Annotated in this window: 44 protein-coding genes (1 of these 44 running past the window's edge); 24 read left to right on the forward strand and 20 right to left on the reverse strand. The window is 70.1% G+C overall.

Translation table 11 applies throughout. The features are described 5' to 3' along the window. Positions 1 to 99: 99 nt before the first annotated feature. Complete coding sequence (locus tag ACWDV4_RS26075) at positions 100 to 618, reverse strand: NADAR family protein (protein ID WP_449983904.1); 519 nt, start codon at positions 616 to 618, stop codon at positions 100 to 102. 166 nt (positions 619 to 784) lie between these two features. After that, positions 785 to 1,480: a VOC family protein gene (locus ACWDV4_RS26080; protein WP_449983758.1), complete on the reverse strand. Its 696-nt coding sequence runs from the start codon at positions 1,478 to 1,480 to the stop codon at positions 785 to 787. Between the two features lie 525 nt (positions 1,481 to 2,005). Here ACWDV4_RS26080 and ACWDV4_RS26085 point away from each other — a divergent pair. Next, positions 2,006 to 2,596: a hypothetical protein gene (locus tag ACWDV4_RS26085; protein WP_449983908.1), complete on the forward strand. Its 591-nt coding sequence runs from the start codon at positions 2,006 to 2,008 to the stop codon at positions 2,594 to 2,596. Positions 2,597 to 2,772: 176 nt separating this feature from the next. Here ACWDV4_RS26085 and ACWDV4_RS26090 read toward each other — a convergent pair whose 3' ends face one another. The 9 genes from ACWDV4_RS26090 to ACWDV4_RS26130 form a co-directional block, all read right to left on the reverse strand. After that, the gene (locus ACWDV4_RS26090; protein WP_449983761.1) at positions 2,773 to 3,825 is read right to left on the reverse strand and encodes a methyltransferase; all 1,053 of its coding nucleotides are present in this window, start codon (positions 3,823 to 3,825) and stop codon (positions 2,773 to 2,775) included. A 40-nt stretch (positions 3,826 to 3,865) separates the two neighbouring features. Beyond that, on the reverse strand, positions 3,866 to 5,248 hold the full coding sequence (locus ACWDV4_RS26095) for an MFS transporter (protein ID WP_449983764.1): 1,383 nt from the start codon (positions 5,246 to 5,248) through the stop codon (positions 3,866 to 3,868). Continuing rightward, positions 5,245 to 9,852 carry a non-ribosomal peptide synthetase gene (locus ACWDV4_RS26100; protein WP_449983911.1) on the reverse strand — a complete coding sequence of 1,536 codons (4,608 nt, stop codon included), beginning with the start codon at positions 9,850 to 9,852 and terminating at the stop codon, positions 5,245 to 5,247. Before ACWDV4_RS26100 ends, ACWDV4_RS26095 begins: the two co-directional genes overlap by 4 nt. Positions 9,853 to 9,893: 41 nt before the next feature. Next, entirely contained in the window at positions 9,894 to 13,259 is a 3,366-nt protein-coding gene (locus ACWDV4_RS26105) for an amino acid adenylation domain-containing protein (protein WP_449983767.1), read from the reverse strand. Continuing rightward, a complete protein-coding gene (locus tag ACWDV4_RS26110) occupies positions 13,256 to 13,978 on the reverse strand; it encodes a DUF6875 domain-containing protein (protein WP_449983770.1) in 723 nt (240 codons plus the stop codon). Before ACWDV4_RS26110 ends, ACWDV4_RS26105 begins: the two co-directional genes overlap by 4 nt. Before the next feature lie 6 nt (positions 13,979 to 13,984). Continuing rightward, a complete protein-coding gene (locus ACWDV4_RS26115) occupies positions 13,985 to 15,361 on the reverse strand; it encodes an FAD-dependent oxidoreductase (RefSeq protein WP_449983772.1) in 1,377 nt (458 codons plus the stop codon). Then, the gene (locus ACWDV4_RS26120; protein WP_449983775.1) at positions 15,361 to 18,735 is read right to left on the reverse strand and encodes an amino acid adenylation domain-containing protein; all 3,375 of its coding nucleotides are present in this window, start codon (positions 18,733 to 18,735) and stop codon (positions 15,361 to 15,363) included. The genes ACWDV4_RS26115 and ACWDV4_RS26120 overlap by 1 nt, the downstream gene beginning before the upstream one ends. Then, entirely contained in the window at positions 18,732 to 24,758 is a 6,027-nt protein-coding gene (locus tag ACWDV4_RS26125; RefSeq protein ID WP_449983778.1) for an amino acid adenylation domain-containing protein, read from the reverse strand. Before ACWDV4_RS26125 ends, ACWDV4_RS26120 begins: the two co-directional genes overlap by 4 nt. A 473-nt stretch (positions 24,759 to 25,231) precedes the next feature. Beyond that, on the reverse strand, positions 25,232 to 25,441 hold the full coding sequence (locus tag ACWDV4_RS26130; RefSeq protein ID WP_449983780.1) for an MbtH family protein: 210 nt from the start codon (positions 25,439 to 25,441) through the stop codon (positions 25,232 to 25,234). Positions 25,442 to 25,654: 213 nt separating this feature from the next. On the opposite strand from ACWDV4_RS26130, the gene rapZ reads away from it, so the two are divergent. From rapZ to secG, 7 genes are all read left to right on the forward strand, one after another. Continuing rightward, positions 25,655 to 26,509: an RNase adapter RapZ gene (gene rapZ / locus ACWDV4_RS26135; RefSeq protein ID WP_449983913.1), complete on the forward strand. Its 855-nt coding sequence runs from the start codon at positions 25,655 to 25,657 to the stop codon at positions 26,507 to 26,509. Beyond that, the gene (locus ACWDV4_RS26140; RefSeq protein WP_449983783.1) at positions 26,506 to 27,483 is read left to right on the forward strand and encodes a gluconeogenesis factor YvcK family protein; all 978 of its coding nucleotides are present in this window, start codon (positions 26,506 to 26,508) and stop codon (positions 27,481 to 27,483) included. The genes rapZ and ACWDV4_RS26140 overlap by 4 nt, the downstream gene beginning before the upstream one ends. Before the next feature lie 55 nt (positions 27,484 to 27,538). Further along, complete coding sequence (whiA, locus tag ACWDV4_RS26145; RefSeq protein WP_449983786.1) at positions 27,539 to 28,519, forward strand: DNA-binding protein WhiA; 981 nt, start codon at positions 27,539 to 27,541, stop codon at positions 28,517 to 28,519. 310 nt (positions 28,520 to 28,829) lie between these two features. Next, a complete protein-coding gene (gene gap, locus ACWDV4_RS26150) occupies positions 28,830 to 29,834 on the forward strand; it encodes a type I glyceraldehyde-3-phosphate dehydrogenase (RefSeq protein ID WP_449983788.1) in 1,005 nt (334 codons plus the stop codon). Continuing rightward, on the forward strand, positions 29,831 to 31,030 hold the full coding sequence (locus ACWDV4_RS26155) for a phosphoglycerate kinase (RefSeq protein WP_449983791.1): 1,200 nt from the start codon (positions 29,831 to 29,833) through the stop codon (positions 31,028 to 31,030). The genes gap and ACWDV4_RS26155 overlap by 4 nt, the downstream gene beginning before the upstream one ends. Positions 31,031 to 31,169: 139 nt before the next feature. Continuing rightward, on the forward strand, positions 31,170 to 31,934 hold the full coding sequence (tpiA, locus tag ACWDV4_RS26160) for a triose-phosphate isomerase (RefSeq protein WP_449983916.1): 765 nt from the start codon (positions 31,170 to 31,172) through the stop codon (positions 31,932 to 31,934). Positions 31,935 to 32,032: 98 nt separating this feature from the next. Beyond that, positions 32,033 to 32,293 carry a preprotein translocase subunit SecG gene (gene secG / locus ACWDV4_RS26165; protein ID WP_449983794.1) on the forward strand — a complete coding sequence of 87 codons (261 nt, stop codon included), beginning with the start codon at positions 32,033 to 32,035 and terminating at the stop codon, positions 32,291 to 32,293. Positions 32,294 to 32,502: 209 nt separating this feature from the next. Here secG and pgl read toward each other — a convergent pair whose 3' ends face one another. From pgl to tkt, 6 genes are all read right to left on the reverse strand, one after another. Next, positions 32,503 to 33,273: a 6-phosphogluconolactonase gene (gene pgl, locus ACWDV4_RS26170; protein ID WP_449983797.1), complete on the reverse strand. Its 771-nt coding sequence runs from the start codon at positions 33,271 to 33,273 to the stop codon at positions 32,503 to 32,505. After that, positions 33,270 to 34,316, reverse strand: coding sequence for a glucose-6-phosphate dehydrogenase assembly protein OpcA (locus tag ACWDV4_RS26175; protein ID WP_449983918.1), 1,047 nt, complete (start codon positions 34,314 to 34,316; stop codon positions 33,270 to 33,272). Before ACWDV4_RS26175 ends, pgl begins: the two co-directional genes overlap by 4 nt. 91 nt (positions 34,317 to 34,407) lie before the next feature. After that, positions 34,408 to 35,943 (reverse strand): glucose-6-phosphate dehydrogenase, encoded by a 1,536-nt coding sequence (zwf, locus tag ACWDV4_RS26180; RefSeq protein ID WP_449983800.1) that lies wholly within the window; start codon positions 35,941 to 35,943, stop codon positions 34,408 to 34,410. Between the two features lie 9 nt (positions 35,944 to 35,952). Next, on the reverse strand, positions 35,953 to 37,614 hold the full coding sequence (locus ACWDV4_RS26185; protein ID WP_449983803.1) for a glucose-6-phosphate isomerase: 1,662 nt from the start codon (positions 37,612 to 37,614) through the stop codon (positions 35,953 to 35,955). After that, complete coding sequence (gene tal, locus ACWDV4_RS26190; RefSeq protein WP_449983805.1) at positions 37,611 to 38,789, reverse strand: transaldolase; 1,179 nt, start codon at positions 38,787 to 38,789, stop codon at positions 37,611 to 37,613. The genes ACWDV4_RS26185 and tal overlap by 4 nt, the downstream gene beginning before the upstream one ends. Positions 38,790 to 38,804: 15 nt before the next feature. Next, positions 38,805 to 40,943 carry a transketolase gene (gene tkt, locus ACWDV4_RS26195; protein ID WP_449983807.1) on the reverse strand — a complete coding sequence of 713 codons (2,139 nt, stop codon included), beginning with the start codon at positions 40,941 to 40,943 and terminating at the stop codon, positions 38,805 to 38,807. 268 nt (positions 40,944 to 41,211) lie between these two features. Between tkt and ACWDV4_RS26200 the strand changes: the two genes are divergently transcribed. From ACWDV4_RS26200 to ACWDV4_RS26210, 3 genes are all read left to right on the forward strand, one after another. Further along, positions 41,212 to 42,174, forward strand: coding sequence for a heme o synthase (locus tag ACWDV4_RS26200; protein ID WP_449983809.1), 963 nt, complete (start codon positions 41,212 to 41,214; stop codon positions 42,172 to 42,174). 252 nt (positions 42,175 to 42,426) lie between these two features. Next, positions 42,427 to 42,762 (forward strand): hypothetical protein, encoded by a 336-nt coding sequence (locus ACWDV4_RS26205; protein WP_449983811.1) that lies wholly within the window; start codon positions 42,427 to 42,429, stop codon positions 42,760 to 42,762. Beyond that, positions 42,763 to 43,674, forward strand: coding sequence for an ATP-grasp domain-containing protein (locus tag ACWDV4_RS26210; RefSeq protein ID WP_449983814.1), 912 nt, complete (start codon positions 42,763 to 42,765; stop codon positions 43,672 to 43,674). 112 nt (positions 43,675 to 43,786) lie between these two features. Here ACWDV4_RS26210 and ACWDV4_RS26215 read toward each other — a convergent pair whose 3' ends face one another. Further along, positions 43,787 to 44,239 (reverse strand): nuclear transport factor 2 family protein, encoded by a 453-nt coding sequence (locus ACWDV4_RS26215; RefSeq protein WP_449983816.1) that lies wholly within the window; start codon positions 44,237 to 44,239, stop codon positions 43,787 to 43,789. Positions 44,240 to 44,431: 192 nt separating this feature from the next. On the opposite strand from ACWDV4_RS26215, the gene ACWDV4_RS26220 reads away from it, so the two are divergent. Next, positions 44,432 to 45,313, forward strand: a complete 882-nt coding sequence (locus tag ACWDV4_RS26220; protein ID WP_449983818.1) for a helix-turn-helix transcriptional regulator — start codon at positions 44,432 to 44,434, stop codon at positions 45,311 to 45,313. Between the two features lie 11 nt (positions 45,314 to 45,324). Here the strand turns inward: ACWDV4_RS26220 and ACWDV4_RS26225 are convergent, their stop codons facing one another. After that, positions 45,325 to 46,308 (reverse strand): COX15/CtaA family protein, encoded by a 984-nt coding sequence (locus tag ACWDV4_RS26225; RefSeq protein WP_449983822.1) that lies wholly within the window; start codon positions 46,306 to 46,308, stop codon positions 45,325 to 45,327. 99 nt (positions 46,309 to 46,407) lie between these two features. Here ACWDV4_RS26225 and ACWDV4_RS26230 point away from each other — a divergent pair, with 99 nt between their 5' ends. The 12 genes from ACWDV4_RS26230 (at position 46,408) to ACWDV4_RS26285 (ending at position 57,308) form a co-directional block, all read left to right on the forward strand. Beyond that, positions 46,408 to 47,199: a helix-turn-helix transcriptional regulator gene (locus ACWDV4_RS26230; RefSeq protein WP_449983825.1), complete on the forward strand. Its 792-nt coding sequence runs from the start codon at positions 46,408 to 46,410 to the stop codon at positions 47,197 to 47,199. After that, positions 47,196 to 48,626 (forward strand): Fe-S cluster assembly protein SufB, encoded by a 1,431-nt coding sequence (gene sufB / locus ACWDV4_RS26235; protein WP_449983828.1) that lies wholly within the window; start codon positions 47,196 to 47,198, stop codon positions 48,624 to 48,626. The genes ACWDV4_RS26230 and sufB overlap by 4 nt, the downstream gene beginning before the upstream one ends. Positions 48,627 to 48,675: 49 nt before the next feature. Beyond that, positions 48,676 to 49,821 (forward strand): Fe-S cluster assembly protein SufD, encoded by a 1,146-nt coding sequence (gene sufD, locus ACWDV4_RS26240; protein WP_449983831.1) that lies wholly within the window; start codon positions 48,676 to 48,678, stop codon positions 49,819 to 49,821. A gap of 40 nt (positions 49,822 to 49,861) precedes the next feature. Beyond that, a complete protein-coding gene (locus ACWDV4_RS26245; protein ID WP_449983834.1) occupies positions 49,862 to 50,197 on the forward strand; it encodes a non-heme iron oxygenase ferredoxin subunit in 336 nt (111 codons plus the stop codon). Next, positions 50,194 to 50,967 carry a Fe-S cluster assembly ATPase SufC gene (gene sufC, locus ACWDV4_RS26250; protein WP_449983837.1) on the forward strand — a complete coding sequence of 258 codons (774 nt, stop codon included), beginning with the start codon at positions 50,194 to 50,196 and terminating at the stop codon, positions 50,965 to 50,967. Before ACWDV4_RS26245 ends, sufC begins: the two co-directional genes overlap by 4 nt. A gap of 46 nt (positions 50,968 to 51,013) precedes the next feature. Beyond that, on the forward strand, positions 51,014 to 52,318 hold the full coding sequence (locus ACWDV4_RS26255; protein WP_449983840.1) for a cysteine desulfurase: 1,305 nt from the start codon (positions 51,014 to 51,016) through the stop codon (positions 52,316 to 52,318). Next, a complete protein-coding gene (gene sufU / locus ACWDV4_RS26260) occupies positions 52,318 to 52,791 on the forward strand; it encodes a Fe-S cluster assembly sulfur transfer protein SufU (protein WP_449983843.1) in 474 nt (157 codons plus the stop codon). The genes ACWDV4_RS26255 and sufU overlap by 1 nt, the downstream gene beginning before the upstream one ends. After that, a complete protein-coding gene (locus ACWDV4_RS26265; RefSeq protein WP_449983921.1) occupies positions 52,791 to 53,207 on the forward strand; it encodes a metal-sulfur cluster assembly factor in 417 nt (138 codons plus the stop codon). The genes sufU and ACWDV4_RS26265 overlap by 1 nt, the downstream gene beginning before the upstream one ends. A gap of 179 nt (positions 53,208 to 53,386) precedes the next feature. Then, positions 53,387 to 54,823 (forward strand): CBM96 family carbohydrate-binding protein, encoded by a 1,437-nt coding sequence (locus tag ACWDV4_RS26270; protein ID WP_449983846.1) that lies wholly within the window; start codon positions 53,387 to 53,389, stop codon positions 54,821 to 54,823. A 67-nt stretch (positions 54,824 to 54,890) separates the two neighbouring features. Further along, positions 54,891 to 55,814 (forward strand): alpha/beta fold hydrolase, encoded by a 924-nt coding sequence (locus ACWDV4_RS26275; protein WP_449983849.1) that lies wholly within the window; start codon positions 54,891 to 54,893, stop codon positions 55,812 to 55,814. Positions 55,815 to 55,976: 162 nt separating this feature from the next. Beyond that, on the forward strand, positions 55,977 to 56,609 hold the full coding sequence (locus ACWDV4_RS26280) for a LysE family transporter (protein ID WP_449983852.1): 633 nt from the start codon (positions 55,977 to 55,979) through the stop codon (positions 56,607 to 56,609). Positions 56,610 to 56,645: 36 nt separating this feature from the next. Continuing rightward, entirely contained in the window at positions 56,646 to 57,308 is a 663-nt protein-coding gene (locus tag ACWDV4_RS26285) for an acVLRF1 family peptidyl-tRNA hydrolase (RefSeq protein WP_449983856.1), read from the forward strand. 33 nt (positions 57,309 to 57,341) lie between these two features. Here ACWDV4_RS26285 and ACWDV4_RS26290 read toward each other — a convergent pair whose 3' ends face one another. Then, a protein-coding gene (locus ACWDV4_RS26290) for a hypothetical protein (protein WP_449983859.1) crosses the window boundary here: on the reverse strand, positions 57,342 to 57,671 show its 3' portion. The gene runs 228 nt beyond the window's last position; 330 of the gene's 558 nt are visible here — the last part of the coding sequence; its start codon lies off the right edge, out of view; the stop codon is at positions 57,342 to 57,344.

Consider the following 57,671-nt stretch of genomic DNA (forward strand, 5'->3'; position numbering starts at 1 on the left):
GTTAGGAAGGGCCCCTTCCTATCGCTTTTTGTATAGGAAGGGGCCCTTCCTAACACCAAACCCCAAACTCCAGCCGTGGCAGCCGGGCGGTGATAGGTCTTACTCGGTGTGCTCGGAAGCATGCTCGCGCAGGATCGCGCGGGACCGCATCAGGGCGAAGCCGAGCAGGTTGAGCCCGCGCCAGCGGGCGGGGTCAGCGGCTCGCTCGTCGTCGGCGGCGAGGCCGATGCCCCAGACCCGGTCCAGGGGACTGGCCTCGACCAGGATCCGTTCGCCGGTGGTCATCAGATATTGGTGCAGGTCGGCATGCTGACTGAACTTGGCGACATTGCCTTCAACCACGATGTCGTACCGCGCTTCCTCCCAGCGTCGCTGGTCGAAGTTGTGTACCTGCCGACCGAGTGCCTTGGCCCGCTGCGGATGAGAAGCGGCAAGAATTCGCTCGGCAACCTCGTCGTCGCCGAACAGCTTCGCCTTGCGCCACATCATGTAGTGCTCGGCGGTGGGATAGATCCTGCCCTCGACGATGAATGCCGCTGGCCACCATTGGCTCAGGCACCCCGAGCCGATGCGGCCGTCGCGTTCGGGACGGTGGCCCCAGAAGAAGAGAAACTTGATTCGCTTGCCCCGGGCGACACGCTGGGCAAGATTCGTGGCGAGGGTGTCGGGGTTCGCGGCGAGGCTGTCGGGCGGAGAGGCGAGGGGGTAGGGCGGGGTGGTCACGGTCGGCAGTATGCGTCGGCGGGGTAGCTACTTCTACCCGTTATCCGCCGAACCCGTCGTATTATGCGTCGTCGCGGCCCTGCCAAGTGGTCACGCAAGCCTCGTTGCCCTCGAGGTCGGCGAGCACCCAGAATGCGGGAGCGTCGGACGCAGAAACGAGCCGACCACCGGCTGACAGGGCGGCTCCGATCCGTCTAGGTGCCTCGTCGTGTGGGACGCAGATATCGAAATGGATGCGGTTCCGCTCCGGACGCGGCTGATCCATCTGTTGGAACCAGATCGCGGGCCCCTGCCCGACCGGGTCGACGATCGCATTTGTGGGACCGGCGGCTTCCGGTTCGTCCGTATAACCCAGTACGGCTTTCCAGAACGGCCGGACCGCTGCGATGTCGAGTGCATCGATGGCGAGCTCCACGAACTGCACCGACCGCAGTGCCGTCGTACCGATTTCCGGCTCCGTCCGTAGCCCGATGTCGCCGATGGCGGCGGAGAGCCGATGGGCGAGGTCGATATCGCACTCCGTCAGCCTTGCCTGGTCAAGCGACTGCAAGGTAAGGACAACCCGGTCGGCCCGGAGGTCGATGCGTAAATGTCCGTCCGCGTCGGCGCCGCACGTCGCCACCGCCTGCGCCGCCACGTCCGTCGCTTGAGGCAGCGAACCGACGGGTACGGACGTACGCAGCGAGCCCAGCAGATAGCGCCAGCCCTGGTCGCTAACCGCGTCCGAAGCCGCCTGACGACTCAAAGTCCGTTCCATGGCGGCATCCTCACATATGCGTGAGCGAAGGTGCTATCCCGGTCGAGAAAATGTCGAAGATGCAAGGTGCGCCTGATGTCCGATCCTGGGAAGCGTCGAGTGTCGCGGCGTCATGTCCGGTTTCGGTCGGTCGGGGAGGCCGATCGCCGCCTGGGGCATATCTCACCATGATCAACAGGCTGTGGGTGGGCTGGCGTGGAATGTTGGCGGCCGGCGGGTGGTTATATCTCGCGTACGACCGAGTAGCGCTGTCTTCTTGGCGGTGCGAGCGCGGCCATCTGTTCGGGTGGCGTGCGGGTTCGTCTTCGAGATGGGGCCCGGGTCGCTGGAATGTTGGCGGCTGGTTGGTCGTTGTATCTTGTCTACGCCCCCGCCCTGGGATCTTGGGGTTGGGTGTGGCGTTCTGATTCTTTCCCCCTTGTCTTTCAGGTGAGCGTGGCGCGCTTTTGTGTGTGTGTGCCTGCTGCCTGGCGTCTCCTGTACCCCCGGGAGGCGTTCCTTTCCCCCGGTATTGGAGCTTTGGTCATGAATACGATTCTGCGTAAGAGTGTGCTTGCTGCTGCTGGTCTTGCTTTTACTGGTGGTGTGTTCGCTGGTCCGGCGTTGGCCGATCAGACGGTTGCGGCGTCGCCGAAGCTGGCTGGTGTGGCCGTGCAGGCTGACAAGCCGGCCAAGGACAAGCTGATCCCGCACGGTGTGCAGGGTGAGCAGTCGCGGATTCCGCTGAACGCCGAGCAGACCAGCAATGTGAAGGCGATCATCAAGGCTACGAAGAAGGCTGGTATGGACGAGCGGGCTGCTGTGGTGGCCATCGCGACGAGCCTGCAGGAGTCGAAGTTGGAGAACCTGGGTCATCTGGGTGACCGTAACGACCATGACTCGCAGGGTCTGTTCCAGCAGCGTCCGTCTTCGGGTTGGGGTTCGGTGGAGCAGATCACTGATCCTGAGTACTCGACGATGGCGTTCCTGAAGGGTCTGAAGCAGGTCGACGGTTGGGAGAAGATGCCGTTGACGCAGGCCGCGCAGAAGGTTCAGGTGTCGGCGTATCCGTTCCACTATGCGCAGTGGGAGACCCAGGCTGCTGACCTGGTCGCCGAGCACTGGAACAACAGCTGACAGCAGGAACAACTGAATCGCAACGGGCTCAATCGCAGCGGGCTCCCGGCCGGACGGAATCCGGTCGGGAGCCCGTTTTGCTCTGCGCCCGCAGCCTGGGTGCCGCGCGCGGTCTGGGTGTTAGGAAGGGCCCCTTCCTATGCAAAATGCGATAAGAAGGGGCCCTTCCTAACACCTCAGCGCTTGGTGGCAATCACCAAATGGTCCGCGTCGGAGCGGGTCAGTAGGTGCTGTTCGACATCGGTGAACCCGGCGGCGGTCAGCAGTTTGGCCAGGTCCTCGAAACGGTAGGCCCGGCCGCCCTGGGTGTGGAACAGGTTGAGGCTGAACGCCCGGACGAACGAGTCGGCCACGCCCGGCGGGCGCTGCGGCACCTCCGCCAAGGGCTCCAGCAGGACGACCCGGCCGCCCGGCCGTAGGGCACCCGCCACCCGATCGAGTAGACCGGCCAGTTGCGGTTCGTCGTACCCGTGCACGATGTTGAAGAGCAACACCAGGTCGTACCCGGGGTCGAGGTCTGCGGTGAGCAGGTCGCCCGGACGTAGCTCGACGCGGTCGTCGAGCTGGGCCTCGGCAACTGCGGTGGCCCCCTGGGTCAGCGCCCCCGGCAGGTCGACGACCGTGCCGCGCAAACCCGGGTACGCCTGGCAGAAGGCGACGGTGTAGCCGGCATGCCCGCCGCCCAGGTCCAGCACCCGACCGTTGGCGGGCGGGGCGGGCACCAGCGACACGATCTCCCCGGAGAGCCAGCCGGAGAGGCGACGGAGCATGGTCTGGAAGTCGGCGAGGGTGTCCGGCCGTTGCTCCAACCAGGCGTAGAAGTCGCCTGTGGGGCCGCCCTGCCGGACCGAGGTCTCCAGGTCGCCCCAGAGTTCGGTGACGACCGTGCCCCAGAACGACAACACCGGTACGAAGCTGTCCGGCGCGGACCGCAGCAACCAGCGAGTGGTGTTGGCACTGTTGGTGTAGTCGGTGCCCGATCGGGTCAGGTAGTTGAATCCGACCAGCGCGTCGGCCAGCAGCCGCAGGCCCAACTGGTCGGTGCCGGTCCGCTCGGCCAGGGTCGACGCCGGCAGTGGCCCGTCGGCCAGCGCCTCGAACACGCCGAGCCGTAGCCCGGCGACGACGGTACGGAACGACAGCGCGTTCAGCATGTCGAGGTGCGCCGCAGGGGCCTGGTCGGTGTCGATGAACGGGCGTGCTTCGTCGGGCGACAACGGCACCGGCATGACGACTTCTCCTCTGTGGGATGACTACTGGCAGGACAGCTCAACCGCGTACCGGCTCGGCTGATTCGGCTGGCTCGGTGGACTCGTCTGCTTCGGCTGATTCGCCCTTTGCGGGTGCCGGCTTCGACGCGGGCAGCGCGTCCGGCAACCGGTCCACTTCGCGTAGCGGACGACGCGACCAGCCGAAGGCGACGATCAGCACCATCAGCGCGCCGGTCACGGCGAAGACAAGTGCGGTGCCGCGTCCCTCCCCGGTGCCGATGACCCGGCCCACGCTGTCCGCCAGCGCACCGTCGCTACGCATCAACGGCTCGAAGACCCCGTCGGCCAGCGGTCCGGCCAGCAGATAGGCCAACGGGATACTGGAATCGCCGATCACCCGGGCTGCGGCCAGCACCCGACCCAGTACGGACGGCTCGGTCTTGGTCTGCACCAGCGTCATCGCCGAGCTGTTGACGACCGGGAGGGTGAACAGGAACAGCGGCGCCACCACCCCGATCAGCCACGGCGATGGGGCCAGCGAGTGCAGGACGAGCGCCACCCCGCCCAACGCCAGGCCACCGAAGATGGCGTGGACCTTTCGGGCCGGCCCGCCCCAGGCCCCCATCACCAGGCTGCCGACGAAGAGGCCGGCCCCGCCGGCGAACATCAACACACCCAGGGTGTCCGCCGAGGAGAACGACAGGATCAACGGTTGCACCAGCACCCCGGCGATGCCGAACAGGAAGTTGTACGCCCCGAAGAGCACCATCAGGTTGAACAGCCCACGGTGCCGACGTAGGTAGTGCCAACCGGCAGCAGCCTCCCGCAACACCGGTTGCCGATCCCGGGCACCGGCCGGCCGGGTGACGTCGGCGGGGAGTCGGATCAGCAGCAGCGTCAACGACGCGACGCTGAACGTGACCAGGTCGACCACCATCACCCCGCCGATGCCGATGGTGACCACCAGCGTCCCGGCGAGCAGCGGCGCGGCGATCTGCACCGCCCGGGAGACCTGCATCAGGCCGTTGAACCGGGCGAGGTGCTCCTTGCCGACCAGGGCGGGGGTCATCGCCTGGTAGCTGACCTGGTGCACCGTCGAGCAGGCCGCGCTCAGCGCGGTGGCCAGGTAGATGTGCCAGACCGCCAGGTTGTCGGCGGCCACCAGCAGGGCCAGGGTGGCGGTGCCGATGGCTGCGCCGAGGTCGCTGAGAAGCATCAGCCGACGCCGGTCCCACCGGTCGGCCAGCACCCCGGCGAACGGGGCGATCAGCACCACCGGCAGCGTGTTCGCCAGGAAGATCAGCGAGAACTGGGTGACCGAGCCGGTCTTCTGGTAGACCCAGACGCCGAGCACGAAGCCGGTCAGGCTGGAGCCGATCAGGGAGACCAGCTGACCGAGCCAGACGGTGATCAGCAGTTTGGCGCGTACCCGCTCGGTCATCGGTCCTCCCGGGACGCGTCGTTGGTGCCGGCCATAGTGGAGACGGGTGGGGTGAGGAAGCCGGTGCGGACGTACCAGTCCAGGTAGGCGTGGATCAGCGTGGCGTCCGCGGGTGGGCAGACGATGCCTGCCGGTGCCAGCGCCGCCTCGGTCGCGGAGCAGTCGAAGTACGGCTGGGTACGCTCCGGCACCCCGGTCCCGAAGAGCGGGGTGAACGGGGCCAGCGCCACGTCCGGCCGGTCCAGCAGGGCGGCCCGCCATCGGTCGTACGGCAGCAGCGCCACCGGATAGCCGTAGCCGGCCAGCGCCCCGGCCAGCTCGGGGAAGGAGATCGTGTGGTTGTTGTAGTAGTGGAAGTCCTGCCCCCAGCGGTCAGGCTGCCGGGACAGGTGTCCGATGCCGGCGGCCACATAATCGACCGGGGCCAGGTCGGCGGGGTCGTCCCGGATCTCCGGGACCGCGCCGAGCTGCACGAAGGTCTTGAGTAGCCGGCTGAAGTAGTCGTCGGCGTTGCCGACCCCGGTGCTGGCGTGCCCGGTGATTCGGGCTGGCCGGTGGACACTGACCGGCAGCCCACGGTCGCGGGCGGCCCGGACCAGCGCGTCGGAGACCCACTTCGTCGCGTTGTAGCCGTCGCCGAGACCGGCGCAGTCGTCCGGCTGCTCGCTTTCGCGTACCACGCCGCCGCGCCGGTCCGAGGTGAGGAACACTCCGAGGGTGGAGACCAGGTGCAGGGCCTTGGGCCGGCCCGCACCGGCCAGCCGCAGCACCTCCACTGTTCCGGAGACGTTGGCCGGCCGCAGCCGCTCGTACGGATAGAGGAAGTTGACCAGCCCGCCGTTGTGCAGCACCGCGTCCACCCCGTCGGCCAGGGCGTCGAAGTCGTGGCGGCGCAAACCCAACGTCGGCTCGCCGAGGTCGCCCGGTACGCCCACCAGCCGGTCGGCGTACTTGTCGCGCCACAGGCCGTACCGCAGCAGGTTGTCCCGCACCCGGTCGAGGGCTGCGTCGGGCGTACCGGCCCGGACCAGGCAGTGCAGCGTGGCGCTGCTGTGCTCCAGCCAGTCGGCGAGCAGGTGCGCACCGAGGAAACCGGTGGCACCGGTGATCAGTACTGCCTCGGCGACTCGGGCCGGTGGCGGGGCCGGCAGGTTGGCGCAGATGTCGTCGGGCAGGTGGGCGTCGGCGCGTACCACCGACAGTGGGGTCCGGTCGGTTCGGACTGGTTTCGTGGCTGCCGCGTCGACCAGGGCGGCATCATCGACCAGGGCGGCCATGCCGGCCAGGTCGGCCGTTTCGAAGAGTGCCCGCAGCGGCAGGTCGACGCCGAGCGTGGCGGTGATCCGGGCGGCCAGCGGCCCGGCGAGCAGCGAGTGGCCACCCAGGTCGAAGAAGTTGTCCCGACGACCGATCGGCGGCGGCTCAGGATGATCGGCCCCGGTCTCGGACTGGTCGGCTTTGCGCTGGTCGGTCTCGGGCTGGTCGGTCTTGGCAGCTTTGCCGTGTAGCAGGTCCGCCCAGATGCCGGCGAGCTTCCGTTCGGTCTCCGTGGCTGGCGGCTGGTATTCCGCCGCGCCGTCCTGCGGCGGGGGAAGAGCCGCCTGGTCGAGTTTGCCGTGCGAGTTGAGCGGCAGCTCCGGCAGGATGGCGAAGCCGGTCGGCACCAGGTATTCGGGCAGTCGCTGACGCAGCCCGGCCTTCAGCGTCGCCGGGCTGGGCTGCTGCTCGCCGGAGGGCACCACGTACGCGACCAGCCGGGGTCCCCGCCCGTCGTCGCGTACGACCACCGCCGCTCGGGCCACCCCCGGCTGGGCGGCGCAGGCCGCCTCCACCTCGCCCACCTCGATCCGGTGTCCCCGGATCTTCACCTGCCGGTCGGTGCGGCCGAGGAAGTCCAGCGTCCCGTCCGGCCGGTGCCGGGCCAGGTCCCCGGTGCGGTAGAGCCGGCCGCCCGCCGGGCCGAACGGGTCGGGCACGAACCGGGCTGCGGTCAGGCCGGGGGAGTTCAGGTAGCCCCGAGCGGGGGCAGTGCCGCCGATGTAGACCTCGCCGGTGACCCCCACCGGCACTGGCCGTAGGGCTGTGTCGAGCAGGTGCACCCGGACATTGGGCACTGGCCGACCGATGGGCAGGTGGCTCAGGCCGGGCAGCTCGGTGGCGTCGGTGGTGGCATGGGTGGTGGCGCAGACCGTCGCCTCGGTGGGCCCGTAGTGGTTGTGTACGCGTACCCGGCCGCCGGTGGCGCGGGCCCAATCGCGTACCGCCGCGGTGGGCGCGGCCTCGCCGCCGATCATCATCACCCGCAGCGGGGTCTCCGGCTGCGGCGACGCGTCGGCCAGATCGGCGACCCACCGGATCCACAGCGCGGCGGGGGCGTCCACCAGGGTGATCTGTTGCTCGGCGCAGAAGCGCAGCAGACCCGGACCGGTCAGTTCGGCCGGGCGTCGGTGCACCACCAGGGCGGCCCCGCTGACCAGCGCCGGGAAGATGTCACCGACCGAGGCGTCGAAGCTGAGGGGCGGCAGCATCAGCAGCCGATCGCCGGCCCGGATGTCGTGCAGCTCGGCGAAGGCCAGGGCGAGGTTGGTCGCCGTCCGGTGGCTGACCATCACCCCCTTCGGCGTGCCGGTCGACCCAGAGGTGTAGATGACGTACGCCAACTGGTCCGGGTGACCGGTCGGGGCCGGCACGGACGCCGCGCCCGGCCCCTTGGGCGGGGTGACCACGATCAGGGTGCCGGGACAGCCCGTGAACCGGTCGACGTCCGCCGGGCCGACCAGGGTGACCGGGGCGGCCGCCTCGGTGAGCAGGCCGAACAGCCGGGCGGTCGGGTGGCTCGGGTCCAGCGGCAGGTACGCCCCGCCGGCCTTGAGGACCGCGAGGATTCCGGTGATCGCCGCCGTACCGGCCGGCAGGGCGAGCCCGACCGGCACGTCCGGCCCCACCCCGGCGGCACGCAGCCGATGGGCCAGCTGGTCGGACCGGCGATCCAGTTCGCCGTACGACAACACGTCGTCCCCGTCGATCACGGCGGTCGCGTCGGGTGCACTGACCGCCCGTGCCCGGATCAGCTCGTGCAGCGTTGCGGCCGGGTAGTCCCGGTCGGTGGCGTTCCAGGTGGCCAGTTCGTGTCGCCCGGCGGCGCCGATCAGATCCACTTCGGAGAGCCGATGGTCCGGCTCGGTGGCGAGGGCGCGCAGCATCAGCCGGAACCGGTCGACGAACCGTTCGATGGTGGTGGCGTCGAACAGGTCGGTGTTGTAGTCGACCATGACGGTCAGGCGGGGCGAGGTCTCGTAGACGACCAGGGTCAGGTCCAACCGGGAGGTGTCCCGGGTGAGGTTGACCGGCCGCACAGTAAGGCCCGTCAGTTCCCGTTTCGCGCCCGCCGGGTTGACCACACACATGACCTGGAAGAGCGGGTTGCGGCTCGGGTCACGGGGCAGGTCGGCCTGCTGCACCACCTGGTCCAGCGGCAGGTCGGCGTTTTCCAGCGAGTCGAGGCAGACCGCCTTCACCCGATCCAGCGCCTCGGTGAGGGTGGGATCACCGGAGAGGTCGGTACGCAGCGCCAGGCTGTTCACCATCAGCCCGACCACCGACTGGAGTTCTGGGCCGGATCGGGTGGAGACCGGCGAGCCGACGCAGATGTCGTCCTGACCGGTCCAGCGGGCGAGCACCAGCTGCACCGCAGCCAAAGTGATCATGAAACGGGTGCACCGGGTACGCCGGGCGAGGTCGTCGAGGGCGGTGGTCAACTCGGCGTCGATCGAGAAGTGGGCGGTGGCACCGGCGAACGTCTGGACCGGCGGACGCGGCCGGTCGGTGGGCAGGTCGAGGAGGCCGGAGGCCCCGGCGAGCCGCTCGGACCAGAACCGGCGCTGCCGCTCGGCGGCGCTGGCGTCGAATTTTTCCCGGTGCCAGAGCACGTAGTCGGGGTACTGCACGGTGGGCGGGCTGGGAGCCGGACCATCGGCGACGATCCGCTGGTGGTCGGCGAGAATCTCGTCCAGGACGATTCCCATCGACCGTTCGTCGCTGATGATGTGGTGCAGACTCAGCGCGAGCAGGTGCTCGTCGGCGGCGAGGCGGACCAGCAGCACCCGCAGCAGCGGGCCGTCCGCCAGGTCGAAGCCGGTCTCGGCCATGGTCCGGAGCAGCGCGGCGGCCCGCTCCTCCCGCTCTGGGGCCAGATCGGCCCCGACCGTGGGATCGCTGGCGGTCGACGCGGTCAGGTCCACGAAGGTAACGCTGACCCGGCCAGCCGGATCGTCCTCGGGGAGCACCACCTGCTCGGGGTGCCCGTCCCGGGCACTGAACGTCGTACGCAGCGCCTCGTGCCGAGCCACCACCGTGTCCACCGCCGACTGGAGCGCGGCCCGGTCGACGGTGCCGTGCAGGCGTACCGGGATCGCCACCACATACGCCGGGTTGCCCGGGTCGAGCCGGTCGAGGAACCACATCCCCTCCTGTAGCGGGGACAGCGGAATCCGGCTGCCCGCCGCCCGGCGGGGGATGGGGTTGGCCGGGCTTGCGGCGGCCACCCCTCGGCGGGCGAGCAGTTGGCGAATCATCCGCTCCCGCTCGGCGGCATCCACCTCGATCGAGCCCGTCACAGTCGCGTTCCTTCCATCGTCGCCCCCACCTACTCGCCCAGCAGCGCGCGGAGCTGCTCGGTCGACATACCGGCCAACTCCTGCCGCAGCTCGGCGACGGACGCCAGATGGCCGGGGGTGGGTTCCCGTGCGGTCAGCGTCTCGGCCATGGCAGCGATGGTCGGTGCCTCGAACAGCACCCGGATCGGCAGGTTCATCTCGAACGCGGCACCGATCCGGCTCAACGCCTGCGCGGCCAGCAGCGAATGCCCACCCAACCGGAAGAAGTCGTCGTGCACACCGACCTCCGGCAGGTGGAGCACCTCCTGCCACACCTCCGCCAGCACCTGCTCCACGGCGGTGCGCGGGGCGATCCGTTCGGCGGCGCCCCCGTCCCGCCAGTCCGGTTCCGGCAGCGCCCCCCGATCGGTCTTGCCGTTGGCGTTGACCGGCAGCGCCGGCAGGCTGACCAGCGTCGCCGGCACCATGTAGCCGGGCAGTCGGGTGGCCAGCCACGGGCGCAGCACCGCCCACAGGTCGTCCGTACCGGCGGCCTCGGGCGCGGGCACCACGTACGCCACCAGCCGGGCGTCCCCGGAGCCGGCGGTCCAGGTGCCGACTACCGCATCGGTGACCAGCGCGTGGGCGCGCAGTTGTTCCTCGATCTCGCCCAACTCGATCCGGAAGCCGCGCACCTTGACCTGGTGGTCGGTACGGCCGAGGAACTCCAGCCGCCCGTCGGCGCGCTGCCGGGCCAGGTCGCCGGTGGCGTAGAGCCGGGCACCGGGCCGGCCGGTGAACGGGTCCGGCACGAACCGGGAGGCGGTCAGCCCTGGCCGGCCGTGGTAGCCCCGGACGACGCCGCTACCGCCGATGTGCACCTCACCGACCACACCGACCGGCACCGGCTGGCCGGCCCGGTCCAACACGTACAGCTCCGTGTTGGCGATCGGCGCGCCCAGGTCGATCGGGGCCGGCGCGGGTGGCACTGCGGCCGCCGCCGACCACACGGTCGTCTCGGTCGGGCCGTAGCAGTTCCACAGCGTCGCGCCGTCGGTGATCAGCGCGTCGGCCAGGTCGCGGGGCAGTGCCTCACCACCGCAGAGTCGGGTCCGCAGACCGGCCGGCACCCCGCCGGCGGCCAGCAGCAGCCGCCAGGTGGCCGGGGTGGCCTGCATCGCGGTGATTCGGTCGTCGTGCAGCCGTTGGCGCAGCAGCGGGCCGTCCCCGACCTCGTCACTGGCCATGATGGTCAGCGGTGTGCCACTGACCAGCGGTACCAGCAGTTCCAGTACGGAGATGTCGAAGGAGAGCGTGGTGACCGCCGCGAACCGGTCCTCGGGGGTCAGCCCGAGATCGTCGTGGAACGAGGCGACCAGGTTGACCACGGACCGGTGCGGTACGGCCACCCCCTTCGGACGACCGGTCGAGCCGGAGGTGTAGATCAGGTAGGCCAGCGAGTCGGGGTGGACCGGTGTCGGCGCGGCGTCGGCCGGTGCGGTGGCCAGCGCCTCGGCGTCGTCGTCCAGACAGACCACCACCGGTACGGCGGCCAGCAGGTCACCGAGCCGTTCCCGGATCGCCCGCTGGGTCACCAGCACCCGGGCGCCCGAGTCAGCCAGCATGTAGCGCAGCCGTTCCTCAGGCAGGGCCGGGTCCAGCGGCAGGTAGCCGGCCCCGGCCCACCAGGTGCCGAGCACGCCGACCAGCAGGCCGACGCCGCGGTCCAGGCACAGGGCGACCGGGGTGTCCGGCTGGATGCCCCGGGCCCGCAGCAGGTGTCCCAGCTGGGCGGCCCGACCGGCCAGGGTAGCCAGGTCGACCGCCCCATCCGGCCCGGTGACGGCGGCCGGAGAATCATCGGTGGCCGGGGCATCATCGGCAACACCCGGAGCTGACTCCGTCGGGAGCAGTTCCAGCACCGAGGAGACCGGAGGCAGGCTGCGGGCGGTGGCGTTCCAGTCCACCACCGACCGCCAGCGTTCCACCCCGGCCAGCAGGGGGATCTCCGCCACCGGCCGGTCCGGGTCGGCGGTGCCCGCGTCCAGCAGGGCGGTCAGGTGCCGGCCGAGCCGGGCGACGCTCTCCGCGTCGAAGAGGGCGGTGTCGTACTCCACCGCCAGGCACACCCCGTCGGTCGGGGTCACCTCGCCCACCAGGGACAAATCGAACTTGGCGGTACCGCTGTCCACCCGCAGCGAGGTGAGCGTGGTGCCGGCCAGTTCCAGATCGCCCGAGGGGGCGTTCTGCAGGATCAACTGGGTCTGGAACACCGGTGCGTGGCCCAGGCTGCGTTCCGGTTGCAGCTCCTCCACCAGCTTCTCGAACGGCACGTCGCCGTTGGCCAGCCCGCCGAGCGCCGCCTCCCGTACCCGGCCGACCAGGTCGCGGAAGGTGGGTAGGCCGGTCAACGACACCCGCAGCGCCAGGGTGTTGACGAAGAAGCCGATCAGTGGTTCCAGGTCGGCGTGGTTGCGGCCGGCGACCGGGGTGCCCACCACCACGTCATCCTGACCGCTGTAGCGCGACAGCAGCGCGGTGAAGCCGGCCAGCAGGGTCATGAACAGGGTGACCCCGGTGTCCTGGTTGAACTGCTGGAGGCGACGGGCCAACGGGGCGGGCAGGTCGAAGTAGTGCACCGCGCCCTGGTAGGACGCGATGGCCGGCCGGGGCCGGTCGGTCGGCAGGGTGAGCAGGGCTGGCGCACCCCGCAGGTGGTCGAGCCAGTGGTCCAGTTGCGCCCGGAGCGCGTCGCCGGCGATCCGTTCCCGCTGCCAGAGCGCGTAGTCGGCGTACTGCGCCGGCAGGGCGGGCAGCTGCGGGTCGCGCCCTTCGAGCAGGGCGGCGTATGCGGTGTTCAGCTCCCGGAACAGCACGCCCAGCGACCAGGCGTCGGAGATGATGTGGTGCAGGCAGAGCGACAGGTAGTGGTCGTCGTCGGCGACCCGGACCACCCGGGCCCGGAACAGCGGGCCGGTGGCGAGGTCGAACGGCTCCCGGGCCACCTGCCACATCAGCCGGGCCGCCTCGTCCGCCCGGCCCTCGTCCGCACTCGCGGTCAGATCGGTGACCGGTAGTTCGATGTCGACGGTGGGCCGGACGACCTGGACCGGTTCACCCCCGGAGTCCGCGAAGGTGGTACGCAACGCGCCGTGCCGGGACACGACCAGGGAGAGGGCAGCCCGCAGGGCGTCGAGGTCCAACGGTCCCCGGAGCCGGAAGGCGACCGGAATGTTGTAGACCGGGTCGCCGGGCTGGAACCGATCCAGGAACCACAGTCGCTGCTGTCCGAAGGAGACCGGATAGGTGCGGGGCGTGTTGGCCCGTTCGGTGAGCATCCGGGCCAGCAGCGCCCGCTTGTCGGTCGCCGGGCGGGCCGGATCGACATTGGGCCCGGGCGGGGCGAGTTCGCTCATGACGCTCCCTGGGGGGCGATCCGGGATGCTGGGGCCGGGGTGGGCAGGGCGAGGCCGAACTGTCGTGCGGCGGCGTCGACCTGGCTGCGCAGGATGGTCGGGATGTTGGCGCCGAACAGCCCTAGATAGGTGGCGACGGAGGCGGCGTCGTCGGCCAGGAACGGGAAGTCCGACGAGACCATGTGCCGTACCGCCAGCAGCGGCACCGGACTGTGTAACGGGCGGAAGTCGGCGTTCCACAACCCGCCCTTGTCGGGCGGCCCGTCGTGGAACTCGCCGAGCATCAGCCCCTCGGCCACGTACTGCGGCTTCAGCCGGGCCTGGGTCGCGTCCACGATGTCGTTGGCGGTTTCGGACGGCAGGTCCGGCAGGGTGAGCAGGATGGTCTTGAACTGGGCCGCCGGGCCGGCGACCGGCGGCAGCTGGCGGAACCAGTCACGGTAGACCAGCAGTAGCTCGTCCAGGGTGTCCGGCTCGACCGTGGCACCCCGGTGTACGGCGAGCAGGAAGGTGTGCCGGTCCAGCGACCCCTGTGCGTACGGGCAGACCGGCCCCTTGCGGCCCAGCTCGACGTGTGGACGGCACAGGTATTCCCGGGCCCAACGGAACACCGAGCGCAGCGGGTCGGCCACGTCGGCCAGCCACGAAGCGACCGGGTCGGTGGCCAGGTCGGCCTCTTCCACCAGCTGGTAGGCCGAGTTCTCTGGATGGGTCAGCATCTGCGTTCACCGTCCCCGACCGGCACGGGCCAACGTGCGGGTGGCGAGATAGGCCAGGGTCGTACCGGTGGCCACCGCGCCCGCCGCCGACCAGCGCAACAGTCGGTCCTGGCGTCGGGATCGGGCCAACGCCTCGGCGTACGGCGTGGCGGTGTGCGCGACCATGGTGTAGAGCGGGGTCCACCGGTCCGCCAGCACCCGGTTGAGCACCCGGTCGGCGGCGGCCCGCAGCGCGTAGCCCGGTCGGTGTACCCGGGCCCGCAGGTTCTCGAAGTTCTGGGTGGAGAGGTCGGCCAGCACGTCGGTGTGGGGCTTACGGGCCGCCTGGTACGCGGCCAGTGCCGCGCCCCGGTCCGGATGCGCCGCCAGGCACTGGTCGAGCACCAGGCAGTCCTCGAAGGAGGAGTTCATACCCTGCCCGTAGAACGGGTAGACGGCGTGGGCGGCGTCACCGATGAGCACCACCCGGTCGGCGTGGTGCCAGGGCGCGGTACGGATGGTGACCAGGTGCCCGGTCGGGTGGTCGAGGATCTCCTCGACCAGGTGAGGCATCAGCGCCTCGGCGTCGGGGAAGTGGTGCTGGAAGAAGGTGCGGATCGCCGCCGGCGAGGTGAGCGTGGCGAGACTCGGCTCACCTTCGAAGGGCATGAACAGCGAGCAGGTCAGCGAGCCGTCCAGGTTGGGGTGGGCGACCATCATGGCGTGCTCGCCGGGCCAGACGTGCAGCGCCTCCAGTCGTACCCGGGGCTGGCCGTCGTCGCCGACGGGGATGGTCAGCTCCTTGTAGCCCCAGTCCAGGAACTCCTGGGCGTGGTTGGCCCGCAGGCCGTGCTGCAGCTGCTGTCGGACCGTGGAGAACGCCCCGTCGGCGCCGACCACCAGGTCGGCGGTGACCTCGGTCGAGGTCCCGTCCGCCTCGGAGACGACGGTGACCGAAGGGTGGTCCCGGTCGAGGTGCTGCATCCGCCAGCCGAAGTGGAACTGGACCCCGGGCTGCGCGTCGGCGGCCTCCACCACCACGGCGATCAACTCGTCGCGCAGCACCGAATGCAGGATCTGGTGTTCGCGTACGCCATACGGCTGGAAGCTGACCGTACCGTCGGGGCTGTGCACCACCCGGCCCCGCATCGGCACGCTGCGTTTGAGCACTTCGTCGAGGAGTCCCACCTCGCGTAGCGCGCTCATGCCCCGGGCGGAGAGGCCGAGGTTGATGCTGCGGCCGGCGAGCCCGGCGGGTGTCAGCCGGGGATCGTCGCGTCGCTCGTAGACGTCCACCGCGTAGCCGCGCCGGGCCAGGTATACGGCGGCGAGTGAACCTGCCAGGCCGGCGCCGATGATCACGGCCCGGTCCCGGCGGTCGTTGGTCGGGCGGTGCCCGTCCATTATGCGCCCTCCTCGGCGATCAGGGTGTTGAGTAGCTCGTCGATCTCCCCGTCGGAGAGGTCGTCGAGCGAGGCGAGTAGGTCCTCCGGGCTCGGCCGACCGGCCGCGATCCGATCCGGCGAGGCGACCCGGTCCGGCGAAGCGATCCGCTTGGTGGCAGCGATCCGGTCGGGTGACGCGGTCGAATCTCTGGCCGGCTCGGCGGGCCGGGTCGGCCCGGCCGCCGGGGCGTCGACCAGCTCACCGAGCTCGGCGATGGTCGGCGCGGCGAAGAGCAGGCGTAGCGGCAGGTCGACCCCGAAGGCGGTACGGATCCGGGCGATCAGCCGGGTGGCGGTCAGCGAGTGTCCACCGAGGGCGAAGAAGTTGTCGTGTACCCCGACCTCGGTACGACCGAGCACCTCGCACCAGAGCGCCGCCAGTCGTTCCTCCACCGGGGTACGGGCGGCGGTGTGCTCGGTACCGCCGTCGGACCAGCTCGGTTCCGGCAGGGCTCGACGGTCGACCTTCCCGGAGCCGGTACGGGGTAGCTCGTCCAGCACCACCAGGGTTGCCGGCAGCATGTACTCGGGCAGTCGGCGGGCCAGCGCCGCCCGTACCGGTGGCCACAGGCGGGCCGGCTGCGTGCCCGGCTCGGCTGGTACGACGTAGCCGACCAGGCGGACGTCGTCGGCGTTCACCCGCCAGGTGGTCACCACCGCGTCGCGGATCTGCGGCTGCTCCCGTAGCGCCGCCTCGATCTCGCCCGGCTCGATCCGGTAACCGCGCAGCTTGATCTGATGGTCGGCGCGGCCGAGGTATTCCAGTCGACCGGTCGGCAGCCACCGGGCTAGGTCCCCGGTGGCGTACATCCGGGCCCCGGGCCAGCCGGTATACGGGTCGGGGCGGAACCGCGTGGCGGTCAGCCCGGACCGGCCGTGGTAGCCCCGGCCGACGCCCAGGCCACCGAGGTACACCTCACCGACCGCGTCCATCCCGACCGGGTTGCCGGCCGGATCCAGCAGATAGATCCCGGTGTTGTCGACCGGGCCACCGAGGTCGACCGGACCGGCCGCGCCGACCTGCCCGATCGTCGAGTAGATCGTCGTCTCGGATGGTCCGTAGCCGTTGACGACGGTGGCACCGTCGGTACGTAGCGCGTCGGCCAGGTCCCGGGTCAGGGCCTCGCCGCCGCTGATCCGGGTCCGTACCCCGGCCGGTACGCCACCGGCCGCCACCAGCATTCGCCAGGTCGCCGGGGTGGCCTGGGCGGCGGTGACCTGACGGGCAGCCAACTCGGCCCGGAGCGCGGTGGCGTCCACTGCGGTGCGAGCGTCGATCAGCTCCACCCGGGCACCGGCCAGCAGCGGCAGGATCAGTTCGACCACGGAGATGTCGAAGGCGGGGGTGGTGACCGAGGCCATCCGGTCGGCGGGGGTCAGGCAGAGCTGCCGGTCGACGGCGGTAAGCAGGTTGACGACCGAGCCGTGGGTCACCACCACCGCCTTCGGGGTGCCGGTGGAACCCGAGGTGTAGAGCAGGTAGGCCAGGCTCGCCGGGTGCCCGGTGCCCTCCGGCGCGGTTTCCGGCCGGCGGGCCAGGTCCGCCACGTCGGTCGGGTCGTCGAGTCGGACGATCCGGGTGCCGGCGGCCCAGGCGCCGGTCGTACCTGCGGCGCTGGCGAGGTCGCTGACCAGCACCGGAGGCGTGACCTCGGCGGCCATGGCGGCCAGCCGCTCGGTCGGCAGTTCCGGGTCCAGCGGCAGATAGCCTCCGCCGGCCTTCCAGACTGCCAGGATGGCGGTGACCAGGTGGGTGCCCCGGGACAGGCACAGGCCGACCGGCACGTCCGGGCCGACCCCGTGTTCGCGGAGCAGGTGGGCGAGCCGGTTGCTGGCGGCGGTGAGCTCCCGGTAGGTCAGCTGCGCGCCGTCGGGGGCGACGACCGCGACCGCGTCCGGGTCTGCCGGTGGGTGTCGGTCCAGCAACTCCGGTACGGAATTGTCCGGCGGTACGGACCGGGGGCTGGACCGCCACCGCCGGAGGGTCTCCTGTCGTTGCGCCGGGCTCAGCAGTGCGAGTTCGGCGACCGGGGTGTCCGGGGCGGCGACGGCGGCACCGAGCAGGGCGAGGTACTGGTCGGCGAACCGTCGGATCCGGTCGGCGTCGAACAGGTCGGTACGGTAGGTCAACCGGCCGCGCAAACCCTCCGGCCGCTGCTCGACGGTGAGGGTCAGGTCGAACTTGACTGTGCCGTTCTCGTGCAGTTCCGGGACGATCCGCAGCCCCGCCACGGTGGTCGGGGCGGGCAACTCGTCCAGGGCGAACATGACCTGTACGACCGGCGAGTAGGCGAGGCTGCGGGTCGGCGCGAGCAGGTCCACCACCCGCTCGAACGGCACGTCCTGCCGGGACTGGGCGGCCACCGCCGAGGCCCGGGCGGTACGCAGCACCTCGGCGTACGTGCTGCCAGGGTCGAACCGGGCGCGCAGCGCGAGCGTGTTGGCGAAGAACCCGACGACCTCCTGCGTCTCCGGCCGGGTACGCCCCGACACCGGCACCCCGACCAGCAGGTCGTCCTGTCCGCTGAGCCGGTGCAGCAGTGCCTGGAAGCCGCTGAGCAGTACCGCGAACGTGGTCGTGTCGGCCTGGCGGGCCAACGCGCGTACCCCGGTGGTCAGCTCGGCGGGCAGGTCGAAGGTGGCCAGACCGCCGGCCGGGGTCTGCTCGGGCGGCCGGTGTCGGTCGGCGGGCAGGTCGAGCAGGGTCGGCGCGCCGGCCAGCTCGGCCCGCCAGAATTCGAGGTCCTCGGCGAGGGCACCGCTGGCCGCCTGTTCGCCCTGCCAGACGGCGAAGTCGGCGTACTGGATCGGCGGTGGTGGCAGGGATGGTTCGATTCCGTCGACGGCGGCCTGGTAGGCGTGGCCCAGTTCGGCGAAGACGGTGTTGAACGACCAGCCGTCGGCGACGATGTGGTGCACCACGACGACCAGCAGGTGCTCGTCGGCGGCCAGCCGGATCAACTGGAGCCGCAGCAGCGGCCCGGTGGCCAGGTCGAAGGGGGCCCGCCCGGTCGTCTCGACGAGTTCCGTCAGCCGCTGTCCCCGGTCGGCCGTTGAAAGCTCGGCGAGGTCGGTGACGGTGAGTCGGACCGGCCCGGGTTCCTGGATGCGTTGCGCCGGTTCACCGTCGACGGCGGTGAAGGTGGTACGCAGCGCCTCGTGCCGGTCGACCAGCCAGCTCCACGCGGCTTCCAGCGCGTCGTGGCGCAGCGGCCCGGTCAGCCGGACCGACCAGGCGATGTTGTATTCCGGGGAGCCGGGGGTCAGCTGGTCGAGTAGCCACAGTCGACGTTGTGTCGAGGAGGTGGGCAGGACCCAGGTGTCTCCGGTCATGACGTCTCCTCGTTGTTTCGCTTCGAGGCGGGGTGGCTGTCGCGGTCGGCCATGGTGTGGCGGATGTCGGAGCCTTCGCGGGGGGCCATGCTGTCGCGGGTGTCCACGGCGACCAGGCGGAACTCGGCGGTTCGCCGGCCACCGGCCGGATCGGTCAGCCAGAGCTGGTCGGGGGAGGGCAGCATCTCGGTCAGTCGCAGGGTGGCCGTCGGCCCCTCGCCGTCCACCGTGCGCCGAATCGACCGGGCGAACCAGTCGACGGCGGCGAGGCTGGCGAAGTCGAGGAAGAACGGCTTCTTCTCCACCGGCGTCTTGACGAAGACGTACCGGGGCAGACCGGCGGCCAGTTGCCAACGGCGTACCTGCTGGAACCGTTCCGCCTCGTCGGCGGTACGGGCGAAGTCCAGTTCGGCCGCCCGGAACCGCCAGCTCTCCCGGGCGATGGTGACCCGGTCCACGGTGATCCGTGGCTGGTGGTCACCGGGAGGCAGGATGTCGAAGCGTTGCAGCAGTTGCAACATGATCGTCTCGCCGATCATCTCGGCCAGCGGCACCACGTGACGGCCGTCGCGGGTACGGACCACGAGTGTCCCGTCCTGGGGTTCGAGCACGCAGTCGGCGACCGCCGCCGCAGTCTTCGGGTCGAGCCCGCAGCTGTCGTGCCCGAACATCAGCCGCAGGTCGCGCTCGGTGATCAGCTTGTCGGTGATCCGGGACGGCGCACCGCCCTCCTCGCCGGTGGCGGCCAGCGCCACCCGGGGACCGGGTAGGTCCGTCCGCATCGCCGCCACCAGCTGTTCCGGGTCGGGATGCTGGGCCACGAACAGCGCCGAGCGCAGGGTGTTCACCCCGGGGTGCACCTCGCCGACGACCCACTGGAAGTCGCCCCGGGCCACGGCTTCGGCCCCGTCGGCGACCAGCATGACGTCGGGACTGTGCTGGTAGGCGCCCACCCAACCGGGTCGGGGCGCGGCGAACGCGGTGGCCGCCCGGTCGGCGATCTCCGCCGAGTCGACCTGCACCCGACGTTGGCCGGCGAGCTCCGGCAGGATGCTCGCCCAGCGGTCCCGCAGTCCGCGTACCACCGGGGCGATCAGCTTCTCCGGCAGGTCGAAGAGGAGGTCGTTGGCCCAGAGCCAGAAGTCGGTGAACGGCACCGAGGTCTGGCCGGTCCGGGCGACCAGCTCCTGGTAGCGCTCGACGCAGGCCCGGCGGAACAGGGCCGCCCCGGCGAAGGTGAACCAGCGGGCGCTCTCCAACAGCAGGCTCAACGCCGGCCAGAGGGTGGCGGTCAGCTCGGGGGAGAGGCTGACCTCGGTGCCGGACCGGCAGTCCTCGTAGACCAGGGTCCGCCCGGCGTACACCCGACCGGCCCGCCGGGTCGGGGCGGCGCCGGTCAGCTCGGTGAAGGTCTGCTCCAGCTCGGCCAGGGCGGCGCCGACCCGGTCGGCGTCCCCGGCCGCCGCCGCGACCGCGTCCCGGGCCTGTTCCAGTCGGTCCAGGGCGGCCAGGGCCGGGCCGCTGATGGCCGGGTCGGTGACGGTGGCGAGTCGCTGCCGTAGCGCCCGTTCGGGGAAGAGGTCCTCCTTGGGGATCTCCAGTGACCAGCTCACCCGGCGGGCGTCGCGCAGCTCGGCCAGCAGTTGGTAGACCTCCTCCGGGGTGGAGACCTCCACCGTCGGGTCGGCCACCAGTTCGGCGGCGATCTCGCCGGCCGGCCGGATTCCGTCACAGGCGGCCAGCAGCCGGGCCACGGCGTGCGGCAGCGGCGTGGGCGGGGTCAGTGGAAGCAGCAGCTGGTCGTCGAGGACGGAGAGGAAGGGCAGCCGCCGGGGAATCAGCCAGGGTCGCAACCGGGGTTCGCGCTCGGCCAGCGCCTCGGCCAGGCCGGTCACCGCCCAGTTTTCGAAATAGACGGTACGGGTGGCCAGCGGTGCGACCCCGTGCCGCATCCGTAGCAGGGTGTCCTGATGGGGGTCGACGGTGGCCCAACCCACCGGTCCGAAGAAGCCGATCGTGTCGTTCTTGGCGCAGTAGCGTTGCAGATAGCTGGCGACCAGCGCCTCGTGCTGGCGATGCTTCGAGCCCCGGGCGGCATCGGTGGCCGGATTGTGGGCGAGCAGGGCGTCGATGCCGGTTCGCAGCGCGTGCCGGTTCTGCCAGGTCACCGCCTCCCGGAAGAGGGGGGCACCGGCGGCGGCCCGTAACCCGGCCGAGCGGCGGGCACTCGCCTGCTCGTGGGACCGGTCGAAGTGGAGCCGATCGGCCGCCAGCTGGGCACGGACGGCGGTGAGGTCGGCGATCGCCACCGACAGCGCGTCGCGCAGCGCCGGTTCGGCGGCTTCGGGTAGCGCGTCGGGCAGGCTGCCCTGGCGTACCTGCCGGTCGGCCCGGTTCCACCGGGATCGCTGTTCCGGGTCGCCGGCCCGGCGGGCCTGGTAGAGCAGATCGGTCAGCTGTCGGCGGGCGGCGTCCACCCGATCCGCGCTGGCCAGTACGGCGTCGGTGGCGGTCAGGTGGTCGAGGTCGCCCAACCGGGTCAGTGGCTCCACCGGGAAGCCCGCCCCGCGCAGCCCCACCCAGCGCCACATCGCCCACGGGCCGGGAGTCGGCCGGACCAGGTGCCCCGGGGCCGGGGCGCCGGCGCCATCGAGCTGACCGTTGACGTGCCCGTTGGTCGGGCCGGTGTGCCGGTAGGCACGCCGATCCCGAGCGATGATCTTCGGGCCAGTGCCAGTGCCAGTGCCAGTGCTGGCACTGGCGGAGGCGGTGCGCCGTCGGTCGATCTCGGCTGCCAAACCGGCCAGTTCGTGCTGGTCGTACACCACCCGGATGGGCAGCTCCACGCCGAACCGTTCGCTCACCAGGAAGGTCAGTCGGGTGGCGAGCAGCGAGTTGCCGCCCAGAGCGAAGAAGTCGTCGCCGGCATTGCGCACCGCCACCCCGAGCAGCTCACTCCACAGTGCCGCCAGTCGGGTCTGGGTGGCGTCGGTGAGCGGTACGACCGGCGGGGCCGGTGCCGTGGTCGGTGCGGGTAGCGCCGCCCGGTCGACCTTGCCGTTGCGGTTGAGTGGCAGCTCCGGCAGGACGAGGTACGCGGCCGGCCGCAGGTAGGGCGGCAGGTGGGTGGCGGCGTACGCCTCGAGGTCGGCCGGCTCCAGCGGCTCCGGCCCGGTGCCCGGCGCGGCTCCGACACCCGGCGCTCTCCCGGCGCTCGGTCCGGCCCCGGCACCCGGCGCGAGATAGGCGAGCAGCCGGCGACGCTCCCCGTCGCCGTCGACCACCACTGCCACGTCACCGACCCGGGGGTGGGTACGCAGCACCGCTTCGACCTCGGCGGGTTCCACCCGAAAGCCTCGGATCTTGACCTGCCGGTCGATCCGACCGAGGAACTCCAGCGTGCCGTCGGGACGCCAGCGCACCCGGTCCCCGGTGCGGTACATCCGAGCCCCCGGTGTGTCGGTGAACGGGTCGGGCAGGAAGCGTTCACCGGTCGCTGCGGGGCGACCGAGGTAGCCCCGGGCCAGCCCGTCGCCCCCGGTGAAGAGTTCCCCCGGGACACCCACCGGCACCGGCCGGAGCTGTGGGTCGAGGACGTAGACGGTGCTGCGGGGGACCGGCCGGCCGATCGGCACCGAGTCGGGTACGGCGTCCGGGTCGGTCATCCGGTGGCAGCAGGTGAAGGTGGTGTTCTCGGTCGGGCCGTACCCGTTGACGACGGGCTGGCCCCGGCGGACCCGCAGCGCGGTGCGGACCGCGTCGGCGTCGAGTACGTCGCCACCGGCGAGCAGTTGGCCGACCCCGGCCAGGCTCTCCGGGTCCTGTTCGACGATCTGGTGGAACAGGCCGGCGGTCAGCCAGAGCACGCTGATCTGTTCGGCGCGGAGCAGTCGGGCGATCTCGGTCGGGCCGAGCGGTCCGGCTGGCGCGACGACCAGGCGGGCGCCGTTGAGTAGGCTGCCCCAGATTTCCAGGGTGGCGGCGTCGAAGGCGACCGGTGCGAGTTGCAGGACCGTCTCGTCGGGGCCGAGGCGCAGGTAGTCCGGCTCGTGGATCAGCCGTAGCACCGCCCGGTGCGGCACGGCCACCCCTTTGGGCGCGCCGGTCGATCCGGAGGTGTGGCTGATGTAGGCGAGGCCGGCCGGGGGAACTGTCACCTCCGGGGCCGCCGGGGGCAGGTCGGCCACCTCGGCGGCGATCCGGTCGAGCCGGATGGTCGGGTGTTCGGGCGGCAGCGGGGCAGCGGCTTCGTCGGTGGTGAGCACCAGCGGATTGCCGCCGCCGGCCAGCAGGTCCCGGATCCGGGCCGGCGGGTCGGCCGGGTCGAGGGGCAGGTAGGCCGCGCCGGCCTTGAGTACGGCGAGCAGGGCGGTCACCAGCCGTACCGACCGGGGGAGGGCGACTGCCACTGGGTGGTCCGGGCGGATGCCGTGTCGGATCAGCAGGTGCGCCAGGCGGTTGGCCTGGGCGTCGAGTTCGGCGTAGGTCAGGGTGCCGTCCGGTCCGGTGACCGCCACCGCGTCCGGGCTCTGTCGCGCCTGGGCGGCGAACCGTTCGGGGATGCTGGTGTCGGCCGGGTACGGCGTCGCCGCAGCGCCGGCCCATGCGCCGGTGAGCTGCTCGATCTCCTCCGGGGCGAGCAGGGGCAGCGCCGAGACCGGGGCGTCGAGTCCGGCGGCGATCCCGGTCAGGCAGGTGGTCAGGTGACGCAGCAGGCGGTCGGCGGCGGCATCGGAGAACCGTCGCCGGTCGTGGTAGATCAGTACCTGTAGGTCGGGCTCGCCGAACACGCAGACGGTCAGCGGCGCTCCGGGGTGCCGATGGACCCGCGTGGTGCGGCCGGCCCAGCCGTCGACCGAGGCGGCCAGCGCGGTCTGGAGGTCGCGGTGCTCATACATCAGCAGGCTCTCGAAGAGCGGACTGGCCGAGGGGAGTCCGAGCCACTGCCCGATGGCGGGCAGTGGGGTGAGCTGGTGACCACGAATCATGTCGATCTGGGCCCGTACGTCGACCAACCAGTCCCGTACGGTCTGCCGGGTGTCGACGGTGATCCGCATCGGCACCGTGTTGATCATTAGACCGATGATCGTTTCGGCCTGCTCGATGGTTCCCTGGCGACAGGTCCGGGTCGCGCCGAACACCACGTCGTCCCCGCCGCCGTAGCGGTGTAGCAGCACCGCCCAGGCGGCGGTGACCAGGGTGCCGAGCGGTACGCCCACCGCCGCTGCGGCAGCCATCAGGTCAGCGCTGGCGGTGCGACTGAGGGTGGTGGTGATCTCCCGGACCGAGTCCGGGGTACGGGGCGGCAGTTCGGTGGCCGGCTGCAACGGCAGTGGCGTGGGTAGCGGGAGGTCGGCCAGTCGGGTCTGCCAGAACTCCCGGTCGTCGGCCAGGTCACGTCGGCTGGCCCAGACGGCGAAGTCCTGGAAGGACCGTCGGGTCGGAGGGGTGAACGAGGTGCCCTGGCACAGCGCCCGGTATTCGTCGAGTACCTCGTGGAGCAATTGGTGGATGGAGCGACCGTCCAACACGGCATGGTGCAGGCTGAACACCACGGTGTGTTGGTCGGGGGCGTGGTCGATGACGCTGACCCGGACCAGGGGCGCGGTCGACGGGTCGAACTCGCGGGACCGGTCGGCGGTGAGGAAGTCCGTCAGTCGCTCCGTCTGGTGCTCGCGGGCGTCGGTCGACCAGTCGTACCGTTCGATGGGGAGGGTTACCCGGGGGTGGACCTGCTGGATCGTCTCGCCGTGCTGCCAGGTGAACGCGGTACGCAGCGCCGCGTGCCGGTCGGCGGCGTGCTGCCAGGCGGTGTCGAAGGCGGCCGGTTCCAGTGGCTCTGGCCAGTCGATGGCCACCTGGATGATGTCGACGCCGGAGCCGGGCTCGTATCGGTTGTGGAAGAGGAGCCCCTGCTGCACCGCGAGCGCCTCGTAGGACTCCGTAGCGGGTGGGGCAGGGTCGGTGGTCGGTTGGTCTCCGTCAATCGCGGAAACGCCACTGGTCGTCGACCACACGGTCATTTTCCTCCTTGGCGACGCACAGCAGGAAACCGCCGCGCACGCACTACTAGGCCGGGCGTGCGACGGCCAGTTATGTGGCGAGCGGTTTTGAAAAGCAGGAGATGAGACAAAGAGTCCGGGGGTGCCAAAGAAAATACGAGAGCTATTCGGCGCGTGTCAACAGTCGCTCGAATCCCTGCCGGAGAGTCATCCTGATCCTGCGATACGGTCCGATTTGGCGGTCTTAGCTATGACAAAGGGCTACGTAGTAAGCGTTGCCGGCTCGTGTCCCGTGTTGGTGGCATACATTCAGGATGTTCGGTGCTTTGGGAAATGTCGAAAGCGAGGAAAATGCACCCGGTGAGGGAGCGGTTCTGATGGGCAATATTATCGAACTGCGTAGATGTTGTGTGCCCGTTTATCGGAACTGCCGCTTGACATGCCAAAACGGGCGCCCCGCCAGCGGGACGCCCGTTATTCGCTAATTGGTGTGGTCAGGACTGGGTGGCTAGCCAATCGCGAAGGCTGCGTGGCCGTAGATCGGTCCACACCTCGTCGATGTGGGCCAGGCACGTTGCCCGATCACCCTCTGTGCCATCTGGCCGCCAACCCGGTGGCAGGTCGGAGCCGACAGGCCAGATAGAGTACTGCTCTTCATCGTTGATAACTACGCGATAGTGACGCTGATCCTCGGCGTCTTCCACGGGGGCACACTCCACATGCGGCTCAGCTGCCTGGGACGGTGGCTGCCGACTATACATCGATCTGGTACGCGTGGAGTTGGTCGATGACCGACCGAACGGTCTCGGACACGAGTTTTTCGGACACGAGTTTTTTTGGGGGGCCAGGTGACGAGCGAGACGGTCGGGACACCCGAGAGCGGGAAGTCGGCGGTGGCACCGTCGAACCGGTCGGACATGACGCTCGTGGTGGTCACCGGAGTCTCCGGCGGTGGTCGCAGCACCGTGGCTCGGGCGCTCGAGAACGTCAACTTCTACGTGGTGGACAACCTGCCGCAGGCGCTGCTGCTCGACATGGCCGAACTGGCCTTTCGGGCCGGCGGTGCGGCCCGCAATACCGCGATGGTGCTCGACGTACGGAGCCGGGCCTTCTCCACCGACCTGGCCGGGGCGATCCGCGACCTCAAGGACCGCGGCTTCCAGCCCCGGGTGGTCTTCGTCGACGCCGACGACGAGGTGCTGATCCGGCGGTTTGAGAGCGTCCGGCGGTCGCATCCGTTGCAGGGCGACGGGCGGCTCGCCGACGGCATCGCGGTCGAGCGTGGCCTGCTGGCGGAGGCGCGGGAACAGGCCGACGTGATCATCGATACCAGCCATCTCAACGTCAACCAGTTGCGGAGCCGGGTGGAGGAGCTGTTCGGCGGCGAGGACGCCCGCCGGTTGCGGGTGACCGTCCTCTCCTTCGGCTTCAAGTACGGCCTACCGCCGGACGCGGACTTTGTCCTGGATGCCAGATTCCTTCCAAATCCGTACTGGGTGCCAGAACTACGCGAGCACACCGGACGCGAAGAGGAGGTGAGTCGGTACGTTCTCGGCCAGAATGGCGCGGTGCCGTTCGTGGAGTCGTATGTCCGTCTGATCAACGCGACCGTGCCCGGGTTCGAGCGGGAGGGGAAGCGCTATCTGACCGTGGCGGTTGGCTGCACCGGGGGTAAACACCGCAGTGTGGCGATCGCCGAGGAGTTGGCGGCCCAACTTCGGCAGGCGCGGCTCGCGGCCAACGCCCAGCACCGTGACCTGGGGCGCGAATGACGGCGCGGAAGGTGGTCGCGTTCGGCGGCGGCCACGGGCTCTCCGCGTCCCTGCGGGCACTGCGGCACTGCGCGCCGGAACTCGACCTGGAGATCACCGCCGTGGTGACGGTGGGCGACGACGGCGGCTCCAGCGGTCGGCTGCGGGCTGAGCGAGGGGCGCTGCCCCCGGGCGACCTGCGGCAGGCGCTGGTGGCGTTGGCCGGCGATCATCCGGCCACCCAACTGAGCGCCGACCTGTTGCAGTATCGCTTCGCCGCACCGGCCGTCGGTACGGCGGCCGACGATTCGTTGGCCGGTCACGCGGTCGGCAACCTTGTCTTGTGTGGGCTGATGGAGTTGCTGGGCGACCCGGTGGTGGCACTCGACCACGCTGCCGCCATGCTCGGTGCGGTCGGGCGGGTCCTGCCCATGTCCTGCCAGCCGGTGGGAATCGAGGCCGAGGTGCGCGGTGCCGTGCCCGGACGGCCCGACGAGGTGCGGACCGTACGCGGTCAGCATCAGGTGGCCGTTACGACCGGGCGGGTCGAATCGTTGCGATTGGTGCCGGCCGACCCGGCGGCGTGTCGGGAGGCGGTCGCGGCGATTGGCGCGGCCGACTGGTTGATCTTCGGGCCAGGCAGTTGGTACACCAGCGTCCTGCCACACCTGCTGGTGCCCGAACTGGCCCGGGCGATCGTGGCCAGCCCCGCCCGCCGGCTGGTCACCCTGAACCTCGCGGCGGAGAAGGAGACCCTCGGGCTGTCGGTCGCCGATCACCTCGCGGCATTGCGGTGGTATCTGCCCGAGCTGCAGGTGGATCTGGTATTGGCGGACGGGAAGGCGGTGGGTGAACCAGAACCGGTCGAGCGTGCGGCAGAATCGCTGGGTGCCCGTCTGGTGCTTGCCCCGGTGGCCGTCCTGGACGGCACGCCCCGCCATGATCCAGCCGCGCTGGGGGCCGCGCTGGTGCCTGTCCTGGGCGCCGATCGTTAAGCACGTACGAACACCCGGCAGCATGCCGGAAACCGGCCCGTGAGGTGACGACAGAATGGCGATGACGGCTGCGGTGAAGGATGAGCTGAGCCGCGTGGACGTGCCCAAACCCTGCTGCCGTCGGGCAGAGATGGCCGCCCTGCTGCGGTTTGCGGGCGGACTGCACATCGTTTCCGGTCGCGTCGTGGTGGAGGCGGAACTCGACACCGGGGCGGTCGCCCGGCGCCTGCGCCGGGAGATCGCCGACGTGTACGGCTATCCGAGCGAGATCCACGTACTCGCCCCCGGCGGGCTGCGCAAGGGCAGCCACTACATCGTGCGGGTGGTCAAGGACGGCGAGGCCCTGGCCCGCCAGACCGGCCTGCTCGACGTGCGGGGGCGGCCGGTGCGGGGCCTGCCACCCCACGTCGTGGCCGCCAATGTCTGCTGCGCGGTGGCGGCTTGGCGGGGCGCGTTCATGGCTCATGGCTCGCTGACCGAGCCGGGCCGGTCCTGTGCGTTGGAGATCACCTGCCCGGGCCCGGAATCGGCGTTGGCGCTGGTCGGGGCGGCTCGCCGGATCGGGATCACGGCCAAGTTCCGCGAGGTACGGGGCGTGGACCGGGTGGTCGTCAAGGACGGTGACGCGATCTCCGCGCTGCTGACCCGGATCGGCGCGCACTCCAGTGTGCTGGCTTGGGAGGAACGCCGGGTACGCCGCGAGGTGCGGGCCACCGCCAACCGACTGGCCAACTTCGACGATGCCAACCTGCGCCGCTCGGCGCGCGCGGCGGTGGCCGCCGCCGCCCGGGTCACCCGGGCCCTGGAGATCCTCGCCGACGACGCGCCCAACCACCTGACCTCGGCCGGACAGCTGCGGCTCCAGCACCGGCAGGCCTCCCTCGAAGAGTTGGGAGCGTTGGCCGATCCGCCGCTGACCAAGGACGCGATCGCCGGCCGGATCCGCCGGTTGCTGGCCCTGGCCGACAAGCGCGCCCGGGACCTGGGAATCCCGGACACCGAAGCCGCCGTCACCCCGGACATGCTGGTGGTCTGATCGGGTGGTCGGGCCGGGGCCGGCTCGCTGGACGCGATCCGGCCCGGCGTACGCGTTTCGGCCCGGCGAAACCGTTGGGCCGGATTATGCCCCGACGCAGCGCGACGCGGCTCGCTCCGATAGGGTCGCAGCGTACGGCGACGGTGCCGACAGCCGGTCTCCCCGTCGTACCACCGCCTCGGGCGGTCAGGTCTCCGGACCGCGGCGGGGTGGCCGAGAGGATTTGTCAACGGTCGGCCCCAGCGGTCGGCCCAGTTCCGCCGGCCATCGGGCTGACGTCGGCGGACGAGAGTGCGAGGAGATGGGACCTGTGACCATCCGGGTTGGCATCAACGGCTTCGGCCGGATCGGGCGTAACTTCTTCCGGGCAATGCTCGCGTCGGGCGCGGACATCGAGTTGGTCGGTGCGAACGACCTGACCGACAACGCCACGCTGGCGCATTTGATCAAGTACGACAGCATCCTCGGCCGCCTCCCGCATGAGGTCAAGGCGACCGCTGACGAGATCACCGTGGGGTCGCACACCTTCAAGGTGTTCGCCGAGCGGGACCCGGGCAAGCTGCCCTGGGGTGACCTGGGTGCCGACATCGTCATCGAGTCGACCGGCTTCTTCACCGACGCGACCAAGGCCCGCGCGCACGTCGAGGCGGGTGCCAAGAAGGTCATCATCTCGGCCCCGGCCAAGAACGAGGACGTCACCGTCGTCATGGGGGTCAACCAGGACACCTACGACCCGGCGCAGCACACGATCATCTCGAACGCCTCCTGCACCACCAACTGCCTCGCCCCGATGGCGAAGGTCCTGCAGGACACGTTCGGCATCGAGCGTGGTCTGATGACCACGATCCACGCCTACACCCAGGACCAGAACCTCCAGGACGCCCCGCACAAGGACCTGCGCCGGGCCCGGGCCGCCGCCCTCAACATCGTGCCCACCTCCACCGGTGCGGCCAAGGCGATCGGTCTGGTGCTGCCGACCCTGAAGGGCAAGCTGGACGGTTACGCGCTGCGGGTGCCGATCCCGACCGGCTCGGCCACCGACCTGACCGTGGAGCTCGGCCGGGACACCACGGTGGAGGAGGTCAACGCCGTGATGAAGGCCGCCGCCGAGGGGCCGCTCAAGGGCATCCTGACCTACACCGAGGACCCGATCGTCTCCTCCGACATCGTGACCGACCCGGCCTCCTGCATCTTCGACTCCGGTCTGACCAAGGTGCTCGGCAACCAGGCCAAGGTGGTCGGCTGGTACGACAACGAGTGGGGTTACTCCAACCGCCTGGTGGACCTCGTCAAGCTGGTCGGCAGCTCCCTGTGAGTATTCGTACCCTCGACGATCTCCTGGCCGAGGGGGTGTCAGGTCGGCGCGTGCTGGTGCGCGCCGACCTGAACGTGCCCGTCGACAAGCAGTCCGGCGCCATCACCGATGACGGCCGGATCCGTGCGGTGCTGCCGACGTTGACCGCGCTGCGGGAGGCTGGCGCCGCGGTCGTCGTCTGCTCACACCTGGGCCGCCCGAAGGGCGCGCCGGACCCGAAGTACACCCTCGCGCCGGTCGCCACCCGGCTCGGCGAGCTGATCGACGCGCCGGTCGCGTTCGCATCGGACACCGTCGGCGAGTCGGCCCGGTCCACGGTCGAGGCGCTGACCGCCGGGCAGGTGGCCCTGCTGGAGAACCTCCGGTTCAACCCGGGGGAGACCAGCAAGGACGCCGCCGAGCGGGAGGCCTTCGCGGATCAGCTGGCCGGCCTCGCCGAGGCGTACGTGGATGACGCCTTCGGCGCGGTGCATCGTAAGCACGCCAGCGTCTACGACGTACCGGCCCGGTTGCCGCACTTCGCCGGCCGGCTGGTGCTGCGGGAGGTCGAGGTGCTGTCCCGGCTGACCGGGGAGCCGGACCGACCGTACGTCGTGGTGCTCGGCGGGTCGAAGGTCTCCGACAAGCTCGCGGTGATCGAGGCCCTGCTGCCGAAGGTGGACCGGCTGCTGATCGGCGGCGGGATGTGCTTCACCTTCCTCAAGGCCCAGGGCCACGAGGTGGGCACCTCGCTGCTGGAGGAGGAGATGCTCGACACCTGCCGGGACCTGCTGGCCCGGGCGGACGGGCGGATCCTGTTGCCGGTCGACGTGGTGGCCGCCACCGCGTTCGCCCCGGACGCCGAGCACGACGTGGTGGCCGCCGACGCGATTCCGCCGAACCGGCTCGGCCTGGACATCGGGCCGCGCAGTGTGGCGGAGTTCGCCGAGGTGATCTCCGGGGCGCGGACGGTCTTCTGGAACGGCCCGATGGGCGTGTTCGAGATGCCCGCCTTCGCGGCCGGCACCAAGGGCGTCGCCGAGGCGATCACCGCAGTCGACGGCTTCACGGTGGTCGGCGGTGGTGACTCGGCAGCGGCGGTACGTGCGCTGGGTCTGGACGAGTCCTCGTTCGGGCACATTTCGACCGGCGGGGGTGCCTCGCTGGAATACCTGGAGGGCAAGACCCTCCCCGGCATCGCCGCTCTGGAGAAGTGACCCGTGAGCGCGAGGAGCGAGCTTGCGAGCCCCGCAGTCGCGAACGAAAGAGTGACCGTGAGCGCGAGGAGCGAGCTTGCGAGCCCCGCAGTCGCGAACGAAAGGGGACGCAGTGCCTAAGGCCATACGCCGGCCGCTGATGGCCGGCAACTGGAAGATGAACCTCAACCATCTGGAAGCCATCGCCCTGGTCCAGAAGTTGGCGTTCAGCCTTAACGAGAAGCAGCTCACCGAGGTGGAGACGGTGGTGCTCCCGCCCTTCACCGACCTGCGGAGCGTGCAGACGCTGGTCGACGGTGACAAGCTGCTGATCGGCTACGGGGCACAGGACCTGTCGCCGCACAAGTCGGGGGCCTACACCGGGGAGATCTCCGGCGCGATGCTGGCCAAGCTCGGCTGCCAGTACGTGGTGATCGGCCACTCCGAGCGGCGGGCCTACCACCACGAGGACGACGCGCTGGTCAACGCCAAGGTGGTAGCGGCGCTGGCCAACGACATCAGCCCGATCCTCTGCGTGGGGGAGGGGCTGGACGTCCGCGAGCAGGGCCGCCAGGTCGCGCACTGCACCGACCAGCTCGACGCGGCGCTGAAGGGGCTCACCCCGGAGCAGGTGGAGAAGGTCGTGGTGGCCTACGAGCCGGTGTGGGCGATTGGCACCGGCAAGACGGCCACGCCGGAGGACGCGCAGGAGGTCTGCGGTGCCCTCCGCCAGCGGCTGGTCGACACCTTCGGCCAGGGGACGGCGGACAAGGTGCGAATCCTGTACGGCGGCTCGGTGAAGGCGGCGAATATCGCCGGAATCATGGCCAAGCCGGACGTCGACGGGGCGCTGATCGGCGGGGCGGCCCTGGACGCCGAGGAGTTCGTGCAAATCTGTCGGTTCCCGGAGCACATCAACCGCTGACTGCTCGCTATCCTTGACGAGCCCCGCCCGCAGGTCGGTGCCGATGCGTCCCGGTCGTCAGCCGGGCGTGGATCGTGACGAGAGGACTGCCCCCTACTATGCCGATCTGGTTCGCGTACACGTTGATCGTGTTGCTGATCATCACGAGCGCGCTGCTCACCATGCTGATCCTGCTGCATCGTGGTAAGGGCGGCGGGCTGTCGAGCATGTTCGGTGGCGGTGTCAGCTCCAGCCTTGCCGGCTCCTCGGTAGCGGAGAAGAACCTGGATCGCTACACGGTTTTGGTAGGGATTGTCTGGTTCGCCTGCATCATTGGCCTGGGCCTCTGGCTCAAGCTGGCGACGAACGGCGCGGCCTGACACCGTTGGCGATATAGCAGCTCCACGAGTGAGCGCGGCCCGTGATCACGGGCCGCGCTCACTCGTTTCTCCGTTCCCCGGGGTCAGCGTCCCTCCCCGCCTGCCCCGCCCCTCCCTACCTGCCCCGCCCCTCCCCGTTGATCAAGAGATTTACGTCGCCGGACCGGCCCTGACCTGACGTAAATCTCTTGATCAACACGAAAGGGGGGTCAGCGCAGGCTGCGGAAGGTGGGTTTCACATCGGCGGCCGCCGCCCGGTCCAGCAGCCAGAGGGTACGGCTCACCCCGCACACCCCGGCCGCCGGCAACTGCACCGGCCCGGCCCCGGCCAGGGCCATGCCGACCGCCCGAGCCTTGTCGGTGCCCGTCGCCACCAACCACACCTCGTCCGCCGTGTTGATCGTCGGCAGGGTGAGGGTGGTACGCACCGGCGGTGGCTTCGGACTGCCCCGTACCGCGCTCACCGGGCGGGTCTCATAGACGACCGGGTGCCCCGGAAAGACCGATGCGACGTGCCCGTCCTCACCAACGCCGAGCAGCAGCACATCGAAGTGGGGCAGGGTCGCCGTACCGGGCCGGGCGGCGGTGGCCAGGGCAGCGGTGTAGGTGGCGGCGGCGGTCTCCGGGTCGTCGCCTTCCGGCCCGTCCGAAGCCGGCATCGGATGCACCCGGGCCGGATCCAGGGGAAGTGCGTCGAGCAGCGCCTCCCGGGCCTGGGTCTCGTTCCGCTCCGGGTCGCCAGCCGGGAGGAAGCGCTCGTCCCCCCACCACACGTCCACCCGGGACCAGTCGACCGCGTCCCGCGCAGGCAGGTCACGCACCGCCCGATAGATGGCGGCGGCGACCCGCCCCCCGGTCAACACCAGCCCGGCCTGGCCGCGTTCGGCCTGGGCGTCGATCAACCGCACGATCAGGCGGGCGGCGACCGCCTGGGCCAGTACGTCCCGGTCGGCGTGCACCACCACGCTGGTCTCGCTCATACCACCCCACCCTGCGGCACGTTGGGACGCCCGGTCTCATTCGTCGTGGCGTGTGTGGTGATCCCCGCCTCCGCCCGCTCGGCGGTCGCCGGATCCTTCCAGACGTGCACCCGCCGGTCCGGTCGCGATTGCAGGCCGGGAGTGCCGGCCATCGCACCCAGGGCCTCGGCGTAGATCTGGTCGGCGTCCAGCCGCCGCAACTCCTCGGCCAACTCCTCGCCGAGGGGGCGTCGGACCAGCGGCAGCTGGCGTTCCGCCTGGCCCGTACGCTGGAACGTGGCCACGCTGTCCTCCCGGGTCAGCAGCAGGTGGTCCCCGCTGGCGGTGCACAGCTCCACCGAGCGCATCCGCTGGAAATGATCGGACTGCTCCCACTTCGGCGTGATGCCGAGCCGGGCGGAGAGCCAACCGCACATCAGCGCCGCCGTCGGGTCCGAGGTGGGTGCGACGACGGTGGCCTCGGTGATCTGCGCGTTGACGGTGTCGAAGGCGCCGGCCACCAGGGTGCGCCAGAGGGTGATCCGGGTCCAGGCGAGATCGGTGTCCCCCGGGGCGTAGTCGGCTGCGCGCAGCCGCAACGCCTCGATCGGGTTGGCCGCCTGCGCGGAGTCGGTGATCCGGCGGTCGGCGACCACCCCGAGGAAGTCGGTGGCGATCTCCTCTGGCGGTTCACCGTGCCACCAGGTCACCACCGGCACGTCCGGCACCAGCAGCGGCATCACCACCGACTCGGCGTGCAGCGCGAGCCGGCCGTACATCCGCATCACCACGGCCTCGCAGGGACCGAGCCGGCCACCGACCACGATCTCGGCGTCCAACCGGTCCCGGTCGCGGTCCACATCGGAGCGTACGACCACCAGCAGTCGGCACGGATGGGCTGCGGCGGCTATGGTCGCGGCGGCCTCGGCCTCCCGAACCTGCCGCTCGTCGGCTACCACGATGAGCGTGAGCGCCATCCCGCTGGCCACTCCACCGGCACTGCGCCGCTCGGCGGCCAACGCCTTGACCACCTCGTTGCCGCTGGTATCCCACAGCCCGATCAACGGAACCTCCAGGTTGGTTCGCTCACGCCGCCCCTCGCTTCGCTCACACCGGTCACGGCGCTGCTTGCCCCGCTTACACCGCTCACGCCGGTCATGCCCGCCGCCAGGAGCGGCCATCGCGGGCGAGCATCTCGTCGGCCGAGCGGGGACCCCATTCGCCGGCCCGGTACGGGTCGGGGGTGGTGTCCTGCCACGCGGCCTCCAGCGGGTCGATGACCTGCCAGCTCTGCTCCACCTCGGCGGCGTCCGGGAAGAGCGTCCGGTCCCCGATGAGCACGTCGAGCACGAGCCGCTCGTACGCCTCGGGGCTCGCCTCGGTGAACGCCTCGCCGTACTGGAAGTCCATCGCGATGTCCCGGACCTCCATGGCGGTGCCGGGCACCTTGGAACCGAACTTCAGCACCACACCCTCGTCGGGCTGGACCCGGATGACGAGCTGGTTGTTGCCGAGCATCTCCACGTCGGCATGGTTGAACGGCAGGTGGGGGGCGCGTTTGAACATGACCGCGACCTCGGTGACCCGTCGGGGGAGGCGCTTACCAGCCCGGATGTAGAACGGCACCCCGGCCCAGCGCCGGTTCTGGATGCCGAGCCGCACCGCGACGTACGTCTCGGTGGTGGAGTCGGCCGGCACCCCCTTCTCCTCCAGGTAGCCGACCGCCCGTTGGCCGGCCACCCAACCGGGCAGGTACTGCCCGCGTACCGTGCCGCTGGCCACGTTCCGGGGGATGGTGATGGCGCGCAGCACCTTCAGCTTCTCGGCCCGGATCTCGGCGGCGTCGAAGCTGGTCGGCTCCTCCATCGCCACCAGCGCCAGCAGTTGCAGCAGGTGGTTCTGTAGCACGTCACGGGCCGCGCCGGCCGAGTCGTAGAAGCCGGCCCGGGAGCCGATGCCCACGTCCTCGGCCATGGTGATCTGCACCGAATCGACGTACTTGGTGTTCCACAGTGGTTCGAACAGGTTGTTGGCGAACCGCAGGGCGAGGATGTTCTGTACGGTCTCCTTGCCCAGGTAGTGGTCGATCCGGAACACATCGTCGCGGGTGAACACGTCGTCGACCAGCTCGTTGAGCTCCTTGGCCGACTGGAGGTCGAAGCCGAACGGCTTCTCCACCACGACCCGCCGCCACCCGCCCGACTTGGCGTTGTCCGCCATGCCGGTACGGGCGAGCTGCTTGAGCACCACCGGAAAGGCGGCCGGTGGGATGGAGAAGTAGAAGGCGGCGTTACCCGCGATGCCGTGGCTGCCCCGCAGCTCGTCGAGCATGACGGCCAACTGGTCGAAGGCCTCGTCGTCGTCGAACGAACCACCAACGAACTTGATGTTGCCGACGAGTCGGGCCCAGACCTCATCCCGCCACGGCGTACGAGCGTTCTTGCGGGCCGCCTCGTAGGCCAGCGACTCGAAGTCGCCGTCCCCCCAGTCACGCCGGGCGAAGCCGAGTACCACGAATCCCGGTGGGAGTAGACCCCGGTTGGCCAGGTCGTACACGGCCGGCAACAGTTTTTTGCGAGCCAGGTCGCCGGTCACCCCGAAAATCACCAGAGCGCATGGTTCGGGGATGCGCGGCAGCCGCCGGTCCTGCGGGTCGCGCAGCGGGTTCACGCCGCCTCCTTCTTCATTCATCGCGGCGGGTCAGGACCGCAGGTGGTGGATCGTGTCGAGCAGTTGGGCCAGCCCAGCCGTCCGGTCGGTCAGGTGTAGCCGTACCACCGGCCGGAGCCGCTCGGCCAACGCCTGCCGGTCCCCGGCGGCCTGCGCCGCCTGCAGCTCCCCGAACGTGTACGGCTTGCCCGGTACCGGCAGGTCGTCGCTGACCGCGCCGGTAATCTGCAGGAAGGAACCGACCTGCGGGCCACCCTTGTGGTACTGCCCGGTCGAGTGCAGGAAACGTGGCCCCCAACCGAAGGTGACCGGCCGACCGGAGACCTCAGCCAGCGCCGGCCGGGTCTGAGCTGCGTCAGCGTCGGCGAACCGGTCCAGGTAGGCCATGACCGCCAGGTAGCCGTCCGTGCCCAGCCCCGCTACCAGCCAGCGCAGTACGCCGGCCAGGTCACCGGGGGCACCCGCCGGGGCGTACACCTCGATCGCGCCCTCGGTGAAGGCCGGTGCCTCGGCCGGCAGCCCCGAACCCAGCAGCCGGTTGGTGTTCTCCTTCGACTCCGTCACGTTGGGCTGGTCGAACGGGTCGATGCCGAGCAGCACGCCGGAGATGGCGGTGGCGTACTCCCAGGCGAGGAAGTGCGCGCCCAGCGGGCCGTTGACGGCCAGGTGTGGGCTCACCCCGTTGCCGGGTACCGCACCGGCCGAAAGCGCGCCACCGTAGGTCACGGTCAGCACATCGTCGCCGGTGGCACCCGGGCTGTGCGGTCCCTCGACCACGACCGGCAGGATGCCGATCCCGGTCTTGCCGGTCGACTCGGCGATCAGCTGCTCGATCCAGTCGCCGAGCCCGTCGATGCCGGTGCCGTCGGAGACCAGGGCGACCTTGTCCCGCCCGGTGGTGGCGGCGGTGCCCAGCGCGGCACCGAGAGCCAGACCCGGGTTGCCCTCGTTGCCGGCCAGCGACTCGGCCAGGGCCTCGGCCTGGTCCAGCAACTCAGCCACGTCCACCCCGGCCAGGGCCGCCGGGACCAGTCCGAACGCGGTCAGCGCGGAGTATCGGCCACCCACGTCGGAGTCGGCGAGCACCACGTACGCGCCCATCTCGTTGGCGGTGGTCGCCAGCGGCGAGCCGGGATCGGTGACGATGACGAACCGCCGCCCCGCCTCCGCCTCGGTCAACCCGGCGTCGAGGAACGCCTGCCAGTAGGCCCGCCGGTGGCTGTCGGTCTCCACCGTCGAGCCGGACTTGCTGGCCACCACCACGACGGTGCGGTGCAGCCGCTCGGCGAGGGCGGCGCGGACCTGCCCGGGGTCGGTGGTGTCCAGCACGGTCAGCGCCCGGCCGGTGGTACGGGCGATGACCTCGGGGGCCAGCGACGATCCGCCCATTCCGGCGAGCACCACGTGGTCGAGGTCGGCCAGTTCGGCCTGTAGCTCGGCGAGCTGGGGGAGTAGTTCCCGGCTGCGGCGGAAGGTGTCCACCCAGCCGAGCCGGATCTTCGCCTCGTCCTGGGCGTCCGGCCCCCACAGGGTCGGATCCTTTTCGGCGAGCCGACGGGCGGCGTCGTCGGCGGCCAGGGCCGCCCGGGTGGAGGCCGGCGCGGAGCGGTCGATCGCCTCCGCGCCGTACACGGCGAGCCCGGCCGCTGCTTCGACCGGGCCATCGAACAGATCGCTGGTTGCCTGGCTCACGCGTTGCCTCCTGCCTGCTGGGCGGCCTCGGCGTGGCCCTGGGCGGCCCGGTTGGGCTGGCCTGCGCCCTGTGCTGCCGCTTCGAGCGAGTCGCGGACACCGTCGAGAAGTTCCTGCCAGCTGACCGCGAACTTCTCCACGCCCTCGCGTTCCAGGGTTTCGATCACGTCGTCGAAGTCGATGCCCTGGGCGGTCAGGTCGGCGAAGACCTGGCGAGCCTCGTCGTAGCTGCCGGTGACCGTGTCGCCCCGGGTCTCACCGTGGTCGGCGTAGGCGTGGATGACCGGCTCCGGCATGGTGTTGACGGTGCCGGGGGCGACCAGTTCCTCGACGTAGATCACGTCGCGGTAGTCCGGGTTCTTGGTGGAGGTGGAGGCCCAGAGCGGGCGCTGCGGGTGGGCCCCGGCGTCCGCGAGGGACTGCCAGCGGGCCGAGGAGAAGACCTCGGCGTAACGCTCGTAGGCGAGCTGGGCGTTGGCCAGGGCGGCCTTGCCCCGCATTGCCTTCGCCTCGGCCGAGCCCGTCTTCTCCAGCCGCTTGTCGACCTCGGTGTCGACCCGGGAGACGAAGAACGACGCCACCGAGCCGATCTTCGACAGGTCGTGCCCGTTGGCCTTGGCCTGCTCCAGCCCGGCCAGGAATGCCTCCATCACCTGCGAGTAGCGCTCCAGCCCGAAGATCAGCGTCACGTTGACGCTGATCCCCTCGGCCAGGGTCGCCGTGATGGCCGGCAGGCCGGCCTCGGTCGCCGGGATCTTGATGTAGAGGTTGGGCCGGTCCACCAGCCACCACAGCGCCTTGGCCTCGGCCACCGTCCTCTCGGTCTCGTAGGCCAGGCGCGGGTCGACCTCGATGGAGACCCGGCCGTCCACCCCGCCGGAGGCGTCGTACGCCGGGCGCATCACGTCACACGCCCACCGCACGTCGTACGTGGTCAGCATGCGGACCGCCTCCTCGACGGTCACCCCCCGCTGGGCGAGGTCGCGCAGCTGCCAGTTGTACTCGTCGGCGTCGCTGAGCGCCTTGGCGAAGATGGTCGGGTTGGTGGTCACCCCGACCAGGTGCTTCTCCCGGCGCAGCTGGTCCAGCCCGCCGGAGCTGAGCCGTACCCGGGATAGATCATCGAGCCAGACTGCCACGCCGGCGGCGGTCAGTTCACTCAACCTGTCCGTCATTTCGACCTCGTTCTCTCAGTTGCCGGTGGTGCTGCCGGTGATCTGACCGATCCGGGTGAGCGACGCGTGGGCGGCGGCCACGATCCGGTCCGGGGTGAAGCCGAACTGCTCGTACAGCACCGTGTGGGGCGCGCTCGCCCCGTAGTGCTCCAGGCTCACGGTCTCGCCGCAGTCGCCGACCAGGTCCCGCCAGGACATTCCGATCCCGGCCTCGACGCTGACCCGGGCCCGTACGCCGCGCGGCAGCACCGACTCCCGGTACGCCTCGTCCTGCGCCCGGAACCACTCCTGGCAGGGCATCGACACGACCCGGGTGGGCGTGCCCTCGGCCTCCAGCCGCTCCCGGGCGGTGAGGCAGAGCTGCACCTCGGAGCCGGTGCCGATGAGGATCACCTGCGGCTGGGCGTCGGAGGCCTCGGCCAGTACGTAGCCGCCCTTGGCCGCCCCGTCGGCGGCGGCGAGGGTGCTGCGGTCCAGCACCGGCACCGGCTGGCGGGTCAGCGCCAGTGCGGTCGGCCGGTCGGTGTGCAGCAGCGCCTCCCGCCAGGCGATGGCGGTCTCGTTGGCGTCGGCGGGACGGACCACGTCCAGGCCGGGGATGGCCCGCAACGCGGTCAGGTGCTCCACCGGTTGGTGGGTCGGGCCGTCCTCGCCGAGGCCGATCGAGTCGTGCGTCCAGACGTAGGTGACCGGCAGCTTCATCAGCGCGGCGAGCCGTACCGAGGGGCGCATGTAGTCGCTGAACACCAGGAACGTGCCGCCGTACGGGCGGGTACCGCCGTGCAGGGCGATGCCGTTGAGGATGGCGCCCATGGCGTGCTCACGGATGCCGAAGTGCAGGGTGCGGCCGTACTCGTGGCCGGGGAACGCCTTGGTGGCGTACTCGGCGGGGATGAACGACGGCTCGCCCTCCATGGTGGTGTTGTTGCTCTCCGCCAGGTCGGCCGAGCCGCCCCAGAGTTCGGGCAGCACCGGGGCGAGGGCGTTGAGCACCTTGCCGGAGGCGGCCCGGGTGGCGATCGGCTTGGCGTCCGCGGCCCACTCCGGCAGCGCGTCGGTCCAGCCGGCCGGCAGCGCCCGGGCGGCCATGCGGTCGTGCAGCGCCTTGCGGTCCGGGAAGGCCTGCGCCCACGCCTGGTACGCCTTGTCCCACTCGGCGCGTGCCTGCCGGCCGCGTTCCAGCACCTCACGGGCGTGGGCGAGCACCTTGTCGTCCACGGCGAAGTGCTGTCCCGGGTTGAAGCCGAGCAGTTCCTTGGTGGCGGCCACCTCGTCGGCGCCGAGCGCCGAACCGTGGATCTTGCCGGTGTTCTGCTTGGTCGGCGCGGGCCAGCCGATGATGGTGCGTAGCGCGATGAACGAGGGACGCTCGGTCTCCGCCTTGGCCGCCATCAGCGCGGTGTACAGCGCCTGGAGCTCCTCCTTGTAGTGGCCGTCGTCGAGGTCACCGGAGCGCCAGTCGACGGTCTGGACGTGCCAGCCGTACGCCTCGTAGCGGGCGGCCACGTCCTCGCTCTTGGCGATCCGGGTGTCGTCCTCGATGGAGATCTCGTTGTCGTCGTAGATCAGCGTGAGGTTGCCGAGCTTCTGGTGTCCGGCGAGGGAACTGGCCTCGTGGCTGATTCCCTCCTCGATGTCCCCGTCCGAGGCGATGCAGTAGACGTGGTGGTCGAAGACCGAGGTGCCGGGTTCGGCGTCCGGGTCGAGCAGACCGCGCTCGCGTCGTGCGGCCATCGCCATGCCGACCGCGTTGCCGACGCCCTGGCCCAGCGGGCCGGTGGTGGTCTCGACACCCTTGGTGTGTCCGTGTTCCGGGTGGCCCGGGGTGAGTGATCCCCACTGCCGCAGCGACCGGAGGTCGTCCAGGCTGAGGCCGTAGCCGGCGAGGTAGAGCTGGACGTAGAGGGTGAGGCTGGTGTGCCCGGCGGAGAGTACGAAGCGGTCCCGGCCGGCCCAGTCGGGGGCGGTGGGGTCGTGCCGCATGACCTTGTTGAACAGCAGGTAGGCCGCGGGCGCCAGGCTCATCGCCGTGCCCGGATGGCCATTGCCGGACTTCTCCACGGCGTCGATGGCCAGGACACGGGCGGTATCGACGGCGCGGCGGTCGAGATCGGACCAGTTCAACGGGTCGTGCGTGGGTCGGTTGGCAGCCACGATTGTCTGTGCTCCTTGGCAGTGGGCGGAACCCTCACTGTTGACCCTAGCGATCGTCCCTAAACGTACGCCTGCGGATCGTGTATGCCCGTTCCGCGAGACATGAGGCAACCGGCCGGATTCCGCCCGGACGTGTGATCGCGAGCACCGTTACCGGGTCGCCCGGGCAGCGTAAATGTCGCCGCGTAGGCTGTCGGTCGGCGTGCAGATCGTGCCCGGTCGCCGCTGATTCGAAACTCCCGAGCCGACGCTGGAAGGTTGGCAGTTCGTGAGCATGATCACCGAGCCACCGGTCACCACCGGCCCCAGCGGATCGACGGCCGAGCCGGCAGCGGCCGGTACGCGGGGGCAGCAGCGCAGTGGTGTCGGCGACGTGGTTCGGGCGTACGTCTCGCTCACCAAGCCCCGCATCGTCGAGTTGCTACTGATCACGACGATCCCGGCGATGATGCTGGCGGCCGAGGGGCTGCCGTCGCTGTGGCTGGTGGCCGTCGTGCTGGTCGGTGGCGCGCTGGCGGCGGGTGGCGCCAGCGCTCTCAACTGCTACATCGACCGGGACATCGACCAGCTGATGCGGCGCACCAAGCGCCGCCCGTTGCCGACGCACACGGTGGCCCCGCGCAGTGCGCTGATCTTCGGGTTGGTGCTCGCCGCGGTCTCGATCGCGTTGATGGCAACCTTCACCAACTGGCTGGCCACCATCCTGACCATCGCCTCGATCGCGTACTACGACCTCGTCTACACGCTGTGGCTCAAGCGCACGACGGTGCTGAACACCTTCTGGGGTGGCATCTGCGGGGCGGCCCCGGTGCTGATCGGTTGGGCGGCGGTCACCGGATCGCTGAGCCCGGTGGCGTGGGCACTGTTCGCGTTGGTCTTCTTCTGGCAGCTGCCGCACTTCTACGCCTTGGCGATCAAATACAAGGTCGACTACGCCCGGGCCGGTATCCCGATGCTGCCGGTGGTGGCTTCGGTCCGGCGGGTCAACCTGGAGATCCTGGCCTACACCTGGTTGACTGTGCTCGCGTCGCTGGTCGCCTGGCCACTGGGGTTGAGCCCGATCTACGGGATCACCGCCGTGGTGGCGGGGGCGGTCTTCGTGCTGGAGGCGCACCGGCTGGCCCAGCGGTCTGCCCGGGGTGACGCGATCAAACCGATGCGCCTGTTCCACTGGTCCAACACCTACCTCACCATCCTGTTCGCCGCCATTGCGATCGACGCGCTGGTCTGAGGCGCTTGCGGCGATAAGCGACCAAAAGCGCTGTTTGTCGCTTTTGGTGCCGAACGCGCGAAATCTCACCATCTGCCGGCAGTGTTGCTGACGGGGGGCTTCGAGACTTATTGCTGAGCGAGAAAATCCGTATATAGCGGGATAAAACGGTCGAAACTATAGTCCGTAATTTATTCGTGATGTGGTAATGGGAATCACAAATAATCGGGAGCCGTCCGGCACGTGAGCTGAGTTCTGCTTACGCTTCGCGTCATGGCAGATGGTTCCGATACAACGCTGACGGCCGATCAGACCGTCACGCCCCAGACCGCCGCCGGCCTGGTTTCCGGTATTCGTGCGTTCGCCGCCGGCCACGGTGGCGCGAAGGCGGTCATCGAGTACGTCGGTAAGCGTGGTGCCCGGATCGTCCTGGTCGGCGCCGACGGCGTCTGGGCCGACCAGTTCGCTGAGGGCACCGATGTCGCCCGCCTCGCCTGCGTCCGCGCCGGCGTCACCGTCGAGAACGAGTGGGAGCGGGAGCTGATGGACGAGATGCGCCCCAGCAGCGACCTCTGGCGGTCGATGGCGCGCCGCACGCTGGCCCGCTGAATGTCGACACCCCACCCCGCCGGGATTGCCGGCGAGCCCCGGGTCGCGCTCGTCACCTGCGCCGAGCTTCCCGAACTGGAGGATGACGACCGTCTGGTGCTCGGACCGCTGACCGCCCTGGGTATCCGAGCCGAGGCGGTCATCTGGGACACCCCCGGCGTCGACTGGTCCGCCTACCAGGCGGCTGTGCTGCGTTCCCCCTGGGACTACGCGCCACGGCGCGACGAGTTCGTCACCTGGGCCGCCACCGTGCCGGCCCTGGCGAACCCGGCCGACATCGTCGCGTGGAACACCGACAAGCGCTACCTGGAGGCCCTGACCGCCTCGGGTGTGCCGACGGTGCCGACGACCTGGGTCCGGCCGGGAGAGGACTGGTCGGCGCCGCGCGACGGCGAGTACGTGATCAAGCCGGCGGTCGGGGCAGGCAGCGTGGACACCGGCCGGTACGACTGCGCCGACGAGGAGCACCGACAGCTCGCCGTCGCGCACGTGGCCCGGCTGACCGCCGTCGGACGGGTCGCCATGGTGCAGCCGTACCTGGCGGACGTGGACACGGCGGGGGAGACCGCGCTGATGTTCTTCGCCACGCCGGATGGCCTCAGGTTCAGCCATGCGATCCGCAAGGGGCCGATGCTGACCGGCCCGGACTACGGCGTCGAGGGCCTCTACCGGACCGAGAAGATCACCGCCCGTACCCCGAGCGACGCGGAACGGGCGGTCGCCGAGCGAGTGCTGGCGGCGGTGCCGGGCGGCCCGGAGCGGCTGCTCTACGCCCGGGTCGACCTGATTCCCGGCCCGGATGGTTTCCCGGTGCTGGTCGAGCTGGAGTTGACCGAGCCGTCGCTCTTCCTCGGCTATGCCGAGGGGGCCGCCGAGCGACTGGCTCAGGCCATCCTGACCCGGCTGGGCTGAGTTCCCACGGACCGGCCCGATCTTCCTCGTCGGGCCGGGGGTGGTTTTCAGGTTCGTCACGTGATCTGAACGGGCCCCGGAACCGGTTGCGGCCGGCGCCGGGGCCGCGTGCTCAGCGTGCCTTGGCGGCGGCTTCCGCCTCCGAATCGTCGATGCCGAGGTTGGCGTACGCGACGGGGTTCGCGTACTCCCAGATCTTGACGATCTTCCCGTTCTCGACCTCTACCTTGAAGACGTAGACATTGCGGTATACGAGCTTTTCGGCGGTCGACAGGATGTCGCCGTTGGCCTGCAGGAAGACCGATGTCGCATCCTCGCTGACGGTGTAGTGCTTGTCGAGGAAGGCGAGATGGTCGAACTTCGCGATGACGGAGTCGATGTAGCCCAGCACGTGCTCCTTGCCGTCGAAGACGTACCACGGCTCGGGCGTACCGTCGATCGACAGCGGAATGGTGATGTTCGCGTTCGGGGCGAGTACGGCGTCGACCCCGGCCCGGTCGCGGCCCTCGAATGCGGCGAAGAACGCCTGCGTCAGGTCGAGGGCGTCGCGGTGTGCGTTGTTCATGGTTGGTCCGTTTCCGTTGAGTGGTGGTCGGCGCTGGCGCGCCGGACGGTCCGGCTTGCGGCGCTGGTGCCTGATGCGATTGACGCTAGGTGTGCGCAACGCTGCCTCCCTGGCCCGCGCCAACCTCTGAGGCAGCGTCCCTGGGACGGCGGGTACCACCCTGGCCCGCCGGGACGGTTATAGCCTGACGGCATGACATCAGGCCGGACGGAGTTCGGGCGCACGCTGCGCCTCTGGCGTGAGCGGATGCAGCCCGGTGACCTGGGCATGCCCAGTGGCACCCTGCGCCGGGTGGTCGGGCTTCGCCGTGAGGAACTCGCGGTGTGCGCGGATCTTTCCGTTGACTACGTCGTGCGACTGGAGCAGGGGCGGGTGCGTAACCCGTCGGCACAGGTCGTCGCGGCACTGGCCCGGGCATTGCAACTATCCCGGAGCGAACGCGACCATCTCTACCGGCTCGCCGGACACCTGCCGCCGTCGGAACTCGTCGTGCCCACCCACATATCGCCCGGGGTGCAGCGCCTGCTGTCTCGGCTGGCTGATACTCCGATCGCGGTCTACGACGCCGCCTGGACGCTGCTGTCGTGCAACAGCCTGTGGACGACGGTCTTCGGTGGGATCGCCACCGGGCGATCCGGCAACCTGGCGTGGACCGTGTTCACCAGCATCGCACCGCCGATCGTCGTCGTCCCCGAGGAATTCGAGCGGTTCCAGCGGGCACTCGTCGCTGACCTGCGCCTGACCTCGGGAAAGTATCCGCACGACCGGTTCGTCCGGCAACTGGTCAGTGACCTGCTCGACGCCAATCCGGTCTTCGCCGCCATGTGGGCCGATGGGGCCGTCGTCCCGTTCACCGCCGAGCGGAAGACCATCGATCATCCCGCCGTCGGCCGGCTGATTTTTGACTGTGACGTCCTCACCACAGGCGACAACGACCTTCGCATCGTCACGTACACGACGCCGTCAGCATCGGAGACCGCCGACAAACTTCGGTTTCTGCAGGCCATGGGTACGACCGCAGCGGCGGTGCCGAGCCAAGGGCCGCTGTTGATCGGGTCTGACCGGCAGGGGTAGACCCGATCGGGTCAGCGCACCGGCAGCGGGTCCGGTGTCCGGGAGTCGTCGATCGACGAGCTGGGTGAGCTGGCCCGCTTGGTGTTCGACGGCCAGCGGCTCCCGGTGGCCCGGAGCACGGCGAGCGTGGCGAGCCAGACCAGGCAGGAGCCGAACATGTGCGCGCCGACCAGGATGCCGGGCAGGTGGGTGAAGTACTGCACGAAGCCGATCAGGCCCTGGCCGAGTTCCACCGCGAGAAGCACCAGTGCGGCTCGGGCGGCGTCGGTCGCGCCGACCGCGCGGAACGCGAACCACAGCGCCACCGAGAGCCCGAGCAGCAGGAAGACGAGGTCGACGTGCACCTGCGAAATCGACTCGGGGTCGAGGTTGTTGCGCTTGGCGTCCTGGTCACCGGCGTGCGGCCCGCTCCCGGTCACCCAGGTGCCGACCACCAGCACGGCGGCGCTGACCACGGTGGTGATCCAGGTCAGGGTGCGCAGCGGGGTCGGCACGCTCGCCGGTGCCGTCTCGCCCGGCTCGAAGGTCGCCCGCCAGAAGACGTACGCCGCCGCGATGACGGCCATGGACGCGAGGAAGTGCAGCCCGACCACCCAGGGGTTGAGGTCGGTGAGCACGGTGAACCCGCCGATGATGGCCTGGGCCGGAACGCCGAGGAAGACGGCGATGGAGAGTTGGACCAGCGTCTTGCGCCGGGGGCGTTGGAGCAGCGCGGAGAGCACCCCGAGCAGGGCGATCAGGCCCACCGCGAAGGTCAGCAGCCGGTTGCCGAACTCGATCACCCCGTAGATGCCCATTTCGGGCGTGGTGACGTAGGAGTCCTCGGTGCAGCGGGGCCAGGTGGGGCAGCCGAGGCCGGACCCGGTGAGTCGTACGGCACCGCCGGTGACGACAATGCCGATGTTGGCGATGATCGAGGCCAGGGCAAGCCGGCGTAGTACGCGCGGACTGCCGAAATACCCGGCGATTCCGTTCACGACGCTAATCCTACGCACTGTAGTTTTTGTCGTTCCGAGCAGTGTCTGTCACTCGGTGGTGTGGATCACCGCAGGTCGGATTTGCAGGGGCTCTTCGAAATACGTAACGTTGGCGTAGTGAAAAACGCGGCGGAGCTCTCTGAGCGTGAGTCGGTGGCCGGTGCGGCCGCCGGTGCCGCCGTGCCCGCTGCCGCTGGTGCCGATGCGCGGCCCCGCGACTTCGCGGACCTGCGTACCCGGGATCGGGTGACCCAGTTGCTGCTGGAGCATGGTGCCACCACCGCGGCCCAGCTTGGCGCGGAACTGGGCCTCAGCCCGGCGGCGATCCGCCGACACCTCGACGCGATGCTCGCCGAGGGGGACGTCATCGCCCGCGAACCGTCCGTACGCGGGCGGCGCGGCCGGGGGCGTCCGGCCAAGGTCTTTCTGCTCACCGACGCGGCGCGGGGCCGCTGCGGCGCCCACACCTACGACGGTCTGGCCACCTCCGCGTTGCGCTGGATCGCCCGGCAGGGTGGCCCGCAGGCGGTGACCGCCTTCGCGGAGGACCAGGTGGCCGCGCTGGAGGCGCGCTGCGAGGCGGTGCTGGCCGGTGCCGCCGACGACCCGATCTCCCGGGCTGAGGCACTTGCCGCCGCGCTCACCGCAGAGGGCTACGCTGCCAACGCGTCCACGATCGCCTCCGGCGGTCAACTGTGCCAACACCACTGCCCGGTGGCGCAGGTCGCCGCCGAGTTTCCCCAGCTGTGCGAGGCCGAGACCGAGGTCATCTCCCGACTGATCGGCACCCACGTACAGCGCCTGGCCACCATCGCGCACGGCGACGGGGTGTGCACCACGCACATTCCGGCCCAGTCCGGGCGTGCTCAGACCGGTAACACCGTCACCACTGTGAGGACAGATAGATGACCGAGCAGATCGTTCAGCCGATCAGCCAGGAGGAGCACCTCGCCGCCCTCGGCCGTTACGAATACGGCTGGGCCGACTCCGACGTGGCCGGCGCGGCCGCTCAGCGTGGCCTCAACGAGGCGGTGGTCCGGGACATCTCGGGCAAGAAGAACGAGCCGGCCTGGATGCTCGACCTGCGGCTGAAGGGCCTGCGGCTGTTCGGCCGCAAGCCGATGCCGGCCTGGGGGGCGGACCTCACCGGCATCGACTTCGACAACATCAAGTACTTCGTCCGGTCCACCGAGAAGCAGGCCGCCAGTTGGGAGGACCTGCCCGAGGACATCAAGAAGACGTACGACAAGCTGGGCATTCCGGAGGCGGAGAAGCAGCGGCTGGTCGCCGGCGTCGCGGCGCAGTACGAGTCCGAGGTCGTCTACCACAAGATCCGTGAGGACCTTGAGGAGCAGGGCGTCGTCTTCCTCGACACCGACACCGCGCTCAAGGAGCACGAGGATCTCTTCAAGGAGTACTTCGGCACGGTCATCCCGGTCGGCGACAACAAGTTCGCCGCGCTGAACACGTCCGTGTGGTCGGGTGGTTCGTTCATCTACGTGCCGAAGGGCGTGCACGTGGAGATCCCGCTACAGGCCTACTTCCGGATCAACACGGAGAACATGGGCCAGTTCGAGCGGACGCTGATCATCGTCGACGAGGGCGCGTACGTGCACTACGTCGAGGGCTGCACCGCCCCGATCTACTCCTCCGACTCGCTGCACAGCGCGGTCGTGGAGATCATCGTCAAGAAGAACGCCCGGTGCCGCTACACGACCATCCAGAACTGGTCGAACAACGTCTACAACCTGGTTACCAAGCGCGCCGTCTGCCACGAGGGCGCGACCATGGAGTGGGTCGACGGCAACATCGGCTCCAAGGTGACCATGAAGTACCCGGCCGTCTACATGACCGGTGAGCACGCCAAGGGTGAGGTGCTCTCGGTGGCCATGGCCGGCGAGGGGCAACACCAGGACGCCGGCGCGAAGATGGTGCACGCCGCACCGCACACCTCCTCGACCATCGTGTCGAAGTCGATCGCCCGGGGCGGCGGCCGTACCTCGTACCGGGGTCTGGTGCAGGTGCTGGAGGGCTCGCACCACAGCAAGAGCACGGTCAAGTGCGACGCGCTGCTGGTCGACACGATCTCCCGATCGGACACCTACCCGTACGTCGACATCCGCGAGGACGACGTGGCGATGGGGCACGAGGCGACCGTTTCCAAGGTCAGCGAGGACCAGCTCTTCTACCTGATGAGCCGGGGGCTGAGCGAGGACGAGGCGATGGCGATGATCGTGCGCGGCTTCATCGAGCCGATCGCCAAGGAACTGCCCATGGAGTACGCCCTGGAGCTCAACCGTCTGATCGAGCTGCAGATGGAGGGCGCGGTCGGCTGACGCCGGCCGTACCCGCTCGGAGAGTCCGCGAGACGAACGCAAGGATGAGATGACTACGCAGGCTTTCGCGCCGCCCACGACCAAGTCAGAGGTGCTGCGCTCGTACGACGTCGCCGACTTCCCAGCCCTCACCGGCCTGGAGGAGGACTGGCGTTTCACCCCGCTGAAGCGGCTGCGCGGCCTGGCCGACGGCAAGTTCACCGCGACCGCCGGCAAGCTGCGCTACGAGTTCGACGCGCTGCCCGAGGGCGTCACCTTCGGCGGTGCGCACGAGGGCGACGCGCGGATCGGCAGCGTGCTGACCCCGTTCGACCGGATCAGCGCGCTGGCCCACGGTGAGACCAGCGAGGCGGTCGTCCTCGCGGTCGCGCCGGAGACCCGGCCGGCCGAACCGGTGGCGATCCGGGCGGTCGGGCTCGGGGCCGAGGGGGCATCGTTCGGGCACACCTTCGTCGAGGTGGGCCGGTTCGCCGAGGTGACCGTGGTGCTGGAGCAGACCGGTTCGGTCACCCTCGCCGACAACGTCGAGGTCGAGGTGGCCGAGGGCGCGAAGCTGACCCTGGTCACCGTCGCGGACTGGGCCTCGGACGCGGTCCAAGCCCAGCACCTGCGGATCCGCCTCGGGCGCGACGCCAAGGTCACGCACGTCCAGGTCACCCTCGGCGGCGACCTGGTCCGCCAGTTCACCAGCGTCGACTACACCGGTCGGGGTGGCGAGGCCGAGCTGTACGGCCTCTATTTCGCCGACGCCGGTCAGCACCTGGAGCACCGGCAGCTGGTCGACCACACCGTCCCGGACTGCCGCAGCTACGTCGGCTACCGGGGGGCCCTGCAGGGCGACAGCGCGCACACCGTCTGGGTGGGTGACGTGCTGATCCGGGCCGCCGCGACCGGCACCGACACCTACGAGATCAACCGCAACCTGCTGCTGAGCGATGGCGCGCGGGCGGACTCCGTACCCAACCTGGAGATCGAGACCGGCGAGGTGGCCGGGGCCGGCCACGCCAGCGCGACCGGTCGGTTCGACGACGAGCAGCTGTTCTACCTGATGGCCCGGGGCATCCCGGAGACCGAGGCCCGCAAGCTGGTGGTCCGGGGCTTCTTCGCCGAACTGATCAACAAGATCCCGGTCGAGGCGCTGCGCGACCGGCTCGGCGAGACCATCGAGGCCCGGCTGAGCAAGGCCGGCGCCTGATGATGGGCGGTGCCATGAGCGAGCGCAGCGAGGTGGCGCCATGACCGAGCCGATCCGGATCTGCTCGGTCGAGGACGTGCCCAAGGGCACCGTGATCAGCGCCGACGTCGAGGGCACCCAGATCGCCGTCGTACACGCCGAGGACGGCAACGTCTACGCCATCTACGACGAGTGTTCGCACGCCGCCGTCGCCCTCTCCGAGGGGGAGGTGGACGGCTGCACCCTGGAGTGCTGGCTACACGGCTCCCGCTTCGACCTGCGTACCGGTGAGCCGACCGGACTGCCCGCCACCGAACCCGTACCCGTATATCCCGTCGAGATCCGCGACGGCGACATCTACCTCAGCCTTACGCCAAGCAATGGAGTTACCCCGTGAGCGTTCTGGAGATCCGTGACCTGCAGGTGTCGGTCAAGCTGCCCGACGGTGAGCTGAAGCCGATCCTCGCCGGGGTCGACCTGACCGTCCGGGCGGGGGAGACCCACGCCATCATGGGCCCCAACGGCTCAGGCAAGTCGACCCTGGCCTACTCGATCGCCGGCCACCCGAAGTACGAGATCACCGGTGGTTCGGTGACCCTCGACGGCGAGGACGTGCTGGCCATGTCCGTGGATGAGCGGGCCCGCGCCGGCCTCTTCCTGGCCATGCAGTACCCGGTCGAGGTGCCCGGCGTGTCCGTGGCCAACTTCCTGCGTACCGCCAAGGCCGCCATCGACGGTGCGGCGCCGAAGCTGCGCACCTGGGCCGGCGAGCTGCGCGGCGCGATGGAGCGGCTGCAGATGGACCCGGCGTTCGCCCAGCGCAACGTCAACGAGGGCTTCTCCGGCGGGGAGAAGAAGCGGCACGAGATCGTGCAGCTCGAACTGCTCAAGCCGAAGATCGCCATCCTCGACGAGACCGACTCCGGCCTGGACGTCGACGCCCTGCGAGTGGTCAGCGAGGGGGTCAACCGGGTCGGCGAGACCGGGCAGACCGGCCTGCTGCTGATCACCCACTACACCCGGATCCTGCGCTACATCAAGCCGGACTTCGTACACGTCTTCGTGGCCGGCCGGATCGTCGAGCAGGGTGGCCCGGAGCTGGCCGACAAGCTGGAGGCCGAGGGCTACGAGCGGTACGTCAGCGGAGCCGGTGCGGCCAAGGCCTGACCAGGCCGAGGCCCGAGGAACCTGAGGAAAGGGTGTGCTGCCGGAGATGACCACCATCTCGATCCCGCGCGGGATGCCGCAGTACGAGGACGTACCCCGCCTGGACGTGGAGAAGCTGCGCGCCGACTTCCCGATCCTGGGCCGGGAGATCAACGGGCATCCGATGGTCTACCTGGACAGTGCCAACACCTCGCAGAAGCCCCGGCAGGTGCTCGACGCCATCCGGGAACACTACGAGCGGCACAACGGCAACGTCTCCCGCTCGGTGCACACCGTGGGCACCGAGGCGACCGAGGCGTACGAGGGAGCGCGGGCGAAGGTGGCCGCCTTCATCAACGCGCCCGGGGCCGACGAGGTGGTGTTCACCAAGAACTCCACCGAGGCGATCAACCTGGTGGCGTACGCCTTCTCCAACGCCTCCCTCGACCCGGCCGCCGACCCGCGGTTCCGGCTCGGGCCGGGCGACGAGGTGGTGATCTCCGAGATGGAGCACCACTCCAACATCGTGCCCTGGCAGTTGCTCTGCCAGCGCACCGGCGCGACCCTGCGCTGGTTCGGCATCACCGAGGGCGGCCGGTTGGACGAGTCGAACCTCGACGAGCTGGTCAACGAGCGGACGAAGCTCGTCTCGCTGGTGCACATGTCCAACATCATCGGTACGGTCAACGCCACCGCCCGGATCACCGAGCGGGTCCGCCAGGTGGGGGCGTTGCTGCTGCTCGACTGCTCGCAGTCGGTGCCGCACCAGCCGATCGACGTGGTGGACCTGGACGCCGACTTCATCGCCTTCACCGGGCACAAGATGTGCGGCCCGACCGGCATCGGGGTGCTCTGGGGTCGGGCCGAGCTGCTCGCGGCGATGCCGCCGGTGCTCGGTGGCGGCTCGATGATCGAGACCGTGACGTTGCAGGGCTCGACCTTCGCCCCGCCGCCGGCCCGGTTCGAGGCGGGCACCCCGCCGATCGCCGAGGCGGTCGGGCTCGGTGCCGCCGTCGACTACCTCTCCGCGATCGGCATGCGGGCCATCCAGTGGCACGAGAAGGAGATCACCGCGTACGCGCTGGACGCGCTCGCCACCGTACCCGGGCTGCGGATCTTCGGCCCGGTGGTGCCGGTCGGCCGGGGCGGCACGATCTCGTTCGCCCTGGACAGCGTGCACCCGCACGACGTGGGGCAGATCCTCGATTCGGTGGGGGTGCAGGTGCGGGTCGGCCATCACTGTGCCCGACCGGTCTGCGTCCGGTACGGCGTACCGGCCACGACCCGCGCCTCGTTCTACCTGTACACCACCACGGGTGAGATCGACGCGCTGGTGCGCGGCCTGGAGCAGGCGCGGAAGGTGTTCGGCTGATGCAGATCGACCAGCTCTACCAGGAGATCATCCTGGACCACTACAAGCACCCGCACGGGCGCGGACTGCGCGAGCCGACCGGGGCCGACTATCGGGTGGCCGAGGCGCATCACGTCAATCCGACCTGCGGTGACGAGGTGACCGTACGGGTCGTGGCGGACGCCGACACGTTGGCCGACATCTCGTACGACGGTGCGGGCTGTTCGATCAGCCAGGCGTCGGCGAGCGTGCTGTACGAACTGCTGACCGGCCGCCGCTCGGACGAGGCGTTCACGGTGCACGAGGCGTTCGTCGAGTTGCTCTCCGGCCGGGGTCAGGTGACCCCGGACGAGGATCTGCTGGGCGACGGGGTGGCGTTCGCCGGTGTCGCCCGTTATCCGGCCCGGGTCAAGTGTGCGCTGCTGCCGTGGATGGCGTTCAAGGACGCTGCGGCACGCGCCGGGGTGGGCGTGAGCCCGGAGGTGAAGGCATGATGAGTTTCGAAGAGACCGTCGGTGCGACGGAGCCCACGGCGGCGCCGGAGTCGACGACCCCGGCGGAGCCGGGCACCGGGGCGGTTGCCACCAAGGCCGCCGTCGCCGACGTCGAAGAGGCGATGAAGGACGTCGTCGACCCGGAGTTGGGCATCAACGTGGTCGACCTGGGTCTGGTGTACGGGGTGCACGTCGGCGACGACAACGTGGCCACCCTGGACATGACGCTCACCTCGGCGGCCTGCCCGCTGACCGACGTCATCGAGGACCAGGCACGGCAGGCGTTGACCACCGGCCCCGGTGGTGGGCTGGTCGACGACATCCGGATCAACTGGGTGTGGCTGCCGCCGTGGGGTCCCGACAAGATCACTGACGAGGGTCGCGAGCAGCTCCGGGCGCTCGGCTTCAACGTCTGAGTCCTCCGTCGGCTTCAACGTCTGAGCCTTCCGCCGGTCGCTGTTCGCTGCCGGCTGGTCGCTGATCGCCGCCGCTGTGCCGCTGGGGCCGGGACGTACCGTTCCGACTCCAGCGGAAATGTGCGCGGAATATGCGCCTGTGCGGAACGATCGGATGGTTTCCGAGGCTAGGGGAAGCCATGACTCCACTCGATCCGCCGCCGATCCCGCGACCGCGCTACCTGGCGTTGCTTACCACCGCCACCGTCGGCCTGATGGTGCTCACCGGCACTCCGGCGGCGGCACTGGCGACATCGGATGGCCCGCCGACCGCGCCGGCCGGCACCACGTCGGCGTCGGCGTTGGCGCGAGTACCTGCGAGCGCCGACACGTACGTCGTACAGGAGGCTCCCGGTACCTCGTACGGGTCGGCCACCAAACTTGCCGCCTCCAACTGGTCGACGCCCTGGCACTCCCAGATCTACCTGCGCTTCACGCTGCCGGATCCACCGACCGGAGAACGCGTCGCCAGCGCCCGGTTGGAGTTGACGTTCCAGAAACTGACCCAGCAGCCGTCCATGGTGGAGCTGCGGGCGGTGGCCGACTCGACCTGGTCCGAGGACGTCACCTACGCGGATCGTCCCGCGACCGGTTCGGTGTTGGCGACCGCAGCGGTCCCGGCGCAGGGGACGGAAGGTGTCTTCTTCGATGTCACGTCGGCGGCGGTGCCCGGCCCGGTGTCGTTCGCGGTGACGAACCCGACCGCCCAGTCCGCCGCCGTCTTCCACTCCCGGGAGTACGGCACCGGCGTACCGACGGTCGTGCTGGAGTACGCCCCGATCCGGGAGACGCTGTGCGGAGCGTCCTTCGCCCGGGAGAACGGCGAGACCTGGACTCAGGCACTGGCCCGGGAGGATGCCCTGTTCAACGGGCTGGACGCGGTCCGGTTCTTCCACGGCGGCCTGCCGCCCGCCTGGCCCGGACCACTCGAGGTCGGCACCCGCCCGTTGGTGGTCTCCTTCAAGGGCAACGCCCGCGACCATGCTTCCGGAGTGCACGACGCGCACATGCGGCAGTGGTTTGCCAACGCACCCCGGGACCGGGACATCTACTGGATCTACTACCACGAGCCGGAGGACAACATTCGCGACGGTGAGTTCACCGCCGCCGAGTACCGCGCCGCGTGGCAGCACCTCACCCAGCTGGCCGACGCTGCCGGCAACCCCCGCCTGTACGCCACCCAGGTGCTGATGCAGTGGACCCTCGTTCCGGCCTCCGGCCGCAACTGGCGGGACTACTACCCGGGCGAGGGTGTGCTCGACGTACTGGCCTGGGACGTCTACAACTACGACAGCAGCGCGGCGAAGGGGCAGTACCTTTCGCCGGCCACCCTGCTCGACCCGGTGGTGCAGGCCAACGCGTCGGTGAATCTGCCGTTCGGGGTCGCTGAGCTGGGCAGCCATATCGCGGCCGGCGACGACGGTACGGGCCGTGCCGACTGGGTACGCGCGATGAACGCCTATCTGTCGGCGAACGGCTCGCTGTGGAACCTCTGGTTCGACCACTCGTGGTCCACCGGCGATTACCGGCTCCGGGACCCGGCCGGTGCGGCCGTGTGGCGCGAGTTCTGCTCTTAGCGGTGGCATCCCGGAGCCGGCTGGGCATAACCGGTCGGCGACCGGGCAATCGTCTGCCAGGGTACGGGTGCGCGAGAAGGGAACCGTGATGCCGGCGGTACCGGTGAGACACCGACGGGTCGAGGTGGGCGGCGTCGAGATCTTCTATCGGGAGGCCGGCTCTGAGGATGCTCCGGTTGTGCTCCTGCCGCACGGCTATCCCTGCTCGTCGTTCCAGTACCGGCATCTGATGGCCGCACTCGGCGACCGCTGGCGGCTGGTGGCACCCGACCTGCCTGGTTTCGGCTACAGTGCCACGCCCGACCCGGCGGACTTCGACTACACCTTCGCCGGCTATGGCGCGTTCCTCGGCCGCTTCGTCGACGTCCTGGGGCTGCGTCGATACGCCATCTACCTGCACGACTACGGCTCACAGCACGGCTTCCGGCTGGCCATGGCAGCACCCGAGCGGGTCGCCGCACTGATCGTGCAGAACGGGGACATCTACGAGGACCAGTTCGGGCCGAAGTACGCGGCGCTGCACCGCTACTGGGCGAATCCCACTGCCGAGGGACGCGCGGAGTTGGCCGCCAACGTCAGCGAGGAGGGGTTTCGGGACGAGTTCGTCGGCGAGTTGCCGGAGCGGCTGATCGAGCGGGTCAGCCCGGATCTGTGGACGTTGTCCTGGGCACAGTTGCGTACCCCACCGCGACCCGAGATCCTGGTCGGCATCTTCGAGGACCAGGCCAACACCTTCGCCCAGTTTCCCCGGATCCAGGAATATCTGCGTACGTACCAGCCGCCCGCGCTGATCGTGTGGGGACCGCACGACGGCTACATGCCGGAAGGGGCGGCCCGCGCCTACCTACGTGACCTGCCCGCCGCTGAACTGCACCTGCTCGATGGCGGCCATTGGGCACTGGAGACCAACCTCGGCGAGATAGTCCCGCTGGTTCGAGACTTCCTGGGCCGGGTCCATTCCGTCGCCGAGGCCGGACGGGTGCCGGAGTAACCGCGCTGGGGCCGGAAATCTGTTTGCCGATCGCGCGGCACCCTATGAAGATGAGCGCGTGATCGAGTCGATGTCGCAGTCCGCCGTCCTGGTTGTCCCGGCCACCGTTGCCGGGCGACAGCAGGCCGGTCGACCAACGGCGTCGACTCCCATCCTTCGATCATGACCGATGCGCTGCTGGCCGGGTTGCTCGCCGGATATGGCGTCGCCGTACCGGTCGGGGCCATCGCGGTTCTCATCATCGGGTTGACCGCGCGTACCTCCCTGCGGATCGGTGCCGCCGCCGCGTTGGGTGTCGCCACAGCCGACGGGCTCTACGCGGCCATCGCGGTCCTCGGTGGCGCTGCCCTCGCCGACCTGATCCAGCCGATCGCCGATCCGCTGCGGTGGATCGCCGCGGTGATCCTGGTCGGTTTGGCCGGACACACCGCGCTGACCGCGTTCCGGCGGCACCGTGCCCCGACGGCCCAGAATGCCCGGAACGATGGGGGACTGGCCACGCCGGTACGGGCGTTCGGCACGTTGCTGGCGTTGACCGTGCTCAACCCGATGACGATCGTCTACTTCGCGGCCCTGGTGCTCGGCCGGCAGGCCGCCAACGGGCTGGGACCGGCCGAGTCGGTGGCCTTCACCGCCGCCGCCTTCGTCGCGTCGGCGAGCTGGCAACTCCTGCTGGCGGGCGGTGGTTCGCTGGTCGGGCGGGTGCTGACCGGGCCCCGAGGTCGGCTGGCGACGGCCCTTGGCTCCAGCGTCCTGATCGTGGTGCTGGCGATCGGCATGCTGCTGCCCCGGTGACGTCGGGTGTCCCGACCGGTGCCGTACCGTCGGGGCATGCGTAGCCGACCCGCCGCCGGGGGCGGCCGGTGGGTCGAGGTGGCCCCGGCCCGCCTCGCCCGCTGGATCGACGGGTTCACCGCCCGGCACGGCACCCCGGAGACCACCATCGAGGCGTACGGCGTCCAGCTGGCCGCGCCGGACGGCGCGCTCGCCGAACTGCACCCTCCGCCGGGGGCGGCTGCTACGGCGAATCTCGCCGACTTCGTCGTGGAGGCGGGGCGGTCGCGACGGATCGGGCTGCTGCTGGCTCGCAAGGGTGCCGTGGCGGTCGGCGTCGCCGACGGCACCGAGCTGGTGAGTTCCAAGGTGGACCGCGCCTACGTGCAGGGGCGTACCGCCGCGGGTGGCTGGTCCCAGCAGCGGTTCGCCCGCCGCCGGGACAACCAGGCCAAGGCGGCGATGGCCGACGCGGGGGAGTTGGCCCTCCGGCTGCTGCTACCCGAGGTGGGCAGCCTCACCGCCCTGGTGGCCGGCGGGGATCGGCGGGCCATCGACACGATCTTGGCCGACCGACGTCTCGCCCCGCTCGCCGCGCTGCGTGCCGAACGCCTACTCGATGTCCCCGAGCCCCGGCATGCTGTCCTGGTCGAGGCGATCGCCGCTGCCCGGGCGGTGCACATCCTGGTACGGGAACCCGGCCACGAGTTGCCGAACTGATCCCCCGGCGTCACCGGCCATATCCAGAGCCCCTCAGGGGTTCGCGGTGGGGGACAGTCGAGCCGTCTTGCGGACGACGTCTCGGTAGACGGCGAAGGCGGGCTTGGGTTGGTAGGTGTCCGTGACGATTCCCAGGCTTCCGGTGGGCTCGGTGGAGTTGCTGTCCGCGTCCCGCAGGCTGAACAGTTCGTACTGGGTGATGTTCAGGGACCTTTGGCAGGCCAGGATGGCGTCGAGCATGTCGGACAGGGAATCGCACTGAGTCTGCTCGGTGCGGGGAGTACCGCTTGGGGTGCCGTTCTCCACGATGTGGATTGGGACGGTGGCCGGAATTCCAGCGCGGGCCAGCGAGCTCGTCCGCAG

The sequence above is a fragment of the Micromonospora sp. NPDC003197 genome, assembly GCF_053590565.1.

Excerpts from the sequence above, each read along its gene's own strand:
- ACWDV4_RS26080 (WP_449983758.1), bottom strand. The coding sequence starts at position 1,480 with ATGGAACGGACTTTGAGTCGTCAGGCGGCTTCGGACGCGGTTAGCGAC.
- ACWDV4_RS26085 (WP_449983908.1), top strand. The coding sequence starts at position 2,006 with ATGAATACGATTCTGCGTAAGAGTGTGCTTGCTGCTGCTGGTCTTGCT.
- ACWDV4_RS26090 (WP_449983761.1), bottom strand. The coding sequence starts at position 3,825 with ATGCCGGTGCCGTTGTCGCCCGACGAAGCACGCCCGTTCATCGACACC.
- ACWDV4_RS26095 (WP_449983764.1), bottom strand. The coding sequence starts at position 5,248 with ATGACCGAGCGGGTACGCGCCAAACTGCTGATCACCGTCTGGCTCGGT.
- ACWDV4_RS26105 (WP_449983767.1), bottom strand. The coding sequence starts at position 13,259 with ATGAGCGAACTCGCCCCGCCCGGGCCCAATGTCGATCCGGCCCGCCCG.
- ACWDV4_RS26110 (WP_449983770.1), bottom strand. The coding sequence starts at position 13,978 with ATGCTGACCCATCCAGAGAACTCGGCCTACCAGCTGGTGGAAGAGGCC.
- ACWDV4_RS26115 (WP_449983772.1), bottom strand. The coding sequence starts at position 15,361 with ATGGACGGGCACCGCCCGACCAACGACCGCCGGGACCGGGCCGTGATC.
- ACWDV4_RS26120 (WP_449983775.1), bottom strand. The coding sequence starts at position 18,735 with ATGACCGGAGACACCTGGGTCCTGCCCACCTCCTCGACACAACGTCGA.
- ACWDV4_RS26125 (WP_449983778.1), bottom strand. The coding sequence starts at position 24,758 with ATGACCGTGTGGTCGACGACCAGTGGCGTTTCCGCGATTGACGGAGAC.
- rapZ (WP_449983913.1), top strand. The coding sequence starts at position 25,655 with ATGACGCTCGTGGTGGTCACCGGAGTCTCCGGCGGTGGTCGCAGCACC.
- ACWDV4_RS26140 (WP_449983783.1), top strand. The coding sequence starts at position 26,506 with ATGACGGCGCGGAAGGTGGTCGCGTTCGGCGGCGGCCACGGGCTCTCC.
- whiA (WP_449983786.1), top strand. The coding sequence starts at position 27,539 with ATGGCGATGACGGCTGCGGTGAAGGATGAGCTGAGCCGCGTGGACGTG.
- tpiA (WP_449983916.1), top strand. The coding sequence starts at position 31,170 with ATGGCCGGCAACTGGAAGATGAACCTCAACCATCTGGAAGCCATCGCC.
- secG (WP_449983794.1), top strand. The coding sequence starts at position 32,033 with ATGCCGATCTGGTTCGCGTACACGTTGATCGTGTTGCTGATCATCACG.
- pgl (WP_449983797.1), bottom strand. The coding sequence starts at position 33,273 with ATGAGCGAGACCAGCGTGGTGGTGCACGCCGACCGGGACGTACTGGCC.
- zwf (WP_449983800.1), bottom strand. The coding sequence starts at position 35,943 with ATGAATGAAGAAGGAGGCGGCGTGAACCCGCTGCGCGACCCGCAGGAC.
- tal (WP_449983805.1), bottom strand. The coding sequence starts at position 38,789 with ATGACGGACAGGTTGAGTGAACTGACCGCCGCCGGCGTGGCAGTCTGG.
- ACWDV4_RS26205 (WP_449983811.1), top strand. The coding sequence starts at position 42,427 with ATGGCAGATGGTTCCGATACAACGCTGACGGCCGATCAGACCGTCACG.
- ACWDV4_RS26210 (WP_449983814.1), top strand. The coding sequence starts at position 42,763 with ATGTCGACACCCCACCCCGCCGGGATTGCCGGCGAGCCCCGGGTCGCG.
- ACWDV4_RS26215 (WP_449983816.1), bottom strand. The coding sequence starts at position 44,239 with ATGAACAACGCACACCGCGACGCCCTCGACCTGACGCAGGCGTTCTTC.
- ACWDV4_RS26220 (WP_449983818.1), top strand. The coding sequence starts at position 44,432 with ATGACATCAGGCCGGACGGAGTTCGGGCGCACGCTGCGCCTCTGGCGT.
- sufB (WP_449983828.1), top strand. The coding sequence starts at position 47,196 with ATGACCGAGCAGATCGTTCAGCCGATCAGCCAGGAGGAGCACCTCGCC.
- sufD (WP_449983831.1), top strand. The coding sequence starts at position 48,676 with ATGACTACGCAGGCTTTCGCGCCGCCCACGACCAAGTCAGAGGTGCTG.
- ACWDV4_RS26245 (WP_449983834.1), top strand. The coding sequence starts at position 49,862 with ATGACCGAGCCGATCCGGATCTGCTCGGTCGAGGACGTGCCCAAGGGC.
- ACWDV4_RS26255 (WP_449983840.1), top strand. The coding sequence starts at position 51,014 with ATGACCACCATCTCGATCCCGCGCGGGATGCCGCAGTACGAGGACGTA.
- sufU (WP_449983843.1), top strand. The coding sequence starts at position 52,318 with ATGCAGATCGACCAGCTCTACCAGGAGATCATCCTGGACCACTACAAG.
- ACWDV4_RS26265 (WP_449983921.1), top strand. The coding sequence starts at position 52,791 with ATGAGTTTCGAAGAGACCGTCGGTGCGACGGAGCCCACGGCGGCGCCG.
- ACWDV4_RS26270 (WP_449983846.1), top strand. The coding sequence starts at position 53,387 with ATGACTCCACTCGATCCGCCGCCGATCCCGCGACCGCGCTACCTGGCG.
- ACWDV4_RS26280 (WP_449983852.1), top strand. The coding sequence starts at position 55,977 with ATGACCGATGCGCTGCTGGCCGGGTTGCTCGCCGGATATGGCGTCGCC.
- ACWDV4_RS26285 (WP_449983856.1), top strand. The coding sequence starts at position 56,646 with ATGCGTAGCCGACCCGCCGCCGGGGGCGGCCGGTGGGTCGAGGTGGCC.